The sequence below is a fragment of the Sphingopyxis sp. UBA6723 genome, assembly GCF_002454115.1.
Lineage (GTDB): Bacteria > Pseudomonadota > Alphaproteobacteria > Sphingomonadales > Sphingomonadaceae > Sphingopyxis.
In genome coordinates, this window is record NZ_DKIH01000013.1 from 394405 (window position 1) to 452075 (window position 57671).

At 63.8% G+C, this 57671-nt stretch carries 53 protein-coding genes (2 of these 53 only partly in view); 15 read left to right on the top strand and 38 right to left on the bottom strand.

The window, feature by feature from the left end:
• A protein-coding gene (locus tag B4F07_RS15235; RefSeq protein ID WP_293700727.1) for a pyruvate dehydrogenase complex dihydrolipoamide acetyltransferase crosses the window boundary here: on the bottom strand, nucleotides 1-202 show its beginning. It extends 1136 nt beyond the left edge of the window; only the first 202 of its 1338 coding nucleotides appear in the window; the start codon lies at nucleotides 200-202; its stop codon lies beyond the left edge, outside the window.
• A 159-nt stretch (nucleotides 203-361) separates the two neighbouring features.
• On the opposite strand from B4F07_RS15235, the gene B4F07_RS15240 reads away from it, so the two are divergent.
• Nucleotides 362-817 (top strand): universal stress protein, encoded by a 456-nt coding sequence (locus B4F07_RS15240; protein WP_293700729.1) that lies wholly within the window; start codon nucleotides 362-364, stop codon nucleotides 815-817.
• On the opposite strand, the gene B4F07_RS15245 is transcribed toward B4F07_RS15240, so the two are convergent.
• Nucleotides 814-1206: a hypothetical protein gene (locus B4F07_RS15245; RefSeq protein WP_293700731.1), complete on the bottom strand. Its 393-nt coding sequence runs from the start codon at nucleotides 1204-1206 to the stop codon at nucleotides 814-816. The genes B4F07_RS15240 and B4F07_RS15245 overlap by 4 nt on opposite strands.
• A 122-nt stretch (nucleotides 1207-1328) precedes the next feature.
• Between B4F07_RS15245 and B4F07_RS15250 the strand changes: the two genes are divergently transcribed.
• Nucleotides 1329-2123 (top strand): helix-turn-helix domain-containing protein, encoded by a 795-nt coding sequence (locus B4F07_RS15250; protein WP_293700732.1) that lies wholly within the window; start codon nucleotides 1329-1331, stop codon nucleotides 2121-2123.
• A 140-nt stretch (nucleotides 2124-2263) separates the two neighbouring features.
• On the opposite strand, the gene B4F07_RS15255 is transcribed toward B4F07_RS15250, so the two are convergent.
• The 5 genes from B4F07_RS15255 to phaR all read right to left on the bottom strand — a co-directional run bounded on the left by B4F07_RS15255 (nucleotide 2264) and on the right by phaR (nucleotide 7660).
• On the bottom strand, nucleotides 2264-4570 hold the full coding sequence (locus B4F07_RS15255) for a ribonuclease R family protein (protein ID WP_293700733.1): 2307 nt from the start codon (nucleotides 4568-4570) through the stop codon (nucleotides 2264-2266).
• A gap of 63 nt (nucleotides 4571-4633) precedes the next feature.
• Nucleotides 4634-5119, bottom strand: a complete 486-nt coding sequence (locus tag B4F07_RS15260) for a hypothetical protein (RefSeq protein ID WP_293700735.1) — start codon at nucleotides 5117-5119, stop codon at nucleotides 4634-4636.
• Nucleotides 5120-5129: 10 nt separating this feature from the next.
• Nucleotides 5130-5480 (bottom strand): DUF6152 family protein, encoded by a 351-nt coding sequence (locus B4F07_RS15265; RefSeq protein ID WP_293700737.1) that lies wholly within the window; start codon nucleotides 5478-5480, stop codon nucleotides 5130-5132.
• A gap of 69 nt (nucleotides 5481-5549) precedes the next feature.
• Nucleotides 5550-7076 (bottom strand): proline--tRNA ligase, encoded by a 1527-nt coding sequence (gene proS, locus B4F07_RS15270; RefSeq protein ID WP_293700738.1) that lies wholly within the window; start codon nucleotides 7074-7076, stop codon nucleotides 5550-5552.
• Nucleotides 7077-7123: 47 nt separating this feature from the next.
• Complete coding sequence (gene phaR / locus B4F07_RS15275) at nucleotides 7124-7660, bottom strand: polyhydroxyalkanoate synthesis repressor PhaR (protein ID WP_293700739.1); 537 nt, start codon at nucleotides 7658-7660, stop codon at nucleotides 7124-7126.
• A gap of 508 nt (nucleotides 7661-8168) precedes the next feature.
• Between phaR and B4F07_RS15280 the strand changes: the two genes are divergently transcribed.
• On the top strand, nucleotides 8169-11324 hold the full coding sequence (locus tag B4F07_RS15280) for a TonB-dependent receptor domain-containing protein (RefSeq protein ID WP_293700740.1): 3156 nt from the start codon (nucleotides 8169-8171) through the stop codon (nucleotides 11322-11324).
• A 71-nt stretch (nucleotides 11325-11395) separates the two neighbouring features.
• Here B4F07_RS15280 and alr read toward each other — a convergent pair whose 3' ends face one another.
• Both alr and B4F07_RS15290 read right to left on the bottom strand, forming a co-directional pair.
• A complete protein-coding gene (gene alr / locus B4F07_RS15285; RefSeq protein WP_293700741.1) occupies nucleotides 11396-12442 on the bottom strand; it encodes an alanine racemase in 1047 nt (348 codons plus the stop codon).
• A gap of 44 nt (nucleotides 12443-12486) precedes the next feature.
• On the bottom strand, nucleotides 12487-14121 hold the full coding sequence (locus B4F07_RS15290; RefSeq protein WP_293700742.1) for an MFS transporter: 1635 nt from the start codon (nucleotides 14119-14121) through the stop codon (nucleotides 12487-12489).
• A gap of 197 nt (nucleotides 14122-14318) precedes the next feature.
• Between B4F07_RS15290 and B4F07_RS15295 the strand changes: the two genes are divergently transcribed.
• Nucleotides 14319-15086 (top strand): cyclase family protein, encoded by a 768-nt coding sequence (locus tag B4F07_RS15295; protein WP_293700743.1) that lies wholly within the window; start codon nucleotides 14319-14321, stop codon nucleotides 15084-15086.
• A gap of 204 nt (nucleotides 15087-15290) precedes the next feature.
• Here B4F07_RS15295 and B4F07_RS15300 read toward each other — a convergent pair whose 3' ends face one another.
• The 10 genes from B4F07_RS15300 to B4F07_RS15345 all read right to left on the bottom strand — a co-directional run bounded on the left by B4F07_RS15300 (nucleotide 15291) and on the right by B4F07_RS15345 (nucleotide 25448).
• A complete protein-coding gene (locus tag B4F07_RS15300; protein WP_293700745.1) occupies nucleotides 15291-15698 on the bottom strand; it encodes an MAPEG family protein in 408 nt (135 codons plus the stop codon).
• A 71-nt stretch (nucleotides 15699-15769) separates the two neighbouring features.
• On the bottom strand, nucleotides 15770-16777 hold the full coding sequence (locus tag B4F07_RS15305) for an alpha/beta hydrolase (protein ID WP_293700747.1): 1008 nt from the start codon (nucleotides 16775-16777) through the stop codon (nucleotides 15770-15772).
• Nucleotides 16778-16905: 128 nt separating this feature from the next.
• The gene (locus B4F07_RS15310; RefSeq protein WP_293700748.1) at nucleotides 16906-17277 is read right to left on the bottom strand and encodes a tRNA-binding protein; all 372 of its coding nucleotides are present in this window, start codon (nucleotides 17275-17277) and stop codon (nucleotides 16906-16908) included.
• Nucleotides 17278-17326: 49 nt separating this feature from the next.
• A complete protein-coding gene (locus tag B4F07_RS15315; RefSeq protein ID WP_293700749.1) occupies nucleotides 17327-17734 on the bottom strand; it encodes an MAPEG family protein in 408 nt (135 codons plus the stop codon).
• Nucleotides 17731-19737 carry an acetyl-CoA carboxylase biotin carboxylase subunit gene (locus B4F07_RS15320; RefSeq protein ID WP_293700750.1) on the bottom strand — a complete coding sequence of 669 codons (2007 nt, stop codon included), beginning with the start codon at nucleotides 19735-19737 and terminating at the stop codon, nucleotides 17731-17733. The genes B4F07_RS15315 and B4F07_RS15320 overlap by 4 nt, the downstream gene beginning before the upstream one ends.
• Nucleotides 19738-19756: 19 nt before the next feature.
• Nucleotides 19757-19933, bottom strand: coding sequence for a hypothetical protein (locus tag B4F07_RS15325; protein ID WP_293700751.1), 177 nt, complete (start codon nucleotides 19931-19933; stop codon nucleotides 19757-19759).
• Nucleotides 19930-20973, bottom strand: coding sequence for a biotin synthase BioB (gene bioB / locus B4F07_RS15330; protein ID WP_293700752.1), 1044 nt, complete (start codon nucleotides 20971-20973; stop codon nucleotides 19930-19932). Before bioB ends, B4F07_RS15325 begins: the two co-directional genes overlap by 4 nt.
• Nucleotides 20974-21044: 71 nt before the next feature.
• Nucleotides 21045-23192: a methylmalonyl-CoA mutase gene (gene scpA / locus B4F07_RS15335; protein ID WP_293700753.1), complete on the bottom strand. Its 2148-nt coding sequence runs from the start codon at nucleotides 23190-23192 to the stop codon at nucleotides 21045-21047.
• A 180-nt stretch (nucleotides 23193-23372) separates the two neighbouring features.
• Entirely contained in the window at nucleotides 23373-23813 is a 441-nt protein-coding gene (gene mce / locus B4F07_RS15340; RefSeq protein ID WP_293700754.1) for a methylmalonyl-CoA epimerase, read from the bottom strand.
• 102 nt (nucleotides 23814-23915) lie between these two features.
• Nucleotides 23916-25448, bottom strand: coding sequence for an acyl-CoA carboxylase subunit beta (locus B4F07_RS15345; RefSeq protein ID WP_293700755.1), 1533 nt, complete (start codon nucleotides 25446-25448; stop codon nucleotides 23916-23918).
• A 224-nt stretch (nucleotides 25449-25672) separates the two neighbouring features.
• On the opposite strand from B4F07_RS15345, the gene B4F07_RS15350 reads away from it, so the two are divergent.
• Nucleotides 25673-27082, top strand: coding sequence for a helix-turn-helix domain-containing protein (locus tag B4F07_RS15350; protein ID WP_293700951.1), 1410 nt, complete (start codon nucleotides 25673-25675; stop codon nucleotides 27080-27082).
• A 124-nt stretch (nucleotides 27083-27206) separates the two neighbouring features.
• Here B4F07_RS15350 and gor read toward each other — a convergent pair whose 3' ends face one another.
• Both gor and pgi read right to left on the bottom strand, forming a co-directional pair.
• A complete protein-coding gene (gene gor, locus B4F07_RS15355; protein WP_293700757.1) occupies nucleotides 27207-28553 on the bottom strand; it encodes a glutathione-disulfide reductase in 1347 nt (448 codons plus the stop codon).
• 109 nt (nucleotides 28554-28662) lie between these two features.
• On the bottom strand, nucleotides 28663-30168 hold the full coding sequence (gene pgi / locus B4F07_RS15360) for a glucose-6-phosphate isomerase (RefSeq protein WP_293700952.1): 1506 nt from the start codon (nucleotides 30166-30168) through the stop codon (nucleotides 28663-28665).
• 279 nt (nucleotides 30169-30447) lie between these two features.
• Here pgi and lepB point away from each other — a divergent pair, with 279 nt between their 5' ends.
• The 3 genes from lepB to era are packed head-to-tail and all read left to right on the top strand — an operon-like array spanning nucleotide 30448 to nucleotide 32833.
• Nucleotides 30448-31266, top strand: a complete 819-nt coding sequence (gene lepB, locus B4F07_RS15365) for a signal peptidase I (RefSeq protein ID WP_293700953.1) — start codon at nucleotides 30448-30450, stop codon at nucleotides 31264-31266.
• Entirely contained in the window at nucleotides 31263-31943 is a 681-nt protein-coding gene (gene rnc / locus B4F07_RS15370) for a ribonuclease III (RefSeq protein ID WP_293700759.1), read from the top strand. The genes lepB and rnc overlap by 4 nt, the downstream gene beginning before the upstream one ends.
• The gene (gene era / locus B4F07_RS15375) at nucleotides 31940-32833 is read left to right on the top strand and encodes a GTPase Era (protein ID WP_293700760.1); all 894 of its coding nucleotides are present in this window, start codon (nucleotides 31940-31942) and stop codon (nucleotides 32831-32833) included. The genes rnc and era overlap by 4 nt, the downstream gene beginning before the upstream one ends.
• Nucleotides 32834-32892: 59 nt before the next feature.
• Here era and B4F07_RS15380 read toward each other — a convergent pair whose 3' ends face one another.
• The 6 genes from B4F07_RS15380 to plsY all read right to left on the bottom strand — a co-directional run bounded on the left by B4F07_RS15380 (nucleotide 32893) and on the right by plsY (nucleotide 40941).
• Entirely contained in the window at nucleotides 32893-34017 is a 1125-nt protein-coding gene (locus B4F07_RS15380) for a lipase family protein (RefSeq protein ID WP_293700762.1), read from the bottom strand.
• 138 nt (nucleotides 34018-34155) lie between these two features.
• Nucleotides 34156-36693, bottom strand: a complete 2538-nt coding sequence (topA, locus tag B4F07_RS15385) for a type I DNA topoisomerase (protein ID WP_293700764.1) — start codon at nucleotides 36691-36693, stop codon at nucleotides 34156-34158.
• 66 nt (nucleotides 36694-36759) lie between these two features.
• Nucleotides 36760-37365 carry a hypothetical protein gene (locus B4F07_RS15390; RefSeq protein WP_293700765.1) on the bottom strand — a complete coding sequence of 202 codons (606 nt, stop codon included), beginning with the start codon at nucleotides 37363-37365 and terminating at the stop codon, nucleotides 36760-36762.
• A 162-nt stretch (nucleotides 37366-37527) separates the two neighbouring features.
• Nucleotides 37528-38583, bottom strand: coding sequence for a vWA domain-containing protein (locus B4F07_RS15395; RefSeq protein WP_293704881.1), 1056 nt, complete (start codon nucleotides 38581-38583; stop codon nucleotides 37528-37530).
• Nucleotides 38584-39253: 670 nt separating this feature from the next.
• Complete coding sequence (gene dprA / locus B4F07_RS15400; protein WP_293700771.1) at nucleotides 39254-40339, bottom strand: DNA-processing protein DprA; 1086 nt, start codon at nucleotides 40337-40339, stop codon at nucleotides 39254-39256.
• On the bottom strand, nucleotides 40336-40941 hold the full coding sequence (plsY, locus tag B4F07_RS15405) for a glycerol-3-phosphate 1-O-acyltransferase PlsY (RefSeq protein ID WP_293700773.1): 606 nt from the start codon (nucleotides 40939-40941) through the stop codon (nucleotides 40336-40338). The genes dprA and plsY overlap by 4 nt, the downstream gene beginning before the upstream one ends.
• 233 nt (nucleotides 40942-41174) lie before the next feature.
• Here plsY and murI point away from each other — a divergent pair, with 233 nt between their 5' ends.
• On the top strand, nucleotides 41175-41978 hold the full coding sequence (murI, locus tag B4F07_RS15410) for a glutamate racemase (RefSeq protein WP_293700775.1): 804 nt from the start codon (nucleotides 41175-41177) through the stop codon (nucleotides 41976-41978).
• A 4-nt stretch (nucleotides 41979-41982) separates the two neighbouring features.
• Here murI and B4F07_RS15415 read toward each other — a convergent pair whose 3' ends face one another.
• Entirely contained in the window at nucleotides 41983-42507 is a 525-nt protein-coding gene (locus tag B4F07_RS15415) for a hypothetical protein (RefSeq protein ID WP_293700777.1), read from the bottom strand.
• Nucleotides 42508-42709: 202 nt separating this feature from the next.
• Between B4F07_RS15415 and hemA the strand changes: the two genes are divergently transcribed.
• Both hemA and B4F07_RS15425 read left to right on the top strand, forming a co-directional pair.
• Nucleotides 42710-43930 carry a 5-aminolevulinate synthase gene (hemA, locus tag B4F07_RS15420; protein WP_293700779.1) on the top strand — a complete coding sequence of 407 codons (1221 nt, stop codon included), beginning with the start codon at nucleotides 42710-42712 and terminating at the stop codon, nucleotides 43928-43930.
• The gene (locus B4F07_RS15425) at nucleotides 43927-44616 is read left to right on the top strand and encodes a nitroreductase (RefSeq protein ID WP_293700781.1); all 690 of its coding nucleotides are present in this window, start codon (nucleotides 43927-43929) and stop codon (nucleotides 44614-44616) included. The genes hemA and B4F07_RS15425 overlap by 4 nt, the downstream gene beginning before the upstream one ends.
• A 73-nt stretch (nucleotides 44617-44689) precedes the next feature.
• Here B4F07_RS15425 and B4F07_RS15430 read toward each other — a convergent pair whose 3' ends face one another.
• The 8 genes from B4F07_RS15430 to B4F07_RS15465 form a co-directional block, all read right to left on the bottom strand.
• On the bottom strand, nucleotides 44690-45241 hold the full coding sequence (locus B4F07_RS15430) for a fasciclin domain-containing protein (protein WP_293700783.1): 552 nt from the start codon (nucleotides 45239-45241) through the stop codon (nucleotides 44690-44692).
• An 86-nt stretch (nucleotides 45242-45327) separates the two neighbouring features.
• Nucleotides 45328-46035 carry an anti-sigma factor gene (locus B4F07_RS15435; RefSeq protein ID WP_293700784.1) on the bottom strand — a complete coding sequence of 236 codons (708 nt, stop codon included), beginning with the start codon at nucleotides 46033-46035 and terminating at the stop codon, nucleotides 45328-45330.
• On the bottom strand, nucleotides 46028-46645 hold the full coding sequence (locus tag B4F07_RS15440; protein WP_414711762.1) for a sigma-70 family RNA polymerase sigma factor: 618 nt from the start codon (nucleotides 46643-46645) through the stop codon (nucleotides 46028-46030). Before B4F07_RS15440 ends, B4F07_RS15435 begins: the two co-directional genes overlap by 8 nt.
• A 2-nt stretch (nucleotides 46646-46647) precedes the next feature.
• The gene (locus B4F07_RS15445; protein WP_293700787.1) at nucleotides 46648-47244 is read right to left on the bottom strand and encodes a GNAT family N-acetyltransferase; all 597 of its coding nucleotides are present in this window, start codon (nucleotides 47242-47244) and stop codon (nucleotides 46648-46650) included.
• A 48-nt stretch (nucleotides 47245-47292) separates the two neighbouring features.
• A complete protein-coding gene (locus B4F07_RS15450; protein ID WP_293700788.1) occupies nucleotides 47293-47952 on the bottom strand; it encodes a class I SAM-dependent methyltransferase in 660 nt (219 codons plus the stop codon).
• A gap of 2 nt (nucleotides 47953-47954) precedes the next feature.
• On the bottom strand, nucleotides 47955-49172 hold the full coding sequence (locus tag B4F07_RS15455) for a DUF3419 family protein (RefSeq protein WP_293700789.1): 1218 nt from the start codon (nucleotides 49170-49172) through the stop codon (nucleotides 47955-47957).
• A gap of 122 nt (nucleotides 49173-49294) precedes the next feature.
• A complete protein-coding gene (locus tag B4F07_RS15460; RefSeq protein ID WP_293700790.1) occupies nucleotides 49295-49732 on the bottom strand; it encodes a hypothetical protein in 438 nt (145 codons plus the stop codon).
• 56 nt (nucleotides 49733-49788) lie between these two features.
• A complete protein-coding gene (locus B4F07_RS15465; RefSeq protein WP_293700791.1) occupies nucleotides 49789-50778 on the bottom strand; it encodes a threonine ammonia-lyase in 990 nt (329 codons plus the stop codon).
• A gap of 64 nt (nucleotides 50779-50842) precedes the next feature.
• Between B4F07_RS15465 and B4F07_RS15470 the strand changes: the two genes are divergently transcribed.
• The 3 genes from B4F07_RS15470 (at nucleotide 50843) to B4F07_RS15480 (ending at nucleotide 53728) form a co-directional block, all read left to right on the top strand.
• Entirely contained in the window at nucleotides 50843-52051 is a 1209-nt protein-coding gene (locus B4F07_RS15470; RefSeq protein WP_293700792.1) for a saccharopine dehydrogenase family protein, read from the top strand.
• A gap of 137 nt (nucleotides 52052-52188) precedes the next feature.
• Nucleotides 52189-52542 (top strand): DMT family protein, encoded by a 354-nt coding sequence (locus B4F07_RS15475; RefSeq protein ID WP_293700793.1) that lies wholly within the window; start codon nucleotides 52189-52191, stop codon nucleotides 52540-52542.
• A gap of 13 nt (nucleotides 52543-52555) precedes the next feature.
• Nucleotides 52556-53728, top strand: a complete 1173-nt coding sequence (locus B4F07_RS15480) for a carboxynorspermidine decarboxylase (protein ID WP_293700794.1) — start codon at nucleotides 52556-52558, stop codon at nucleotides 53726-53728.
• 138 nt (nucleotides 53729-53866) lie between these two features.
• Here B4F07_RS15480 and B4F07_RS15485 read toward each other — a convergent pair whose 3' ends face one another.
• Nucleotides 53867-55519, bottom strand: coding sequence for an FAD-dependent oxidoreductase (locus B4F07_RS15485; RefSeq protein WP_293700795.1), 1653 nt, complete (start codon nucleotides 55517-55519; stop codon nucleotides 53867-53869).
• Between the two features lie 335 nt (nucleotides 55520-55854).
• On the opposite strand from B4F07_RS15485, the gene B4F07_RS15490 reads away from it, so the two are divergent.
• Nucleotides 55855-57048 carry a type III PLP-dependent enzyme gene (locus B4F07_RS15490; RefSeq protein ID WP_293700796.1) on the top strand — a complete coding sequence of 398 codons (1194 nt, stop codon included), beginning with the start codon at nucleotides 55855-55857 and terminating at the stop codon, nucleotides 57046-57048.
• Nucleotides 57049-57070: 22 nt separating this feature from the next.
• Here B4F07_RS15490 and B4F07_RS15495 read toward each other — a convergent pair whose 3' ends face one another.
• Nucleotides 57071-57671 carry the 3' portion of an NAD(P)-binding domain-containing protein gene (locus B4F07_RS15495; protein WP_293700797.1) on the bottom strand. 431 nt of this gene lie beyond the right edge of the window, so only the last 601 of its 1032 coding nucleotides appear in the window; its start codon lies off the right edge, out of view; the stop codon is at nucleotides 57071-57073.

Below are 57671 nucleotides of genomic sequence, written 5' to 3' on the forward strand. Positions count from 1 at the left end.
CGCCATCCGTACCCTCGGCGACGAGAATCTGGCTCACCACACCCTCGTCGATCGCTTCAAATTCCATCGTCGCCTTGTCGGTCTCGATCTCGGCCAGCAGGTCGCCCGATTTGACGGTGTCGCCCTCCTTGACCAGCCATTTGGCCAGCGTGCCTTCCTCCATCGTTGGCGAGAGGGCGGGCATTTTCAGTTCGATTGGCATGGTAAGGCATGTTCCCTGTCAGTCTTGCAGGCATTGCCTGCCGCTACGGCTTGTTCCTCGCCTTAAGCATTGCGGCGGTCAAGGTCCAGCGGGGCAAACTTGCCTTTCATACGAATGTGACGCACTCTCCACGCACAAAAAGCATAGGGGGTCGGGGCGATGCGGACATATCTGGTGGTGATCGACGACAGTCCCGAGGCGTCGCTGGCGCTGCGCTTTGCCGCGCGCCGCGCGGCGCGGACCGGCGGCGGGGTCGCGGTGCTGGCGATCGTGACGCCGCAGGACTTTGTCGCCTTTGGCGCCGTGCAGGCGACGATCGAGGCCGAAGCGCGCGAACATGCCGAAGAACTGGTCGCCGCCGCTGCCGACGCGGTGGTGCAGGAAGCCGGGGTGACGCCGCAGATCATGGTCAAATCGGGCAAGCCCGCCGATGTCGTGCGCGAGGTGATCAACGCCAGCGACGAGATTGCGGCGCTGGTGCTGGCGACCGCGGCGAACGGTGCGCCGGGGCCACTGGTCGCGCATTTCACCGGACAGGACGCGGGAACGCTGCCCTGCCCGGTGATGATCGTGCCGGGCGGGATAGACCTCGCGCGGCTCGATGCGCTGAGTTAGACGGTGATCGTGCGCGGCAAAGCGGCCGCGCCCTTGGCTTCGTAGATCGCGAAAACCAGCACACCGATCGCCTGCACGATGACGACCGCAATGCCGATCGCGGTCATCTGGCCCGCAAACATCGCCAGCACCGCAAAGCTGGCGATCACCCAGCCGAGGTTTCCGATCGCGATCAGGTTCGCGAGGCCTTTGCTCGGCGTCTTTTGATACGCGACGAACAGCATCAGCAGCGCCGACGGCAGCCCGATCCTGCCCGCGACGGTCACCAGTTCGGAGGGGAGGCCGAGCAGGGTGGCGACCGTCGCAGTCGCAAAGACGCAAAAGACGAACAATCCGGTGCAGGTGATGGCATCGATGATCAACGTGTTCTTGAGGGTGAAGAGGGACATTGGGGTTCTCCTTTTTGGACGACCCGCTCCATCTGCCGCCGAAAATGCGGCCCGTCGATTACGCGAGAGGTAATGGAAAAGCCGAAAGCCGGGGTATAGCTTTCGCGGCAAAGGAGATTATCATGCAACCCGCACCGCTCGGCACCCAACTCCGCGAATGGCGCAGCCGCCGCCGGATGAGCCAGATGGACCTGGCGCTCGATACCGATATCTCGACCCGGCATCTGAGCTTCATCGAAACGGGGCGCTCGAAACCGAGCGCGCAGATGCTCCAGCGCATCGCCGACTGCTTGCAAGTCCCGCACCGCGCGCGCAATGCGCTGCTGCTCGCCGCCGGCTACGCGCCCGATTATCAGGAACGCCCGCTCGACAGCCACGAAATGGCGGGGGTCCGCGCGATCGTCGAGCATGTGCTGAAGGGGCATGAGCCCTACCCGGCGCTGGCGGTCGATCGCCACTGGAACCTGGTCGCTGCGAACGGCGCGATCGCGATCCTGACGGCGCAGGTCGCGCCCGCGCTGCTGGCCCCGCCGGTCAATGTGCTGCGCATCGCGCTGCATCCCGAGGGGCTGGCGCCGCAGATCGTCAACTATGGCGAATGGCGCGCGCATGTATTGGAACGGCTAGACGTCCAGATTGCCGCGAGCGCCGATGCGGGATTGATCGCATTGCGCGACGAGCTGGCGGGCTATGCGGTGCGGAGCGACGAACATAGCGCCGAGCATCTCGACAGCCACGCCAGCAGCATCGCGGTGCCGCTGATCCTCAATACCGATGCCGGGCGGATTTCGTTCGTGTCTACGGTGACGATTTTCGGTACGCCGGTAGATATCACGCTGTCGGAGCTGGCGATCGAGGCGTTTTTTCCGGCGGATGCGGAGAGTGCGGCGTTGTTGCAGAAATTGGCGGGGAGATAGGCTAAGCCCCTCCCCGTCAGGGGAGGGGTTGGGGTGGGGTCTGTCGGCGTAGCGCAAGGCTGCCGAACCCCACCCGCTGCGACTAACGAACAAGTTCGGAAGTCTCGCTGCCCTCCCCTGAAGGGGAGGGTTTAATCAGGTCAGCGCCGCCGCCCCTTATGCTTGATATTCGCCGGCCGCCCGCGCTTGCCGACGACATGCTTGCCCGCCTTGTCCTTCAGGCCGTCGCGCCGTGGCCCGCGATTGCGATATCCGCCCTCGGGCGCATCGGGCAGCTCGAAACGCAGCGCCCCGCTGATCGGATTGGCATCGATCAACCGCAGGTCGAGCCGCTCGCCGACGGTAAAACTCACCCGCCCATGCTCGCTGTCGAGCGTCCGCGCCTTTTCGTCATAGAAAAAGCGTTCGTTCCCCAATGTCGAAACCGGCACCAGCCCATCGCCGCCGAGCCCGTCGACCGTCGCGAAAAATCCGAACGGCTGCACCCCGGTGATCCGCGCCTGGACGATCTCGCCCTTCTTGCTCGACAGATAGGCCGCAACATAACGATCGACCGTCTCGCGCTCCGCCTCCATCGCGCGGCGTTCGAGCGCGCTGATCGCCTCGCCGATGCGCGAGAGCCCCTTGGCATCGGCCTCGCCTAGCCCGGTGCGCTCGGGCAGCCCCTTGGGCTTGCCGGGCACCTCAAGCTTGTAACTGTCGACCAGCGCGCGATGCACGATCAGGTCGGCGTAGCGGCGGATCGGCGAGGTGAAATGCGCATAAGAGCCGAGTGCGAGGCCGAAATGGCCCGCATTGGCAGGGCCATAATAGGCCTGCGTCTGGCTGCGCAAAATCGCCTGCATGATCTCGGGCAACCGGTCGTCTTGCGAAAAGCCGTCGATTAGGCGGTTGAATACCGCGGGCGTGATCACCTGCCCCAGCGCGAAGCTCTGCTCGAAGGTTTCGAGATAATCCTTGAGGCTGACCAGCTTCTCACGGCTCGGCGGCTCATGGATGCGGTACATCACCGGCGATTTCTTCGCCTCAAGCGCTTTTGCCGCCGCGACGTTGGCCGCGATCATATAATCCTCGATCAGCCGCATCGAATCGAGCCGGTCGCGGACGCGGATTTCGGCGATCCCGCCCGCCTCGTCGAGGATCACCTGCCGTTCGGGCAGATCGAGGTCGAGCGGCGCGCGGGCGGCGCGGGCCTTGGCGAGCAGCGCCCAGCAGGCCCACAGGTTTTGCAGCGTCGGGAGCACATCGGCATCCCAATCCTCGCGCGGCGCAGCGGCATCATACGCCGCTTGCGCATGCTCATAGGCAATGTTCGCGCGCAGCCGCACCAGCGCGCGCGTAAACCGCCATGACGTCACCTTGCCCTGCTTGTCGATGACGAGATGGCACGCCAGCGCCGCCCGGTCCTGCCCGGCTTTTAGCGAGCAGACGCCAGCCGACAGTGTTTCGGGGAGCATTGGGACGACCTGGTCGGGAAAATAGACGCTGTTGCCGCGCCGCCGCGCCTCGCGGTCGAGCGCGCCGTCGGGGCGGACATAATAGCTGACATCGGCGATCGCGACGATCGCACGGAAACCGCCCTTGTTCGCTCCATCGGTGTCGGGCTCCGCCCACACCGCATCGTCATGATCGCGTGCATCGATCGGGTCGATCGCGACGATCGGCAAGTCACGCAAATCCTCGCGGCCGTCGGGGGTCAGCGGCAGCTTCGCGGCAATCTCTGCTTCGGCAATCGTTTCGACGCCGAACACATGCGGGATTTCGTGGCGCGCGATCGCGATCATGCTGAGCGACTTCGGCGCAAATGGATCGCCCAGACGCTCAACGACTTTTGCCTTGATCGCCGGACCGCGCCCGGCCAGTTCGGCGCGCACGAGATCGCCGATATTGGCGTCGCCCTTGTCGGCCACCGCAAAATCATAACGCGCCCGCTTGTCGGCGGGACGCAGCCACAGGATCGGTTTGCCCCCCGGCCCCATATCCTCGACGAGCACGCCGATCACGGTCTCGCCGCCCGCCTGCAATTTCTTCATCGGGTGCGCGACATGGCCGCCGCCGCGTTCTTCGGTGCGCGCGAGGATGCGGTCGCCCATGCCCAGCGCACCCTTGCGCCCCTGCTCCATCACGCGAAGGCGCGGCGCCGGTTCGGCCCCTTCCCAATGTTCAGGAACCGCCCAGACCGTGCCGCCGTCAATCGCCGCAACGCGCAGCACCGTCACCCGCGGCAACCCGCCATGCTTGTGAAATGCCCTGCCCGGCGCCAGATCGACCAACCCCTCGTCGGTCATGTCTTTGAGCAGCGCCTTCAACGCTATCTTCTCAGCCCCATGCAATCCGAAATGCCTGGCGATCTCGCGCTTGCCGACCGCCTCGTCCGACGCGGTGATAAAATCGATGATCTGTTGGCTGCTGGGCAGGCCGGGCGAGAGGTTCGGACGCTTTTTCATTGCCCGTGGCTATAGGCCCGCCAACGCACTTTACCAAGCGATCAACGGCGGGATCCGCACCGGTCAGCTATAGGCGATCCAGCGGCCCAGTCCCCCGACAGTCAGCCACAAGGCGAGCGACAACGCCGCCATCGCGCGCGCCGCGACGGGCGCGCTGCCGCGCCAGTTGTCGACCTTTGCCCGCCAGAGCAGGCGGAAGGCGGCCGCATTGACCAGAGCAAGTGCAATGACGACCAGCTTGCGCGCAAAGGTCTGTGACCCGGCCAGCGCGTCGCCGTCCGCCGCGAACAATATCGTCCCGCTCGCGGCCACCACGAACAGCCCGCCAATGGCGATGGGGGTCAACGCGCGCGACAGCGCCGCGATCGGTAATGTCCGCCACAGGCCGACAACGCGCAAATCGACGACACCGATCCCGCCCACCAGCATCACCAGTCCCAAAAGGTGGAGCGTGTTGGCGACCGGATAAACCAGCGCCGACCCACGCGCCCACGGCCCGATACCGACGGCATCAAGCCACATCGCGGCGGCGGACAGCAGCGGTTCCACGCCGCGCTGCTCAGCGCAGCTCGACCGTCTTTTTCCCGATCATCACGCGTTCGATGCGCATCTCTGCGGTGCCATCGCGGCGGAGATAGCCCGTCAGGCGCACGGGCTTGCCCGGCTCGACTTCAGCGCGCGACAACCCGCGCGCTTCCATGCGGCTGGTCGGCGCCAGGATGACGTCCCACAGCTTGCCTTTCCAGCGCATCTTGGCGGCGCCATGCGGGTTGCCCCATGATAGTTCGGCAAAGGTTCCATTCAATGTCACCGGCTTGCTCTCGTCATACGACGACCAGCCGTGGTGCGCGGCAACGGGAACCGCGATACCGGCCAGCGCCGCGGCCGCGATCAGCATGGGAAAACGCATGTTCAGTCTCCTTCTGCCCCTCGGGAGAAGGCTACTAACGCTGGGCTACAAGTGCAAGTCGGCCTGCAATCAATAGGTCCGGCCGATCAGCACGCGTTCGACCGCGCGTTCGCCGGTGAAGAAGCAACTGCCGTCAGCAGGTGCGGCGTCCATCGGGGTATTGCGCATCGTCAGCTTGAGAGCCTTCAACTGCTCGACGATCTTGTCGAGCACCGCCCCGGTCGGGCGCGCCCATTGTACTTCGGCCCACCCGACGAACTTGTCGTCGCCTTTGAAATGTGCGGCCAGGTCGGTGACGTCGCGGCGGATATTCGCGTCGAGGCGCTGCTTGGCTTCGGCGTGCAGGCTCGTCTGAATATCTTCCAGTGTAGCAACCGCGTTCGCGATGAAATCGCCCTTCGCGATAAACGCCGAATTGAGCTTGCCGTCGTCCTTGTACAGCCGGTCGCGGCGGATCACCGCCACATTGCCGCCCGCGACGTCGCGCGGCCCGATTTCGAGAATGATCGGCGCGCCCTTCTTGACCCAGCCCCAGCGCTTGGTCTGCGCCTTGTTGGCACCCGCATCGAGGTGGACGCGCAGCGGCTCACGGAAGGCGTCGAGCGCTTTCAGTTCGGTTTCGATGCCGCGGCAATAGTCCAGGATCGCCGCATCCTCTTCATTGTCGCGCAGCATCGGCACGATGACGATCTGGTGCGGCGCGATACGCGGCGGACAGCGCAGGCCGTCGTCGTCGCCATGCGTCATGATGACGCCGCCGATCATCCGCGTCGACACGCCCCAGCTCGTCGTGTGGCACAGGCTGTGGCCGCCATCCTTGTCCTGATAGCGGATCCCTGCCGCTTCGGCGAAGCCGGTGCCGAGGTAATGCGACGTCCCGGCCTGCAACGCCTTGCCGTCCTGCATCATCGCTTCGATCGAATAGGTCGCGACGGCGCCGGGGAAACGTTCATTCTCGGGTTTTTCACCTGCGACCACCGGCATCGCCAGCACATCTTCGGCAAAGGCGCGATACATTTCGAGCGCGCGCAGCGTCTCCGCCATCGCGTCAGCCTTGTCGGCGTGCGCGGTATGGCCTTCCTGCCACAGGAATTCGCTGGTGCGCAGGAACATGCGCGTGCGCATTTCCCAGCGCACGACATTCGCCCACTGATTGACCTTCAGCGGCAGGTCGCGCCAGCTTTGCACCCAGCGGCTCATCGCGGCGCCGATCACGGTTTCCGAGGTGGGGCGGACGATCAGCGGCTCTTCCAGCTTCGCTTCGGGATCGGGGATCAGCTTGCCCTTGCCATCCTGAATCAAGCGATGATGCGTGACGACCGCCATTTCCTTGGCAAAGCCATCGACATGATCGGCTTCCTTCTCAAAAAAGCTCAAGGGAATGAACAGCGGGAAATAGCAGTTCTGGACCCCGGCATCCTTGATCGCGGCGTCCATGACGGTCTGGATGCGTTCCCAGATGCCATAGCCCCACGGCTTGATCACCATGCAGCCGCGCACGCCCGATTCCTCGGCGAGGTCGGCTTCGGCAATGACGTCCTGATACCAGGCCGCGAAGTCGGCCTGCCGGGTTACGCTGAGCGCATGTTTGACCATGAAATTTCCGTATTCTGTCGCTGGGGGCGGAAGAGCGCCCGGTCCACTTATTTCTTGGCGAGTTCCGCCTTGAGCGCGGCCACTTCGGCCTTCAACGCTGCAATTTCCGCGTCCTTCGCCTTGCTTGCGCCAGCGCCCGGGATGAATGCGCCCGCCGCCTGCTGGAACATCTCCATATTGCGCCGCGTCAGCTCCGCAAGCGGGTTTGACCCGAGTACGCCATCGAACGCAGCGCGGACATCCTGCTGATTCTTGCGGAATGCGGTCATCGACGCTTCCAGATATTGCGGCACCATCGACTGCATCTTGTCGCCATACATACCGATCAGGTGACGCAGGAAATTGACCGGCAACAGCGTTTCGCCGCGCGTTTCCTCGTCCATGATGATCTGCGTCAGGACATTATGCGTGATGTCATCGCCGCTCTTGGCATCGACAACGCGAAATTCACGGCCATCGCGGACCATCGTGCCCAGGTCCTCAAGTGTTATGTAACAGCTGCGTTCGGTGTCATAGAGCCGCCGGTTGGCGTATTTCTTGATCGTGACGACGCCATCGTCCGCCGTCGTCTTGGACTTCGCCATCTTGACCCGCGCTCCTTTTGTTTCCGCATAATGACGACCGCGCCGCGCGGGATCTTCGCTTGTTGAGGGCAATAGCATCAATTTATGATGCATCGCAACATGGCGTCGCGGGCCGAACCCGATTCGGCGCGCCTCGGCGCCATCAAGAAGCCGGTGGGTGTACGCCCCATGTTGCCGCCAACCTGGACGTCGTCCGGGATTAGCTCGCTCGCACCCCCCCGGTTTCCTCGCGATTAAGCAAGATCGTTTCCCATGAAACTGTTTGGTTGATATAAAGGAATGCTTGGATCGTTCAAGACAAGCCGTTCATTTCACAATTTGATCAGGTCCCACGGATGCTCCTGGGCACAGCCTGCATCAACGCCTGTTGCAAAAATAACACAGCAGCTGATGGGAAACGTACCGGTGTAAGATTTCTGCCATCAAAGACTTGTGCGAGTGAAACTTTCCCGCTTTCTTTCCTCCAAGCCGTTCTCTTTCTGTTGAACGGTCAACCGGGGAATATATCATGAAAAAAACCAGCCTGCTTTTGCGGGGTACCGCCTTGTCGCTCGCTTTGCTCGGCGCGACTCCCGCCTTTGCACAAGATGATCCTGTGGCACCAACCGATTCATCCGAAGATGCTAGTGACGGCAACGTCATTGTTGTGACCGGCTCGCGCATCTTGAATCGTCCCAACCTTGAAGCATCAATTCCGATCACCTCGGTCGATGCAGAAGACCTGCTCGGAACCGGTGAGCTTTCGCTGGGCGATATGCTGAACCGCCTTCCGCAACTGCGTTCAACCTTCACCCAAGCGAACTCGACCGCTGCGATCGGTACGTCGGGTCTCAATCTGCTCGATTTGCGCGGTTTGGGTACGACCCGGACGCTGGTGCTGGTAAACGGACGTCGCTCGGTTACCTCGACGCCAGGCACGTACCGCGTCGATACCAACACGATCCCGACCGAATTGCTCGAACGCGTTGACCTCGTCACCGGTGGCAACTCGGCGGTTTATGGTTCGGATGCTATTTCAGGCGTGGTGAACTTCATCCTGAAGCGCGATTATGACGGCTTTGCCGTCAACGCGCAGGGCGGTGTTTCCAGCCGCGGCGATCGCGGATCGCATCAGATCAGCGCGGTATTCGGCCGCAATTTCGCCGACGGTCGTGGCAATATCGCCATCTCGGGCGGCTATGCCAATTCCAGAACGCTCCTGTTCTCTGATCGCAATGCTCAGACTGGCGCTTTCACCGGCACGCCGGGCTTTGCAACCGTCGACAATACGTTCGGCGAGCCGCCTGCTGGTGATGGCATTCCAGATACCGCCTTTTTCGATGCCTTCCCGGGCGCAACCTTTGGCAATGCTTCGCTGGGCGGCGCCGTTTTGACTTCGTGTCCCGCACCGACGGCGACAAACGCGGCTCAGCGTGCGCTTGTCTGCGCGCCGGGGCTGACGCCTACCGGTACCCGTATCGCCGACAACTATATGTTCCAGCCGGGCGGCACTTTGTTGCGCAACGTTCCCGCCATCGATCTGCGTCAGGTCGGCGGCGGCATCCGCGGCGGCCTTGGCGCCAGCGGCGTTGAGGGCGCGATGTTGCTGCCGGGTCTGAAGCGTTACAACGCAACGCTTCTTGCCCGCTATGAATTCTCGCCGGCGGCGGAAGTCTTCTTCGAGGGCAAATATGTCAACATCACGGCCAATCAGACGTCGACCCAGCCGGTCGCGCTCTCGTTGGGCGGCACGACATCGACCTTCTTCCTCGACAACCCCTATTTGTCACCGCAAGCGTTCTCGACGCTTCAGTCGATCTTCAATACGACGTCGACGACAGGCGGCTTCTCCATGATCCGTTTCCTGAACGACATCGGGACGCGTACCGAAGATCATGAACGTGAAACCTGGAGCCTCGTCGGCGGCGTGCGCGGCGATATCAGTTCGTCGGGCAACCTGCGCTACGAAGTGGCTCTGAACTGGGGTCGTACCGAGACATATTATGAAGCAGGCGGTCACTTTATTTCCGCCAAGTTCAACAATGCGGTCAACGCTGTACGGTCAAACGGACAAATTGTGTGCCGTATCAACGCCGATGCGATCACGACCAACGACGACCCCAACTGCCGTCCGATCAATCTGTTCGGCGAGGGAGCTCCGCTGACCACGCCCGACGGGCTGGCTTATGCGTCGTACACGCCGTTCCGGGAACAATGGGCGGAAATGTTCAATGCCACGGCCTTTATCTCGGGCGATACGTCGGGCTTGTTCGAACTCCCCGGTGGTCCGATCGGCTTCGCGGTTGGCGTTGAATATCGGAGGGAAGACGCTTTCTCGGGCTATGATGCTGAAACAACGGCTGGCCGGACAACGCTGAACGCGTTTGCCGCCTTCGACCCGCCGTCGATCACCAGCAAGGAGCTCTATGGCGAAATCCGCATTCCGCTCCTTGCCGACATGCCGCTGGCTGAAGAGCTGACGGTCGAGGCGTCGGGACGCATGTCAGACTACAGCAACATCGCGAAGAAGGTGTATGCCTATAACGTTGGCGTCATCTATTCGCCGTTCAACGGTGTGCGTCTGCGCGCTGGCTATGCGCGTTCGGTACGGACGCCAAACTTGTCGGATAACTACGCAGCACAGGCCGAAACCTTCCAGAATGGCTTCGTCGATCCGTGCAGTCAGACCGTCATCAACCAGAACCCCAACCGCGCTCGCAACTGCGCCGCAGCTGGTATCCCAACCGTTCTGCAATTGCCGGATGGCTCGACAACGCCTTGGGTCAACACGCCAGCATCGGGTATTTCGGGCTTCAATGAAGGGAACCTGAACCTGACGCCGGAAATCGGCAAGAACCTGACCTTTGGTGCGGTGTTCCAGCCCCAGTTCATTCCGGGCCTCAGCTTGTCGGTTGATTACTATCGGATCAAGATTGATCAGGCGATTTCGTCGCTAACCGGTCAGACCCTGATCAATCGCTGCTATGATGATTCGGTCGGCATCGACAATATCTATTGCGCAGCGATCTCGCGCCGTAGCACGCCGGGCAATCCGATCACCGACTTCACCTTCGATGGTCAGACCAACCGTACCGTGGGTGGCTTCCCGCAATTCAACTTTGCGCGGCTCGGCCCGTCGTTCATCAACCGTCCTTTGAACTACGCTTCGTTCAAGGCGTCGGGTATCGATGCGCAACTCGACTACACCTATCGCTTTAACGAAGATGTCCGGATTTCGCTCAACGGCGCACTGTCGTGGATCGAAAACCGCGAGTTCTTCACCTCGATCGCCGATCCGACGTTCTCGGATCGCGTCCACGGCGAACTGGGCGATCCGATCTGGGAAGGTAGCTTGGGCGTCACCCTCGTCGCCGGCGCGTGGGACATCGATTATGATTTCCGCTGGATCGGAAAGCAGGCGATTGCAACGTGGGAAACGCAGCACTCGCATCAGGGCCGTCCGCCGACAAATGCCGACGCGTTCCCGGTCAAATACTACCCCAGCATCGGCTACGTCGATCTGCAGGTGGGCTATACCGTCGACAAGAACTTCCGTTTCTTCGTCGGTATGGACAATGTGTTCGACACGTTGCCGCCTTGGGGCTTGACCGGAACCGGCGATGGCAGCGCCATCTTCCCGGTCACCGGACGCTATATGTACGCAGGCGCGAAGTTCAAATTCTAACCCGCGTCACCGGCACAAAGAGAAAGGGCCGCTCGTTGGAGCGGCCCTTTTTTTGTCTACGATAGCTGCGATCAAGACCAGCGACGCTCGAACCGGCTCCCAAGCCCGGTCAGCAACTCATATTGCGACAGGCCACTGTGCGACGAAACAGGCGCCAGGTCATAATCGAGCATCAGCCAGTCGCCCTCGCCTAGTCCCTCCACATCGCTGGCGTCGAACGTCGTGATGTCCATCGACACGCGGCCGACAAGCGGCAGCGCCTGCCCCCGCCATGACGCACCGCCGTTGCCCGCGTGGCAGCGCAGATAGCCGTCGGCATAACCCAAATTCACCACTGCGATGCGGCTGTCGCGCGGCGCGGTCCACGCCGCGCCATAGCCGACCGTCTCACCCGCCGGGACCGTCCGCACTTGCAGCACGCGTGCCTCGGGGCGGGTGACCTGGCGGATATGGCCTGCAGCCTCGCGGCGCGGGATGCCGCCATAGAGCGCGATCCCCGGGCGGGTCAGGTCGAACGCATAGTCGGCGCCAAGGCAGATACCCGCGCTGTTCGCGAGGCTGTAACGCCGCGCCGTGATTTTTTCGCGCAGCGTGCGAAAGGCGGCGAGTTGCTGGCCATTCTGCTCGCTGTCCTCATCGGCCGACGCCAAATGGCTGTGCAGCGTTTCGATCATCAGCCCATCGAGCGCGCCGCCCATTGCCTCCTCAACGCGCAGTCCCAGCCGGTTCATGCCAGTGTCGACCATCACGTCGCACGGCCGCCCCTCACCCGCCGCCCGCCAGCGCTGCACCTGTTCAACACTGTTGAGCACCGGTCGCGCGGGGAGCAGGCGCGCGGCGACCATGTCGCTTTCGCCCACGCCGTGGAGGACCGATAGCGACACACCGGCAGGCAGCGGCATGAGCGCCGCCGCCTCGGCCCACGTCGCAACAAAAAAGTCGCGGCACCCAGCGGCCGCCAGATGCTGCATCACCGCGCGCGCGCCAAGGCCATAGCCATCGGCCTTGAGCGCCGCCCCGCACGCCGCCGCGCCGCTTTGCCGCGCCAGCCAGCGCCAGTTGGCAACAAGCGCTTCGGACGAAAGGCGCAGGCGGAGCGGTGACGGCACGGCAATCATCCCTGCGCCCTATACGGCTTCGCGGGTCACGCCAATGGGGTCGATCAGGCGGCGGGCGGCGCGCCGGGCGATGCCTTGTCCCACTGCCCCTCGACCGGATCCTTGAGCATGAAGGCGGTGACGAGAAACGCGACCAGCACCACGGCCCATGTGTACCACAGCCCCGAATAGGCATTACCCGTCTTGGCGATGATAAAGCTTGCGATCAGCGGCAGGAAACCGCCGAAATAGCCGGTCCCGATATGATAGGGGATCGACAGCGACGAATAGCGCACATGCGGCGGGAACATCTCGGACAGCAGCGCTGCGACCGGGCCATAAGTAAAGCCCGACAGCGCGCTGAGCCCCAGCAGCGCGAGGAAGATGACCGCAATGCTCCCCCAGCCGGGGATCTGCTTGGCGAAATCATAACCGCTCGCCTCCAGCGCGGGTTGCAGCAACGACGGATCTTCGCTTGCCACCTCGCGGTCGCCGATGCGGATCTTGACGCGGTCGAACCCGCTATCGCTAGCCTCAACGGTATAGGGCACGCCGAGCCGGGTGAGCTCGCCGAGCGTCTTGCCGCAGGCGGTTTGCTGCTGCTGGGCAAAAGGATCGAAATCGCACCGCGATCCCGTGACCGTCACCGGCGCTGCCGCGGCGGCGGATTGCAAAGACGGATTGGCAACGCTGCCCATCCACCAGAACAGCGGGAACAACAGCACCAGCGTCACGCCATAACCCCACACGATCGGCTTCTTGCGTCCGACGCGATCGGACAAATGCCCGGCCCAGATGAAAAAGCCCATGCCGACCGCGGCGGCGCAGCCCACGATGATTTCGGCGGCGGTGTCCTCGACCTTCATCGGCCCTTTCAGGAATGAAAGGCCTGAGAACATCGCGGTGTACCAAATGACCGTCAGGCCAGCGGCGATCCCGAACAGCGCAATAAAGATGCGGCGCGGATTGCCGGGATAGGTGAAGCTTTCCTTCAGCGGGTTCTTCGCCAGTTCGCCCTGCGCTTTCATCGCTTGAAACACCGGGCTTTCCGACAGTTTCAGCCGCATCCACAGCGAGATCGCGAGCAGGATCAGCGATAGCAGGAACGGCACCCGCCAGCCCCAGCTTTCCCACACTTCGGTTGGCATCAACGCTTTGCACCCCAGCACGACGACCAGGCTCAGCACAAAGCCACCGACGACGCTCGCCTGGATGAAGCTGGTGTAAAATCCGCGCTTTCCGGGGGGCGAATGTTCGGCGACATAAACCGCCGCGCCGCCATATTCGCCGCCGAGCGCCAGCCCCTGCAACACGCGGAGCAGAATAACGATAATCGGTGCAGCGATGCCGATCGTCGCCGCCGATGGAATCATGCCCACGCCGGCGGTCGCGACGCCCATCAAGGTGACGGTGACGAGAAATGTATATTTGCGCCCCAGCCGATCGCCCAAGAAGCCAAACAAGACGGCCCCGAGCGGGCGGAAGCCGAACCCGACCGCGAACCCAGCCCACACGAGCAGGGTTTCTAGCGTAGCATTGTCGCTCGGGAAAAAGGCCTTGCCGATGATCGCGGCGAGCGTGCCATAGATGAAGAAGTCATACCACTCGAACACCGTCCCCGCCGACGAGGCGGCGATGACCATGCGGATTTCTTTTTGCGTCGGTTCGTAAACGGCGCCCGTGGCACTGGCTTCGGTCATATAATTCTGGCTCCCCCACCCGTTCGGGCTTCTTTCTTTTCCGTTCGCATCGAGCGTAGCCGAGATGCCTCGCATGCATAGACGCCGCAAAGGTGTCTCGACTTCGCTCGACACGAACGGTTACGCTACGTCTAGTTGCCCCATGGCTGTGCGCAAGTCTTCTTGGCGAGGACATCATAAGGTGGCAGACTGAGCAAATGCAGTTCATCGACCTGTCGATCCCGATCACCAACGATGTCGTCTCCGACCCGCCGGTGATGCGGCCCCATATCACCTATATGACCCACGAAAACACGTGGGAGCAGATCGCGATGTTCTTTCCGGGATTGACCCGCGAAGACCTGCCCGACGGCGAAGGCTGGGCGGTCGAGATGCTGTCGCTCAGCACGCATAACGGCACCCACATGGACGCGCCCTGGCATTATCATTCGACCACCGATAGCGGCGCGACCCCGGCCCCGTCGATCGACGAAGCGCCGCTCGACCTATTCTTTCGCCCCGGGGTCAAGCTCGACTTTTCCGACCGCCCGCACGGCCATGTGGTCAGCGGCGCCGAGGTCGAAGCGGAGCTGGCGCGGATCGGCCACGACCTCCAGCCGCTCGACATCGTGCTTATCCAGTCGGGCGCAATCTATGGCACCGACAATTTCACCGACCAGGGGTGCGGCATGGGTGCCGAGGCGACGCTCTACCTGACGACATGCGGCGTGCAGGTTGTTGGCACCGACGCATGGAGCTGGGACGCACCGTTCAGCCATACCGCGCGGCGCTGGGCCGAAACGCGCGATCCGTCGATCATCTGGGAAGGACATAAGGCGGGGCGCATCCGGCCCTATTACCAGATTGAAAAGCTGACCAATTTGGAGGCGATCCCGGCGACGGGCTTCACCTTCAGCTGCTTCCCGGTGAAGATTGAACGCGCGAGCGCGGGGTGGATCCGGGCGGTGGCGCTGGTTGCGGATTGAGTTCTGGCAGACTTTTCTAGGCGTAACGGAAAGACCGAAATCGGCCAAATTGCGGCCATAAGCTTTCGTCATCCCGGACTTGATCCGGGATCCATGCGCCCTCTCAGCAGCGGGCGACGCGCGGCCTCATGGACCCCGGATCTAGTCCGGGGTGACGAGCCTATTAGGACCGCTCCCCACCCCATCATCCACCGTCGCGCTCAGCTACAAATTCACCGTCACCAGCATCCACAACGTCCACCCGCCCAGTGCCAGCAGGGTAATCCATGTCGCGACAACCCCGATCTGCCGCGTCACCGGCGGCTTGCCCGGCGCGACCGGCGCGTGCAGCCCGGCGATATGCGCGACACGGCCGATCAGGAACAGCGCCCCGATCACCATCAGCGCCATATGATTAGCCCGCGCGGTTTCCAGCAATCCCAGCAGGATGACGACGATCGGCGCATGTTCGGCCAGGTTGCCGTGGCTCCGGCTCGCAGCAATCAGCTTCGCATCGCCATGATCTCCAAACGCCGCTTTCAGGCGCAGGCGCTGGCGCACCGTCAATATCGCGGTGAACAACAGCAACAACGCGCAGACGGCGCCGACAAACGCGGTTACCGGTAATGTCATCGTCTCATCTCCCCCATGGTCATGCGCCGCAGCCTAGTCGACCCGGCACCGTTTGCCACCGCCAATCGCCGCTATGGGCTGGGCGTTTTGCTAAGTTTCGCGTCGAGGAAATCGAGGACGCGCGCCGACACCGGCATACGGCTGACCTTGTCCCCTAGGCTGACCGCGCCCATCGGGTAGAAATGCCCGAACCCCGGCACCCATGCTATCTCGGCGGCGACTCCTTTACCGGTTAGCGCGGCGGCGGTATGCCGGGTGCCGTTGATCACCCCCGCAAAGTCATTCTGCCCCAGGATCAGTAAAGCGGGCGCCATGCCGCGCTCTGTCGTTTCATACAGATTATAGCCGCTGATCCCGCCCGACAGCGACACCACTGCCTTTGCCGGAACGCCGATGCCATAAGCGGTATTGAGCGCCGTGATTGCCCCCGCGGAAAACCCACCAAGCGCCAGCCGGTCGCCATCGACGCCATATTTGGCGGCATAGGCGCGGACGAAATTCGCCGCCATGGCCATATCGTCGGCGGCGGCAAAGGTGGTATGCCAATAATGAGTCAGCGTGATGTCGTCGAACGGCGCCAACCCCATCAGCCGACGCACCTCCTCGATCCGCTCGATATTTTGCGGCGCCATGTTCACGGCCATGGGTACGATGCGCTTGTCATCGAGCGGGCGGACCAGTTGTGGAATTTCATGGATCAATCGGTAGTCGATCGAAAAACAAGCGTAGCCCGCGGCGGCGAAGGTACGGCAATAATCGGCCATCGAGCTGTCTTGCGCGCCGTCGCCAGTGAAATGCATGTCGCCCCTGTCGCCGCGGTGGAACGCGCCGCCGAACGCCATGACGATCGCTGGACGATCGGTCAGCGGCTTGCTGTCCACCGCCGGACGATAGGCGTCGAGGAGCAGGTCGCGCGCCTTGGCGCCGTCGATCGAAACGCCGATCGGGGCGCGGCCGTAAACGACATCGCGCGTCACCATGACGTCATAGTCACGCTTCGCCCGTTCCTGCGCCACGACGCTCGGCGTCACTAGCGCGGCAATGATCGCCGCCGCGATCATCTTTGCCCGAAACCCCATCGCCCATCTCCCCTGATCGTCTATTGCACCTAAGCTAGGCCATCCGGGCCGCGCTCGACAAGTCGGGGCTGGCTAAACGCTCGCGCTGCGGCGCGCTGCATCGCAAGTGAGCTAGCCCGCCTTGGCGATCAGAACAGCCTCGATCCGTTGGGAACCGGAATATCGGGCGCAAACAGGATGACCGCGCCGGCATCGTCGGCGAAACCAAGCGTCAGAACTTCGGACAGGAATTTGCCGACCTGGCGCGCCGGGAAGTTGACCACCGCGGCAACCTGCCGACCGACCAGCTCATCCAGCGCGTAGCGATCGACGATTTGCGCGCTGCTCTTCTTGATCCCGATCGCAGGGCCGAAGTCGATTTTCAGCTTAAACGCGGGCTTGCGCGCTTCGGGGAAGGGTTCGGCCTCCAGGATGGTACCGATGCGGATGTCGACACGCAGGAAGTCGTCGAACGTGATGGGCTCGGCGGCGGGCTGCCCGATGTCATGGTCGATGTGCATCGCGCCGAAATCTAGCCTGATGGCCCTGCAATGCGCAAGGCGGCGCCAGTCAAAGCATCGGCAGCACGACCATCCAGCCCAGCCAGAGGCAAAGCGCAAGGACCGCCGCCCATGTGGCGAAAATGCCGATCACGCGGCCGACCGGCGGCTTACCGTCGGCGCGGGACCGGTAAAGTCCGACCAGATTTGCCGCGCGCCCCGACACGAACAGCGCCGCAATGGTCGAGAGGCCGAATGGGTCGGCGCCCGCGAACTCCAACAGGCCGATCAGGATGATCGGCACTGGCGCATGTTCCGCCAGATTCGCGTTGGCGCGAATGGCGCGGCGTAAGCGGTCGTTCCCGGCGTCGCCGAACAGCGCATGGGAACGTTCGCGCTGGATCACCACGTCGATGCTGGTGGCGAGCAGCATGATGCCGCACGTGACGGCGACCAGCGCCGTGATCGGCAGCGTCATTCCATCTCCAATATGACCGCATCGACCGCGAGGCTATCGCCCTGCGCCGCGTTGACGCTCTTCACCGTACCCGCCTTCTCGGCGCGCAGGATATTCTCCATCTTCATCGCCTCGACCGTCGCCAGCGGCTGCCCCGCCTCGACCTTGTCGCCCGCACCGACATGCAGCGCGACGAGTAGGCCCGGCATCGGGCAGATCAGGAAGCGCGACAGGTCGGGCGGGATCTTTTCGATCATATGCCGGGTCAGCGGCGCGACGTGCCAAGGCAGCACGCGCACATCATGGATGCGCCCGCGCGTCGTCATCCGCCAGCCGGTGCGCGTCTTCGCAACCTTGACTGCCAGTTCGCTGCCGTCGATCTCGGCAATCACCAGCCGGTCGCCGGGGGTATATTCCAGCGCGATGTCGAGCTTGTCGCCGTCAACCTTGATATGCTTGTGGCCGAGCTTCACCTTATGCTCGGTGCCGCCGACGGTGACCTGCCATTTCGCAGGCGGATCGAGCCGGTCGCCGAGCTGGCCGTCGGTGCGCCGCGCGCGGTCGGCCTCGGCCGACGCCATGAAACCCGCGATCGCCGCCAGCGCACGGACGATATGATCCGCGGTCGCGGCGCCGTGAAAGCCGTCGGGATATTCCTCGGCGATAAAGCCCGTCGTCAACTCGCCCGAGCGGAAGCGCGGGTGCTGCATGATCGCCGACACGAAATCGATATTATGACCCAGCCCCTCAATCTCGAACCGGTCGAGCGCCGCGATCTGCTTGTCCGCAGCCTCGTCGCGCGTTTCGCCCCACGTCACCAGCTTGGCGATCATCGGGTCGTAGAAGATCGATACTTCGCCGCCCTCCTCGACCCCGGCATCGACGCGCACCCCGTCGACGCCGCGCTCGTCGCCCTTCCACGCCGGCACCGGGGTGCGATAACGCACGAGCCGCCCCGTCGAGGGCAGGAAACCGCGATAGGGATCCTCGGCATAGACGCGGTTCTCGATCGCCCAGCCATCGATCTTGACGTCGTCCTGCGTCATGCCCAGCTTCTCGCCCGCGGCGACGCGGATCATCTGCTCGACCAGGTCGATGCCGGTGATCGCCTCGGTCACCGGATGCTCGACCTGCAGCCGCGTGTTCATTTCGAGGAAATAGAAGCTCTCGCCCGTCGGGTCGGCGCCCGACACGATCAGCTCGACCGTGCCCGCGCTATAATAGCCGACGGCACGCGCCAGCGCGACGCACTGCTCGCCCATCGCTTTCCGCATCTTTTCGGTCACGAACGGCGACGGCGCTTCTTCCACGACCTTCTGGTGCCGCCGCTGGATCGAACATTCGCGCTCGTTCAGATACAGAATGTTGCCATGCTGGTCGCCAAGGATCTGGATCTCGATATGGCGCGGGTTGAGGATGAACTTCTCGATAAACACCCGGTCGTCGCCAAAGCTGTTGAGCCCCTCGCGCTTCGTCGCCTCGAAGCCCTCGCGGACGTCCTTTTCGTCATAGGCAAGCCGCATGCCCTTGCCGCCGCCGCCCGCCGACGCCTTCATCATCACCGGATAGCCGATCTCGTTCGAAATCCGCACCGCATGTTCGGTATCGTCGATCTCGCCGACGAAGCCGGGGACGACGTTGACCCCCGCTTCCTTCGCCAGCTTCTTCGACTCGATCTTGTCGCCCATCGCGGCGATCGCGTTCACCGGCGGGCCGATGAAGGCGATGCCGTCCTTCGCCAGCGCCTCGGCGAAACTGGTGCGTTCGGACAGGAAGCCATAGCCCGGATGCACCGCCTCGGCGCCCGTTTGCTTGCACGCGGCGATGATCTTGTCGGCGACCAGGTAGGATTCGGACGCGGGCGACGGCCCGATATGCACCGCCTCGTCGGCCATCTGGACAAAGGGCGCGCGCGCGTCAGCGTCCGAATAGACGGCGACCGTGGCGATGCCCATGCGGCGCGCGGATTTGATGACGCGGCAGGCGATTTCGCCGCGATTGGCGATCAGGATTTTCTTGAACACTTTTCGGTTTCCTTCGCTGTCACCGTTCGGCTGGGAGGGCGGCATTAATCTTCTCAAGTAGAGCCTGCACGACCGTCCGAGGTGAACCGACCCGCGTTTGGAACTCCCAATCTTCGATCTGAACGCCGTTACATATCTCGTTCATGCAGTTGTTCAGGATGATCAGTTCGTCGTCCGTTAGTTCGATCGCGGTCACTCCGCCGCCTCCACCCGCATCGGCTCTTCGCTCTCCATCGGCCGCAGCCCCAGCTTGGCGAGCAGCGCGGCGTCGGCGCTGTCGCCGCGGTTGCCAGTGGTGAGCAGCTTGTCACCGGTGAAGATACTGTTCGCGCCGGCCATGAAGCAGAGCGCCTGCGTCGCCTCCGACATGCTCTCGCGGCCCGCGCTCAACCGCACCATGCTCATCGGCATGGTGATGCGCGCCACCGCGACGGTGCGGACGAATTCGATGTCGTCGATCTTGGCGAGCGGGGTGTCGGCCAGCATGTCGCCGAGCACGGTGCCCTTCACCGGCACCAGCGCGTTGATCGGCACGCTGCCCGGATGTTCGGGCAGGGTCGCGAGCGAGTGGATGAAGCCGACGCGATCGGTGCGCGTTTCGCCCATGCCGACGATGCCGCCGCTGCACACGTTAATTCCGGCGCTGCGCACTTCTTCCAGCGTGTCGAGCCGCTCCTGAAAGGTCCGCGTCGTGATGACATTGCCGTAATTTTCGGGCGAGGTGTCGATGTTATGGTTGTAATAGTCGAGTCCCGCGACCGCCAGCGTCTGCGCCTGTTCCTTGCTGAGCATCCCCAGCGTCATGCAGGTTTCCATGCCCATCGCGCGCACGCCTTCGATCATCTCGACGATCGCGGGCATGTCGCGGTCCTTGGGGTTGCGCCACGCGGCGCCCATGCAGAAACGCTGCGACCCCGAATCCTTCGCCTGCGCGGCGGCTTGCAGCACCGCGCGGACGTCCATCAGCTTGGTCGCCTTGAGCCCGCTGTCGGCGCTTTTCGACTGCGAGCAATAGCCGCAATCCTCAACGCAGCCGCCGGTCTTGATGCTGAGCAGGGTACACAGCTGGATTTCGCCGCGCGCGTGGTGGCGGCGGTGGACGCTTTGCGCCTCCCACATCAGTTCGTCGAACGGCAGGTCGAACAGGGTGGCAATTTCCTCGCGGGTCCAGTCGCGGCGACATTCGTCGCCGCGCCCCTGCGGAGGCAGGGGCCCATCTCCGGCCCGTTCGGCCATCGCGGCGTGAGAAGGAGAGCGCGGGTGATGGGCCCCTGCCTTCGCAGGGGCACGGGTGGTTTGAATATTACTCACGCAGCTTCTCCAATCGGCGGCATATTATGCCCCAGCAGGCGCAGCACATCGGCGGCGCACTCAACAACATTTGACCCCGGCCCATAAATCCCCTGCACCCCGGCATCGCGCAGGAAATCATAATCCTGCGGCGGAATCACCCCGCCCGCGATCACCTTGATGTCGGTGCGGCCCGCTTCGCGCAGCTTGTGGATAAGTTCGGGGATAAGTGTCTTGTGCCCCGCCGCCAGACTCGATGCGCCGACAACGTCGACCCCGCTGTCGAGCGCCAGCACCACCGTCTCATCGGGGGTCTGGAACAGCGGTCCCGACACGATGTCGAACCCCATGTCGCCGAACGCCGACGCGATGACGTTGGCGCCGCGGTCGTGGCCATCCTGCCCCATCTTGGCGACGAGCAGCTTGGGTTTCCGCCCCAGCCGCCGGGTGACTGCCTCCACCCCGTCGACGACCTGCGCCCAGCGCGCGTCGCCTTCGTATGGCGCGGCATAGACGCCCTTCACCGGGGTCGGTTGGGTGCCATAACGGTCGAAACTTTGCTCCATCGCCGAGCTGATTTCGCCCAGCGTGGCGCGCGCCCGCGCCGCCTCGACCGCGAGCGCGAGCAGGTTGTTGTCGATGCTCGAAGGTTTGGCTGCACCCCGGCGCAGCGCGGTCAGCGCCGCCTGACACCCCGCCTCGTCGCGTTCGGCCTTGGTCTTCCTGATCCGTGCAATCTGCCCTTCGCGCACCTTGGCATTATCGATGTCGAGCGTTTCGAGCAGATCCTCGTCCTTCAGGCGATATTTGTTCACCCCGACGATCACATCGTCACCGCGATCGACCCGCGCCTGTCGCGCCGCCGCGGCGGTTTCGATCATTGCCTTGGGCCAGCCGGCGGCGACAGCCTTCGCCATGCCGCCTTCGGCCTCGACGCGGTCGATAATCTCCTGCGCCTTGTCGACCAGCTCCTGCGTCAGCGCCTCGACATAATAGCTACCGCCGAGCGGGTCGACGACCTTGGTCATCCCCGTCTCTTCCTGGATGACGATTTGCGTGTTGCGCGCGATGCGGGCGGAGAAATCGGTGGGCAGCGCGATCGCCTCGTCGAGCGCGTTGGTGTGCAGCGACTGGGTGCCGCCCAGCATTGCCGCCATCGCCTCGATCGTCGTGCGCATGACATTGTTGTACGGATCCTGCTCGGTCAGCGACACGCCCGACGTCTGGCAATGTGTGCGCAGCATCTTGCTGCGTTCGTCCTGTGCGCCGAGCTTGGTCATCGCGCGATGCCACAGCACCCGCGCCGCGCGCAGCTTCGCAATCTCCATGAAGAAATTCATGCCGATCGCGAAAAAGAAGCTCAGCCGCCCGGCAAACTTGTCGATGTCCAGCCCCGACGCGACGCCATATTTCACATACTCCATGCCGTCGGCGATGGTGAAGGCCAGCTCCTGCACCTGCGTCGCGCCGGCTTCCTGCATATGATAGCCGGAAATCGAGATGCTGTTGAACTTGGGCATCTCGCGCGAGGTGTAGCCAAAGATGTCGCTGATGATCCGCATCGAGGGTTCGGGCGGATAGATGTATGTGTTGCGGACCATGAACTCCTTCAGGATGTCGTTCTGGATGGTCCCGTCGAGCAATTTGCGATCGACCCCCTGCTCCTCGCCCGCAACGATGAAGAACGACAGGATCGGGATCACCGCGCCGTTCATCGTCATCGACACCGACATCTGGTCGAGCGGGATGCCGTCGAACAGGATCTTCATATCCTCGACGCTGTCGATCGCGACCCCCGCCTTGCCGACGTCGCCGGTGACGCGCGGATGGTCGCTGTCATAGCCGCGGTGGGTCGCAAGGTCGAAAGCGACGGACAGCCCCTTCTGTCCTGCGGCAAGGTTGCGGCGGTAAAAGGCGTTCGATTCCTCGGCGGTCGAAAAGCCCGCATATTGCCGGATCGTCCATGGGCGCCCGGCATACATCGACGCACGCACGCCACGGGTAAAGGGCGCGAAACCGGGCAGGCCGGGGTCTTCGCGCACGTCCTCAGACGTGTAGAGCGGCTTGACGGCAATCCCCTCGGGCGTGTGCCAGGTCAGGTCCTTGCCCTTCACTTCCTTGTCGGCAGCGGCGGCCCATTGGTCGATGGTCGGTTTGTCGGTCATATGCAATCCCATTCCCTCTCCCCTTGGGAGAGGATACGAAGCCTTACCCGTCAGGCTTAGGCGAAGTTGGTGAGGGTCTGTGCCCTCTCGATAAGTCTCATCCCCTCACCCAGCTCCGCCTAGGCAGCAAGCTGCCAAGGCTGCGCAACCCTCTCCCGACGGGAGAGGGGGTGATGGGGCTCAATGCGCCCCCTTCGGCGTCTCCATAATCTCGGTCAGCACCCCGCCCATATCTTTGGGGTGGAGGAAGAAAATCAGCGTCCCATGCGCCCCGATCCGTGGCTCCCCCAGCACCCGCTTGCCCAGCGCCTCGAACGCGGCCTTGGCCACATGAATGTCGGGCACCTCGTAACAAACATGATGCTGCCCCCCCGCCGGGTTCTTCTCCAGAAACCCCGCGATCGAAGTGTTGCCGGGCAACGGCTCGACCAGCTCGATCTGCGTCCCGTTCAGCGCCCCATCGGCGCCGGGCGTATCGACAAAACACACCTTCACCCCCTGCTCGGGCAGGTCAAACGGCGCATGAATCTGCGTCGCGCCCATCACGTCGCGGTAAAAGACGATGCTGTCCGCAATCGACGGCGTCGCAACACCGATATGGTTGAGGCGGCCTAGTTTCATTTCAAACTCTCCAATTCCGTCATGCCGGACTTGATCCGGCATCCCGCTTTTCAAACGCCAATAAGCGGGACGCCGGATCAAGTCCCGGGTGACGAAGAAAACTCAAAGCGGAATATTGTCATGCTTCTTCCACGGATTCTCCAGCTGCTTGTTCCGCAGCTTCCGCAGCCCCAGCGCGATCCGCTTGCGCGTATTGTGCGGATGGATCACCTCGTCGATATACCCCCGCGACGCCGCGACGAACGGATTGGCGAAACGGTCCTCATATTCCTTCGTGCGCTGCGCGATCTTTTCCGGGTCGCCGATGTCGCTGCGAAAGATGATCTCGACCGCGCCCTTCGCGCCCATCACCGCGATCTCGGCGGTCGGCCAGGCGTAGTTCAGATCGCCGCGCAGATGCTTTGACGCCATCACGTCATAGGCGCCGCCATAGGCCTTGCGCGTGATCACGGTGATCTTCGGCACCGTCGCCTCGGCATAAGCGAAGAGCAATTTCGCGCCATGTTTGATGATGCCGTTGAACTCCTGCGCGGTGCCGGGCAGGAAGCCGGGGACGTCGACGAAGGTGATGATCGGAATTTCGAACGCGTCGCAGAAACGGACGAAGCGCGCCGCCTTTTTCGACGAATTGATGTCGAGCACGCCCGCGAGCACGAGCGGCTGGTTCGCGACGATGCCGATCGTCCGCCCCTCGATGCGCCCGAAACCGCAGATGATGTTGCCCGCATGGGCGGGCTGCACCTCGAAAAAATCGCCCTCGTCGACCGTTTTGCGGATCAGCTCGTGCATGTCATACGGCTGGTTCGCATTCGGCGGGATCAGCGTGTCGAGGCTGGGTTCGGCGCGGTCGAACGGGTCGCTCGTCGGGCGCACCGGCACCCCGCTGCGGTTGTTTTCGGGCAGATAGTCAAAGAAATCGCGCGTCGCGAGCAGCGCCTCGATGTCATTTTCGAACGCGATGTCGGCAACCGAGCTTTTGGTCGTGTGGGTGATCGCGCCGCCCAGTTCTTCCTGCGTCACCACCTCGTTGGTCACCGTCTTGACCACATCGGGGCCGGTGACGAACATATAGCTGCTGTCCTTCACCATGAAAATGAAGTCGGTCATCGCCGGGCTGTAAACCGCCCCGCCCGCGCACGGCCCCATGATCAGGCTGATCTGCGGCACCACCCCCGACGCCAGCACATTGCGCTGGAACACCTCGGCATAGCCGCCCAGCGACGCGACGCCCTCCTGGATCCGCGCGCCGCCGCTGTCGTTGATCCCGATGATCGGCGCGCCGACCTTCATCGCATTGTCCATGACTTTCATCATTTTCTGCGCGTGTCGCTCCGACAGCGATCCGCCAAAAACAGTGAAATCCTGGCTGAAAACATAGACCAGACGGCCGTTGATCGTGCCCGATCCGGTGACGATGCCGTCGCCGGGGATGATCTGATCCTGCATCCCGAAATCGGTGCAATTATGTTCGACATAGGTGTCGAGCTCTTCGAACGACCCCTCGTCGAGCAGCACGTCGAGCCGTTCGCGCGCGGTCAGCTTGCCCTTGCTGTGCTGCGCATCGATGCGCTTCTGCCCGCCGCCCAAGGCAGCGGCGGCGCGGCGGCGTTCCATTTCGGCGATATTGGCGGACATTCGGCTCTCCCAACGCACTTCAAAGTGTCGTTTGCCTGCTTAGAGCCGCGCACGCAAATGCGAATTTGTAAAGTTGCAAAGTGATAGTTTGCAAAGTAGCGGCAATTGGAGCCTGCCCTCGTTTCACCGTTCGTGTCGAGCAAAGTCGAGACACCCATCGTTATTGCTCGGTCCCGATGGGTGTCTCGACTTCGCTCGACACGAACGGAATTTGGATGTCCCCTATGACCCGCAACCGCATCTTCGCCGGAACCCGCCTCAAAACCCTGCGCCAGGATCGCGGCATCAAGCAGGCTGATTTCGCGACCGCACTGGCCATCTCGGCCTCCTACCTCAGCCAGATCGAACATGACGACCGCCCGCTGACCCCGGCCCTCCTTGACCGCCTGCAAAAGCTGTTCCCGCTCGAATGGGAGGAAGTCGCTGCCGACGCCGGCGACCGCCGCGCGGGCGCGCTTCGTGAGGCCGCCGCCGACCCGCTGTTTGCTGAATCCCCGATGCCCCCCGAACAGCTCGAACGCGCCGCGCTGCAACAGCCCCAACTCGCCGACCAGTTCGTCGCGCTCCACGCCGCCTATCGCCGCGCCGGGCAACGTCTCCAGATCATCGACGAGGCGCTGACCGGCGGCACCGCCGAGGGCAGCCGCCTCCCGTGGGAGGAAGTGCGCGACTGGTTTCACGACGCGGGAAACTATGTCGACAGCATCGACCGCGCCGCCGAAACGCTGGCGGGGCAATTGCGCGGCAAAGACCCCTCACCCGCGATCGAGACGATCGAGCGGCGGCTGCGCGATGCCCTCGGCATCTCGATCGTTTATACCCAGACGCAAAGCCTGCGCGATTTCGACGCGACGATGCGCCATCTGGTCATCGACTCGTCGCAGCCCGCCGAAAGTCGGCGTTTTCAGCTCGCGCACCAGCTAGCGGCGCTGGCGCTGGCGGCCGAAATTGCGGCGGTCGTCGAGGCCTCGCCACTGCGGACCGCAGCGGCGCGCCAGCTGCTCCACGTCGGCCTCGCCAACTATGCCGCGGGCGCGGTGCTGATGCCCTACGCCCCGTTCCGCGCCAGCGCCCGCGCGGTGCGCCACGACATCGACCGCCTGCGCATGGACTTTGGGGTCAGCTTCGAACAGGCGTGCCATCGCCTCTCGACCCTCCAGCGCCCCGGCGCGCGCGGCATTCCGATGTTCTTCTGCCGCGTCGATATGGCGGGCAATATCACCAAGCGGCACTCGGCCACCCGGCTGCAATTCGCACGCTTCGGCGGCGCCTGCCCCTTGTGGATAGTCCATGAAGCCGCGGCGATTCCCGACCGCATCCTGTTCCAGCTCGCCGAGACGCCCGACGGGCTGCGCTATGTGTCGATGGCGAAGGGGCTGGTGAAACCCTCGGGCAGCTATGCGCGCAGCCCGCGCCGCTACGCCGTCGCGCTGGGGTGCGAGGCGCAATATGCGGGGGACTTCGTTTATGCCGACGGGGTCGATGTCACCGCGCCACAGGCGGCGACGCGGATCGGCCTGTCGTGCCGTATCTGCCCGCGCGACGATTGCGACCAGCGGGCCTTCCCGCCCAGCGATCGGCCGATTTTGGTTGATCCCGATCGGCGCGATGTGGTGCCGTATCGGATTGGGTGATCGAATAGAAAACCGCCCCAAAGCCCGTTCGTGTCGAGCGAAGTCGAGACACGCTGAGTTCGCGCCCGGCTTCACGTGTCTCGACTTCGCTCGACACGAACGGAAATAGTTGTTCCGCGATACGCTATTTCAACAACACCAGCTCTTCCGCCATGCTCGGATGCAAAGCCACTGTCGCGTCGAAGTCCGCCTTGGTCAGCCCCGCCTTCACCGCCACCGCCGCCGCCTGCAAAATCTCTGGCGCATCAGGCCCGATCATGTGAAGCCCGACCACCTGATCGGTCGCTTCATTGACGATCATCTTGTACAATGCGCGTTCATTGCGGCCCGCGAGGACGTTTTTCATCGCACGGAAATCGCTCGTGTACACGCGGACGGTGCCGAGCTTGTTGCGCGCCTCAGCCTCGGTCATCCCGACCGCGCCGATCGGCGGGTGGCTGAACACCGCGCTCGGGACATTGGCGTAGTCGACGACCGTCGGCTTGCCGCCGAACACGCTGTCGGCAAAGGCCTGCCCCTCGCGGATCGCCACAGGAGTCAGCTGAATGCGGTTGGTGACATCGCCAACAGCATAGATGCTCGGTACCGACGACTGGTTCGTCGCGTCGACCTTGATCGCGCCTTCCTTGTCGAGTTCGACCCCGACGTCCTCCAGCCCCAACCCCTTGGTGTTCGGCACCCGGCCCGCGGCGACCAGCACGATGTCGGCATCGATCGGATCGCAATTGCCTAGATGGACGGTCAGCGAGCCGTCTTCCTTCTTCTCGATCGACTCGAACGGCGCGTTGAAGCGGAATTCGATGCCCTTGGTCATCGAAATTTGCAGCAGGCGGTCACGGATCTGCTCGTCATAACCGCGCAGTATCGTGTCGCCGCGATTGACGATCGTTACCTTGCTGCCGAATTCGTTGAAGATGCCGGCAAACTCATTGGCGATATAGCCGCCGCCGGCGATCACGACGCGTTTCGGCAGTTTGTCGAGGTGGAAGACTTCGTTCGAGGTGATGGCATGTTCGCTGCCCGGAAATTGGGGGACGAACGGCCAGCCGCCGGTCGCGATCAATATGCGCTCGGCGGTGATTTCCTGTCCATCGGCCAGCCGCACCTTTTGCGGTCCGATAATCGTCGCGCGCGTTTTGAATAGCGTGACTTTGTGGTTCTCGAGCGTCTGGCCATAGAGCCCTTCGAGCCGGGTGACCTCCGCCAGCACATTGTCGCGCAGCCGGTCCCAGTCGAATTTGCAGTCGGGCACGTCCCAGCCGAAATGACGCGCGTCCTTCAGATCCTCGGCAAAATGCGCGCCGTAGACGAGCAATTTCTTGGGCACGCAGCCGCGGATGACACAGGTGCCGCCGACCCGATGCTCCTCGGCGACGGCAACGCGCGCGCCATAGGATGCGGCAACCCGCGAGGCGCGGACCCCGCCCGACCCGGCACCGATGACAAACAGGTCGAAATCGAAATTGCTCATGTGGGAGACCCCTGAAATGGAATTGGCTGACATTCGCAGCCGGCGCCTATGTGGTTACGCGGCGGCGCGATGCCAATCGAATTTTGCCATTACAGACAGTGGCGCGGTCTCATTCGCCCAGCGCCGCCGCCATCAGCGCCTGCGTCGCCGGGTCGAATTCGACGGTCCCCTCGGCCAGCCCCTTCGCCATGTCCTTGCCCAGCTCGACACCGAACTGGTCGAACGGGTTGATCCCCAGCAGCACCGCATTGGCGAACACGCGATGCTCGTAAAAGGCGATCAGCGCGCCCAGCGCGTGCGGGGTCACCTGATCGAGCAGGATCGTCGTTGACGGACGGTCGCCGGGATAATTGCGCGCGCCATCGTCGCTCTTGCGTCCGGTCATCAGCGCCGCCCCCTGCGAGATGCAATTGGCGACCAGCGTTTCATGATGCGCGTCGTCGAGCAGATGGTCGGGCTCGCGCGCGACGACAAACTCGACCGGCACGAGATGTGTCCCCTGATGGAGTAGCTGGAACACCGCATGTTGCGCATCGGTGCCGACCCCGCCCCAAGTGATCGGCGCGCTTTGCTGCGCGAGCGGCTGACCGTCCAGCGTCACCGACTTGCCGTTCGATTCCATCTCCAGCTGTTGCAGATAGCTGGGCAGCAGCCGCAGCCGTTCATCATAGGCGAAGACCGCGCGCGTCTGGCTCCCCAGCCGGTTGGCGTAGAGTTGATCGACAAAGGCGGCGAGCAGGCCGATGTTGTCGGCACCGTTGGCAAGGCGGAAATGCCGGTCCATCTCCGCCGCGCCTTCGAGCATATCCTCGAACGCGTCCCAGCCGAGCGCGAGCGCCGCAGGAAAGCCGATCGACGACCAGAGTGAATAGCGTCCCCCGACGCTTTCGTTGAACGGCAGGATGCGCGTTTCATCGATGCCCCATTCGATCGCACGCTCAGGACTGGCCGTCAGCGCGATGAAGCGGCCGAGCGGATCTTCGACCCCGGCTTCGTCGAGCCATTGCAGCGCCGAATTGGCGTTCATCAGCGTTTCGGTGGTGGTGAAGGTTTTCGACGCAACCGCGACCAGCGTATGTTCGGGGCTGAACTTGGCGAAAATCTCGTCAAGCGCGGCGCCATCGACATTCGACACCACCGCGACGTCATAGCGGTTGCTTTGGCGTCCCAGCGCGTCGACGAGCAAATCGGGACCGAGGGCCGATCCGCCGATGCCGATGTGCAGCAGGTGGCGGATCTCGCCGAACGCCCCCGCCTCGATCGCGTCAATCATCATCCGCATCCGCTGGTGCAGCGCCTGCGCGCGGTGGACCGAGTCGGGGGCGCCGTCGCCGCGTTCGGCGCTATGTTCGGCGGCGCGGTTCTCAGTGGGATTGGCGATGCCGCCAGAGAATAAGGTTTTGCGCCGACCGTCGAAATCCTGCGCTGCGGCCAGGTTGGAGAGGATCGCGACCGCAGCGTCATCCAGGTGCGTCTTGGCAAAATCGAAGCGGATGTTCGCCACGCTGCGCACCAGCGCCTGCAACCGTGCGTCGGGGTTAGCCGCGACTAGGTCGGTGAGTTTCTGCGGCTGCCAGTCGGCGAGCGCCTGCCAGGCTTGGTCGGCGGTGGTCATCATAAGGGCTTCCCTCGCTCTCCGTTCGTGTCGAGCGAAGTCGAGACACCCTGAAGCCATGCTCAGCCGATGGGCATCTCGACTTCGCTCGATGCGAACGGGATGAATAATGGCTCAGTCCATACGTCCGCCACGCTCGCCGCGCCAGCGTCATCCGCCGATATTTGCTTGACGTGGCAACCTATTCATCGCCAATGCCGCGGCATGACCGAAGCCAGCATTACCGCCGATAACGCACCCGCCAGCCAGCCCCCCCCGTCTGCTCCGACACCCGCACCGGTGTCGGCCAAGGAAGAAGCGGTCGACACCGTCCGCTTCCTCGCGCTGCTCGCGATCGCGGTGCTGATTTTCCGCAGCTTTTTCCTGTCGCCGTTCAATATTCCATCGGAATCGATGCAGCCGCGCCTGCTGATCGGCGACTATCTGCTCGTGAACAAGATGGCCTATGGCTATTCGAAATACAGCCTGCCGTTTAGCGTGCCGCTGATCCCTGGCCGCGTTTTCGCGCGCACGCCCGAACGCGGCGACGTGGCGGTGTTCAAGGCACCGCCGAGCGCCGATAATGATTATATCAAGCGCGTCATCGGTCTGCCGGGCGACAGCGTGCAGGTGAAGGACGGCATCGTCTGGCTCAACGGCAAGCCGCTGAAGCGCGAAACCATGCCCGATTTTGTCATCCCGGTGACCGAGAACATGATCGAAGCATCGCGCGCGATGGGCACCCTGCCCTGTTACGCGATGGAATTCGAAGAGGTCGCCGCCGATGGCCAGCGCCAGTGCCGCTACAAGCAGTTTCGCGAAACGCTGCCCAGCGGCAAAAGCTACGCGATCCTCGACATCACCAACATCCCCGAAGACAATACGCCGCTCGTCGTCGTCCCCGATGGCCATTTGTTCATGATGGGCGACAACCGCGACCGCAGCGCCGACAGCCGTTTCCCGGCGATGGAAAATCAGGGCATCGGGCTCGTTCCCGAGGAAAATCTGGTCGGCAAGGCGCTGGTCGGCATGTTCTCGACCGACGGGTCGGCGAGCTGGATCAACCCGATCAGCTGGTTTACCGCAGCGCGCTGGAGCCGCATCGGGGACGGTTTTTGACCGATAAGTTGGACACCGGGGCGCTCGCCGAAATCCTCGGCAGCACCCCGGACGATCTGACGCTGTACGAACTGGCGCTGACCCACGGCAGCACCGGGCGCGCCGATTACCAGCGGCTGGAGTTTCTGGGCGACCGCGTGCTCGGCCTCGTCATCGCCTCCGAACTTTACACCCGCTATCCGACCGCCAGCGAGGGGGAGATGTCGTCGCGGCTGCATGTGCTGGCGTCGGGCGCGACCTGCGCCGCGATTGCGCAGCGATTGAACCTCACCGACCTGATCCGCTTTGGCGCGCAGGCGCGCAATGACGGTGGCCGCTACAGCGACAATATCGCCGCCGACGCGATCGAGGCGCTGATCGGGGCCCTCTATCTCGATCAAGGCATTGATACCGCGCGCGCCTTCATCCTCGCGCATTGGGGAGAGATGATCGATGGACAGGCGGTGGCGCCCAAACATCCCAAGGCGGCGCTGCAGGAATGGGCACTGGCGCGCAAACGCCGTCCGCCCGAATATGAAATCGTCGCGCGCGAGGGGCCTGACCATGCGCCGCGCTTCCGCGTAGCGGTCAGCATCGGCAAGCTCGCCCGCGCCGAGGCCGAAGGCACCAGCAAACAGGCGGCCGAAAAGGCGGCCGCTACGGCGCTGCTCGCCGAACTTGAAGGAATGAAGATATGACCCACCGCTGCGGATTTGTCGCCGTTGTCGGCGCGCCCAACGCGGGCAAATCGACGATCGTCAACGCGCTCGTTGGGCAGAAGGTCGCGATCGTCAGCCCCAAGGCGCAGACGACGCGCACCCGCCTGATGGGCGTCGCGATGGACGGCGAAACCCAGATCGTGCTGATCGACACGCCGGGCATCTTTGCCCCAACCCGCCGCCTTGACCGCGCGATGGTTGCCGCGGCGTGGAACAGCCTTGATCAGGCGGAAGCGATCCTGGTGATGATCGACGCCGCCGCGAAGCTCGGCGAACGCGCCGAGCGCGTGCTGCAGGGGATCGAGGGACGGCCCGAAAAGAAGTTCCTTGTGCTCAACAAGGTCGACCTGACGCGCAAGGACAAGCTGCTGACCACCGCGACGACGCTAAACGAGCGCGTCAAATTCGACGAAACCTTCTTCGTCTCGGCGAGCACCGGGGACGGCGTTCCTGAACTCAAGGCAACGCTCGCAAAGCTGATGCCCGAGGGGCCGTGGCACTTCCCCGAGGACGAGGTCAGCGACGCCCCCGAACGCATGCTCGCCGCCGAAATCACCCGCGAGCAGCTCTATCGCCAGCTTCACGAAGAGCTGCCCTACCAGTCGACCGTCGAGACCGAGAAATTCACGACGCGCAAGGACGGCAGCGCCGAAATCCACCAGCAGATTCTGGTCGCGCGCGACAACCAGCGCGCGATCATCCTCGGCCACAAGGGCGAGCGGATCAAGGAAATCGGCAGCAAGGCGCGCGCCGAGCTCGCCGAATTGCTCGGGCGCCCGGTCCACCTGTTCCTGCATGTGAAGGTTAAGGCGAACTGGGACGAGGACCGCAGCGTCTATCGGGATATGGGGCTCGATTGGGTGGATTGAGGGCAGTTTTTTACCTTCACGTCGGTCATTGCGAGCGAAGCGAAGCGATGACGATGACCTTAGATCCGCCGGCAATCATTCGGCGCTGGATTGCCGTCGAAGCGTGACGTGATCCAGCCGATCGTTTCCTGCGCGCTTTCGCGCGCGCTGTTGCCATGGTCGCCTGACATATCGATCCAGCGAATGGCGGTTTCGCGCCGACACACTGCCTTGGCGAATTTGCGCGTCACCGACGGCGCGACGATCGTGTCGTTGCGGCTCTGCGCGATCAGCAGCGGTCCCGGCACGCGCGCCGCATCGACGCTGTTGGCGCGCGCGAAGCTGCCGAAGGGTTCGATCTTCGCGATATCCTTGTTCTTCGTCGCGCGGACGATGGTCAGGATGCCCAGGATCGTGCTGAGCTTGGGCTTCTTGTCGAGGCTGACGCAATTATTCTGCGCCAGCCGGGTGATGATGCCTTGGTTGGTGCGGTTTGCGACGCCGTCCATCGAGAAACCGTAGAGGGTCGACCAGCTATGCAGCGCGAACGATAGCAGCAGCGCGCGGGCGTTCTTGTCGCTGCCGTCTCGGAGATTGGCGGCGAGATCGGTTGGCGGGGCGGCGGCGGCGGTGGCGATCAGGGTCAGGTCAGGCGCATAGGATCGTGCCGCGGTGGCGGTCCACAGCGCGGCATGGCCGCCCTGCGATTCGCCCCACACGGCAAAGTCGCTGCCCGCCGCAGCACCTGAAATCTCGCGCGCCGCCCGCACCCCGTCGAGCACGGAATGCGCGGTATCGGGACCGACCAGAAACGGGTGCATCGTCGGGCTGGCGAGCCCGATATAATCGGGCGCGACGACAACATAGCCGCGGCTGACCGCATCGATCCCGGCGGTGGCGGAGAAGAAGTTCGGGCTGAGCGACGGCGCACATTTTTCGGCGACACCCCACGCACCGTGGGTCCAGGCGATGACGCGGCGCGGGCGCGGCGGGATCGCCTCGCGCGGCGCCGCAACGATGCCCGTCACGGCAAGCGGCTGGCCATATTGATTCGGGGTCCAATAGCGAACGCGCCATGCTTGCACCCCGGCGGGGGTATCGACGATCGGGTCGGCCGAGATCAGGCGGCCTGCCTGCTGCGCCGCAGCTGGTTGCGCGAAGGCCGTGAGCATGGTGAGCATGACGGCGGTAAGCAGGTGGCGCATCGACAGTCTCCCCCGATGCGCCTTGCTATCACGTTCAAACCAGTGCGTCATCCCGGCAAAGGCCGGGATCTCACCGTAGCGTCAAACACCATCGGCGAGTTCCCGGCCTGCGCCGGGAAGACGATATTTGTTGGCGGTCTATTCCGTCGCCGCGGCCTTTTTCGCCGGAGCTTTCTTCTTCGGCGCCGCCTTCTTCGGCGCCGCCTTCTTCTTCCCCTTCGCCGGTCCCTTCGCAGCGCGCGCGTCGATCAATGCGATCGCTTCTTCCAGCGTCAAGGCGGCGGGCTCCATCGACTTGGGCAGCGTGGCATTGGTCGTACCGTCGGTGACATAAGGGCCAAAGCGCCCCTCCATCAGCTTCATCTCACCGCCGCTGGTCGGGTGCGGGCCGAAAGTGTTGAGCGGCTCGGCCTTGGTTCGCCCGCGTCCGCCGCCCGCCGCCGCTTCCGCGATACGGACAACCGCCGCGTTCATGCCGATGTCGAAGATTTCGGCAGTCCCGGTCAGCTTGGCATATTTGCCGTCGTGGAGCAGGTACGGGCCATAGCGCCCCAGCCCTGCCATGATGACCTTGCCGCTTTCGGGATGCGTCCCGACCTCGCGCGGCAGGCTGAGCAGCCGCAGCGCATAGTCGAGGTCGAAATCCTCCACAGGAATGTCCTTGGGGATCGACGAGCGTTTCGCCTCCTTGCCGTCACCGAGCTGGATGTACGGCCCGAAGCGCCCGCTGCGCTTGGTGACTTCCAGCCCGCTGTCGGGATCATTGCCCATCGTCTCGGGGCCGGTGTCGGCGCCGTCACTGCCGCCCGGCTGCGCAAATTTGCGCGTATATTTGCAGTCGGGATAGTTGCTGCACGCGATGAACGGCCCGAACTTACCACCGCGCAGCGCCAGCTTGCCGGTACCGCAATTGGGGCAGATGCGCGGGTCGGTGCCGTCGCCCTTGTCGGGGAAGAGATAGGGGCCGAGGAAGATGTCGAGCTCCGCGGTAATCTCCGACGGCTTTTGCTCCATCACCTCGCCGGTGCGCGGTTTGAAATCGCGCCAGAAGCGTTCGAGCACCGCCTGCCACTGCGCGCGGCCGCCCGACACATCGTCAAGCTCTTCCTCAAGCCCGGCGGTATAGTCATATTGCACATAGCGGGTGAAGAAGCGTTCGAGGAACGCCGTGAGCAATCGCCCACTCTCTTCCGGCATGAACCGGTTCTTCTCAACCGTCACATATTCGCGGTCCTTCAGCACCTGAAGGATCGACGCATAGGTCGACGGGCGCCCGATGCCGAGCTCCTCCATCTTCTTGACCAAGCTCGCTTCCGAATAGCGCGGCGGCGGCTGGGTCTCGTGGCTTTCGGTTTCGACCCCGGTCTTGGCCGGCGCGTCGCCTTTGGCCATTGCGGGCAACAGGCGCGCATCCTCGTCCTCGCTGTCATCGCGGCCTTCGTCGTAGAGCGCCAGGAAGCCGGGGAATTTGATCACCTGACCCGTCGCGCGCAGCATCGTCTTGCCGGTGCCGTCGGTCAGGTCGATGCTGGTGCGCTCAAGCCGCGCCGACGCCATTTGGCTCGCCATCGCGCGCTTCCAGATCAGCTCGTACAGCCGCGCATGGTCGCCGCCGCCGACCTTGTCCTTCGAAAAATCGGTCGGACGGATCGCCTCATGCGCTTCCTGCGCATTCTTGGCCTTGGTCTGATATTGCCGCGGCTGATCGGGAACATAGCCGCCGTCGTAGCGGTCCGCGATTGCTTTCCGCGCCGCGCTGATCGCGCTGCCGTCCATCTGGACGCCGTCGGTCCGCATGTACGTAATCGCGCCGTCTTCATACAAACCCTGCGCTATCCGCATCGTGTGGCTGGCCGAGAAGCCGAGCTTGCGTGCCGCTTCCTGCTGTAGGGTCGAGGTCGTGAACGGCGGCGGCGGGTTGCGCGTCAGCGGCTTGGTCTCGACCACATCGACAGTGAAATGACCCGCTTTTACATCGGCCTCGGCAGCGCGTGCATCGGCTTCGTTGGTGATCGTCAGCCGTTCGATTTTGTCGCCGCGCCAGCGCGCGAGCCGCGCCTTGAACGGCGTTCCCGACATTTCGAACAGCCCGGTGATCGACCAGTATTGCTGCGCAACAAAAGCCTCGATCTCGCGCTCGCGTTCGACGATCATGCGCAGCGTCACCGACTGGACGCGCCCGGCCGATTTGGCACCGGGCAGCTTGCGCCACAGCACCGGCGACAGGGTAAAGCCGACCAGATAATCGAGCGCGCGGCGGGCGCGATAGGCGTCGATCAGATCCTCGTCGAGCGCGCGCGGTGCCGCCATCGCGGTCAGCACCGCATCCTTGGTAATCGCGTTGAACGTCACCCGATCAACCGATGCCGGCAACGCCTTTTTGCTGCGCAGCAATTCCTGCACATGCCAACTGATCGCCTCGCCCTCGCGATCAGGGTCGGTCGCGAGGATCAGGCGGTCAGCGCCCTTGGCGGCATCCTGGATTTCCTTCATCCGCTTCGCCTTGTCGGGGTACAGCAGCCACTGCATCGCAAAGCCGTCGTCGGGATCGACCGACCCGTCCTTGGGCGGCAGGTCGCGGACATGGCCATAGGAGGCGAGCACCTTGAAATCGCGTCCCAGATATTTCTCGATCGTCTTCGCCTTTGCGGGCGATTCCACAATTACCAACTGCATGAAAAACCTTAGTCCTTGCTGTCCCTTACGTACGTACGCGTGAGGGTGGCGTCGCCGCGCGCCGCGTCAACCGAAAATTTCTTGCAAGGCGGGAGCGGGTTGTTCGATGTTCAGCAACAGGCTCACCGCTGCCAGATAGCCACCCACGATCCCCGCCGCTGCGACAAGGTTGGTCGCGAGCAACCATCCAAACCCATATTCGGCGACGAGCGCCGGAGCCACCTCCCCCAGCACCAGTGGCGCGACAGACAGCACGCCAAGGATCAAACCGACGCCCAGCGCGGCGGGCCAGTGAGCCGCCAGCATATCCCAGCTCTGCCGCATCGCAGCCCGGCGCCCACCGCCATCACGCACCAGCAGCGCGCTCGCGAGGTACCACCGCGCAAAAACGTAGAACCCCGGCAAGATAAAAAGGACGAGCCCCAGCACCACTCCAAGCCCGATCAACAGACCCTGCAAATAGACGCTCAAAGAATTGACGACCGGCAGGGCGGGCGTAACCCCGACCTGTTCAAAGGCTTCCCGGGTAATCCATACCTGAACGAATGTGATCAAAATGCCATAGACGATCAGGACGAAACTTGCCGCGTCGCCCATCCGCTCAAAGGCAACGTCCGAAGCAACCCCTGCGACGGCGGTCGCCAGCCAGCCGACCAGGATAGTGCCCGGCATGGCGGCCGCCGTATCCCAGCTTCGTCGCAGAGTCGGAACCAGCAGGCTCGCATCAAATTGCATGGATCGATATTCCCCCTCGCATGCCTGTGTGCGAGGGTGGCGGGCGTGCCGTCCTTCCGTCAAGAGATTATCGGAACGACCGCCGTCAGGATCAAACCATCACCCCTCCTGCCATTTGAAATCGGCGGGCAGGACGCATTTTCCCGCATCATATTTGCCGACGCTGCGGATGATTTCCTGGTCCTCGGGCTCGATGCGGCGGCCACTGATCTGGCTGTCGATCACGCGGCGCACCAGCGCGTCGAGCTTGGTCACCAGATAGCAGTCAATGGCTGGCGGCGCGTGCGGGTTGCCGACGCCGCTGTCGTCGGTCAGAAACAGGTACCGCGACTGGGTCGCTGCCGCCATCGCGCGCATCGCATATTCGGCCTTGTCGGCGACGCCCGATGCCGCGACCGGGGTGATATGGATGCGCTTGGCGCGCGCCGCTTCGGCGGCTTGCCAAGTCCGCCCGAATTTGTCGTCATGCGGCGGCGCGTCGGCCACCAGCAACAGCGACTTTACCGCGTCGGGACGCCAATCCTGCCCAACGGCGCGGATCATCGCCTGATCCATTGCCTCGGGATAATCGCCGCCGCCATTCGCGCTCTGGCGCGCAAGCGCGCCTTGCACCCGCCCGACATCGCGATCGAACGCGACCGTGCGCGTGACATATTCGTCGCCAAGGTCGCGGTAGAAGACGAAGCCGATGCGGATATCGAGCGTACGATGCTTGGCAGTGATCGCGCTGATGATCGACCGCAGTTCAGACTGCAAATAATTGATCTCGTCGCCCATGCTACCCGTCGTATCGACGACTAGCATCAGATCGAGCTTGGTCACTTTGGTCGCGGCCTGATTGGCCGTCAGCCCGACCTGTTGCCCCCCGGCGGCATTGGCAACCAGCACCGGACGCGAATCGGCGATAGTCCGCCCCGCCTTGCGCGCGGTGACCGTGATCCGTTCGCTCAGCCGGTCGAGCCCTGGAAAGAAGACCGCGCTGCCGTCGGCCTGCGTCGCCATGGTGATGCTGTTGCCGTCGCTGCACGTCACGACGACGTCGGCAAAGGGAATGGGCTGGCCGTTGCGATCGGCGACCTTCACCGTCACGACCCGTGTTGTGTCGACGCGCGGCAAGCTAAGCACCTCCTGCCCCAAGTTGGCGCTGCGGTTCACATAGGCAGCGTAAAGCTCTGGGTTGAGCAAATCGTCATGCTCGCCCGCGGTCAGGATACCCGACTGGGGTTGCGGACGCGGCCTTGGATCCGGGCGTCGCGGCGGCAAAACGCGGGCGTCAAATGACCCTGGCACCGGTGGGGCCGCCGACCGTTCCGAGTCCGACAATGCGGTCGTTGGCTCTGCTCTTGGCAACTCTGATGTCGAAGATCCAATTCGCGAACCAGTGACTACCACGTCCGCTGTGCCGCTCGCATCGACATAGCCGGGAGGCGTCATGACCGGTGGCGGTGGCGGAGGCGGTGGCGCTGGCGGTGCGGGTTCGGATGCCATGGCAACGGCCTCACGATCACGCTTGCCGCCGCCCTCGGTTTTCGTGCTTCCGTTCGATTGCTGCTGCTGAACTTCCGGATCGAGCCGCGGCAGCGGATCGGCGGTGCGGCAGAAACCCTGGCCCTCAACCGACCTGGCCTGCGCCGTGGCAAAGGGCATCGGCCCGGGCGCGGACGCCAGCACTGCAACCATCGTCACGCTTGTCAGTAACGCGCTTCGCATCATCCCAATCCCCGCAATGTAACACAATATCATGAAACTGAAGCTCGACCGCTGAACCGTGGCTGAACCGCGATGAATGGTTCGATCGCCAATGCTTAGGGCGCTATGCCCGGCGTCACACGAGAGAAATCTTGGCTCCGGCGTGGCGTTCTAGACGTCCGGCGAGTTCGAGTTCGAGCAGGACGAGCTGGACGATTGCCGCCGCCTGTCCCGATTGCCGCACCAGTTCATCAACAGCCACCGGGGTCGGACCGAGCAGGTCGATCACGCGTCGTCGGTCGCCGTCGCCCGCATCGGCATTGGTGGGGACCGCCGCATAGCTGTGCACCGGTTCGCGCACCATCCGCGTATCGATCGGCCCCACCGCCTCGATCACGTCATCGACAGTCTGAATCAAGGTCGCGCCCTCGCGGATCAGCAGGTTGCAGCCCTGCGCACGCGGGTCGAGCGGCGAGCCCGGCACCGCCATCACTTCGCGCCCATAATCGCCAGCGCGGCGCGCGGTGATCAGCGATCCGGAGCGCGGCGCCGCCTCGATCACCACGGTGCCATGCGCCAGCCCGGCGATGATCCGGTTGCGCGACGGGAAATGTCGCGCCAGCGGTTCACTGCCCGGCGGCTGTTCGGCGATCAGCAACTGGTCGGTCGCGATCTTTTCCTGAAGGGCGGCATTTTCGGGCGGAAAGGCGATGTCGATGCCGCTCGCGATCACCCCCGCCGTCGATCCGCCGAGCGCGCCGATATGCGCCGCGGTATCGACCCCGCGCGCCAGCCCGCTGACCACCGTCACATCGCGCGCCGCGAGATCGACAGCGAGCTGGCGCGCAAAGCGGCACGCGACCGCCGAGGCGTTGCGCGCGCCGACGATCGCGATGCACGGGCGGCGGAGCATCGCGGTGTCGCCGCGCACGATAATCACCGGCGGCGCGCCTTCGACGGCACGCAGCAGCGGCGAATAATCGGCTTCGTCGCTGAAAATATGTCGCGCGCCCAGGTCGGCGGCGCGGGCCAGCTCACGCTCGGCAACATCGACCGGCGCGATCCTGACCTTCCCTGCCCCGCCGCGCAGCGCCAGATCGGGCAGTGCGTCGAGTGCCGCTTCGCCCGATCCGAACCGCTGCATCAGCTGGTGCCAACTGACCGGGCCGACATGCGGGGTACGGATCAACCGCAGCCGCGCCAGCCGTTCGGCTGGGGTCACGCCGCTGCGTCCTTCTTGCCGCCAATCCGCGGCTCGGTACCGGCGCGCAGCCGCGCGATATTTTCGCGGTGCCGCCACAGCACAATCACGGCAAGCCCCGCGAGGCCGGTCGCATACACCGGATAACCCAGCGCCAGCGCCGCAATCGGCGCCGCGACCGCCCCCAGCATTCCGCCGAGCGAGGAAATGCGCAGCAACAACACCGTTCCAATCCACACCGCAGCAAAGATCAGCCCAATCGGCCAGGCGAGCGCGAGCGCAAGGCCAAGCAAAGTCGCGACCCCCTTGCCGCCGCGGAATTTCAGCCACACCGGATAACAATGGCCGATCATCGCCGCCGCGCCCGCGATCATCGCGCCCTGATCGCCAAGTTCGGGGACGAAATGCCGTGCCAGGAGCACTGCCACCGCGCCCTTTGCGCCGTCGAGGATTAACGTCGCCGCCGCCAGCCCCTTGCGCCCGGTGCGCAGCACATTGGTCGCGCCGATATTGCCCGAACCGATCTGGCGTAGATCGCCCGCACCGAACAGGCGCGTCAGAATGACACCAAAGGGGATCGAGCCGAGCAGATAGCCCATGGCGATCAGTAAGAAATTCGTCATGGCAATCCTTGCTCCGTTCATGGTGATACTGGCGAAATTGGCGGACGCAATCAACGGATTCGGACGTGGATGGGGCCAAATCGGACGAGCATTAACAATCGTCATCCCGCCGAAAGCCGGGATCTCAACGCTGCGTCAGGCTGATACGGCGACATCCCGGCCTTCGCCGGGATGACAAAATGCCCGGGTTGGAACAGATTGAGCCGCGCCTTCCCCCCTGCTACGCGCCGCACATGAACCCCGCCGCGCACGCCCCCATCCTGTTTTTCGACTCCGGCCTCGGCGGCCTCTCCGTCCTTGGCCCCACCCGGGCGCTGTTGCCGACGGCCCCCATCGTTTATGCCGCCGACTATGCCGGTCTGCCTTATGGCCAGAAAAGTGAGGCCGAACTGGCCGCGCGCGTCCCGGCGCTGCTCGGGCGTCTCGTCGAACGCTATCAGCCACGCCTTGCGGTCATCGCTTGCAACACCGCCTCAACCATCGCGCTCGCGCATGTTCGCGCCGCGCTGGACCTGCCGATCGTCGGCACCGTCCCCGCGATCAAGCCCGCAGCGCAGCTCACCAAAAGCGGCGTTATCGGCGTCCTCGGCACCGAAGCGACGGTGCGCCAGCCTTATGTCGATGACCTCAGCGCGCGCTTTGCGCAGGGCAAGACCGTGCTCCGCCACGGCAGCCCCGGGCTGGTCACTGGTGCCGAGGCGAAGCTGCGCGGTGAACCGGTCGATCCAGCGGTGATCGCGCGCGCCATCGCCGGGCTTCGCGATCAACCGGAGGGTGACGCGATCGATGTGATCGTGCTTGCCTGTACCCATTTCCCTTTGTTGGCCGACGAATTACAGGCAGCGGCCGGTTCCGGCGTAATCCTGATCGACGGCGCCGAAGGGATCGCTCGGCGGATTGCCGCCTTGACGCTGGGCCAGCCATGGCCCGCCTCGGCAACTCCCGGCATCGCGCTGTTCACGCGCAGTGCCGACCGCCCACCACCGCCGCTCGCCACCTTGGCGCCCTATGGCATCGACCGCATCGAGACGATTTGACGCATCACTCGCGCCCCGCAGCGCAGGCCGCCAACCAGGCGCGATCTTCCGGCTGCGGCCCTTGTTCGCCCAGACTGCGAACGCGCGGCATCCCCATGCCGGGCGTCACGCCCTGACAACTGGCGGGCGCATCGCTGGATGTGCTGAACAATCGGCCGCGGCACTGGAACAAGCGTTCGCTGGACGTACCCCACCCGATTTTGGCCGCATCGCGCGGCGCCCGACCAGCACAATAGGTGTCGGTCTCCGATCCCGGATCGCCACAGATCTTCTCGATTTGCGCGACCTTGTCCTTTACCGTGCCAACAAATCGCTGCTCGTAATAGGCGTTCGTCGCAAAATAGCGCTGAACGCCGCAAACTCGGCTGCCGCGCTGAGCCAGCAATTTGTAGGAGCATATCTCCGCCCTACTATAGGTTTCGCAGGTCATCCACGCCCCATCGAACGGAGCCGGCGCCGACGCCGGAGCGGGTGGCGACAGGGATATTCCAGCGGCGATTGACAATATAGCCATGGTCGGGAGGCGCATTTTGACCTTGCTCCTTTTTCGCGATTATTGGTTCGCGGCATAGCCGCCCGCGGTCAATATACCGGTGCATTTGATCACAGTGATCGATACAATGACTTGCGAATCGTTCGCACTGGATTTCAGCCTGAATCACCGTTATTGGCCCGCCTGTTAAGTGCTGTCCTCCACGAGCGGCGCGGGAACCTGACTGCGGGGCCGAACCTTGAACTATAACGACATCTTCGCTCGCGCGATCGACCGGCTGCACGAAGAGGGGCGCTACCGCGTCTTCATCGACATTTTACGCAACCGCGGCGCATTTCCTAACGCGCGCTGCTTTGCCGGGCACAACGGGCCGAAGCCGATCACGGTGTGGTGCTCGAACGATTATCTTGCGATGGGCCAGCATCCGAAAGTTGTCGAAGCGATGGAAGCGGCGTTGCACGACGTCGGCGCCGGTTCGGGCGGCACCCGCAACATCGGCGGCAACACCCATTATCACGTCGACCTCGAGCATGAGCTTGCCGACCTGCATGGCAAGGACGGCGCGCTGCTGTTCACCTCGGGCTATATCTCGAACGAAGCGACGCTCGGCACGCTCGGCAAATTGCTGCCCAACTGCATCATCTACTCGGACGAGCTCAACCACGCCTCGATGATCGCGGGCATCCGTAACTCGGGCTGCGAAAAGCGGGTGTGGCGCCACAACGATCTCGCGCATCTCGAAGAATTGATGGCGCAGGACGATCCCGAAGCGGCCAAGCTGATCGCGTTCGAGAGCGTCTATTCGATGGACGGCGACGTCGCGCCGATCCACGCAATCTGCGACCTCGCCGACAAATATAACGCGCTGACCTATTGCGACGAGGTCCATGCGGTTGGCATGTACGGCCCGCGCGGCGGCGGCATTACCGACCGTGACGAAGCCGCCGACCGGGTGACGATTATCGAAGGTACGCTGGGCAAGGCGTTTGGCGTGATGGGCGGCTATATCGCCGCCGACAAGAATATCATCGATGTGATCCGCAGCTATGCGCCGGGCTTTATCTTTACCACCAGCCTGTCACCAGTGCTCGTTGCCGGGGTGCTGGCCAGCGTGCGCCACCTGAAGCAATCGAGCGCCGAGCGTGAGGCACAACAGGCCAACGCGGCCTACCTGAAGGCCTGCTTCCGCGATGCGGGACTTCCGGTGATGGACTCGACGACGCACATTGTCCCGCTGATGGTCGGCGATCCGGTGCGCGCCAAGAAAATCAGCGACATCCTCCTCGCCGAATATGGCGTCTACGTCCAGCCGATCAACTTCCCGACCGTGCCGCGCGGAACCGAGCGGCTTCGGTTCACGCCGGGTCCGGCGCATGACGAAGCGATGATGCGTGAATTGACCACTGCGCTTGTCGAAATCTGGGGCCGGTTAGAGCTGGGGCTGGCGAAAGCCGCGTGAGCGAGGCAGTCGGTTTTGACGATGTCGTGTTGGGGCGCCGCTCGATCCGCGGCTTCCTCGACAAGCCTGTCCCCAAAGAACTGATCGCGGAGATCATCGAGGTCGCGATGCGCGCGCCCTCATCCTATAACAATCAGTGCTGGAATTTTTCGGTCGTCACCGGCAAGCCGCTCGACGCGATCCGCCGCGGCAATACCGACGGCATTCTGGCTGGCAAACCCGACAGCCGCGAATTTCGGACCTTTAACGTCGTTCCCGACGAACATCGCGGCCGCCAGATCGAGGTTGCCAAACAATTGTTTGGCGCGATGGGGATCGAGCGCGACGACAAGGACGGGCGACAGGATTGGGTGCTGCGCGGCTTTCGCCAGTTCGATGCGCCGGTCAGCATCGTTGTAACCTATGATCGCGTCCTGCTCGGCAGCGACATCGCGCCCTTCGATTGCGGCGCGGTGACCAATGCGCTGGTCAATGCCGCCTGGTCGCGCGGGCTGGGCTGCGTCATCAACAGCCAGGGCATCATGCAAAGCCCGGTGGTGCGCGAGCATGCGAGAATTCCCGACGATCAGGTGATCATGATCTGCGTCGCGATGGGCTGGCCCGACGACGATTTCCCCGCCAACGCCGTGGTGTCGAACCGAAAGAGCGTCGCCGATGCCGCACGCTTCGTGGGGTTCGAGGACTGATCTGATCGGTCGCCGACAATGCGGCCCGTCCCGGGAGGGAAAGGACGGACCGCACCTGTGCCGGACGAAGGGGTCAGCCCGGCAGCAAAACGCCATCGACGACGTGGATGACGCCGTTCGACTGCTTGACGTCGGCGATGGTGATCTGCGCCTTGCCGCCCTTGGCGTCGGTGACATACCATTTGCCGTCCTTGCCCCACACGGTCAGCTTGGCGCCCTGCACGGTCGTCAGCGTCGCCTTGCCGCCATTGGCCTGCGCATTGGCGGCCAGATCGGCGGCGGTCAGCGTGCCGGGCACGACGTGATAGGTCAGCACCGCGGTCAGCGTGCCCTTATTCTCCGGCTTCAGCAGCGTGTCGACAGTGCCGGCGGGCAGCTTGCCAAACGCGGCGTTGGTGGGTGCGAACACCGTGAACGGGCCGGGGCTGGCGAGCGTGTCAACGAGCCCGGCGGCCTGCACAGCGGCGACCAGCGTCGTATGATCTTTTGAATTGACGGCATTTTCGACGATATTCTTGGTTTCGTACATCGCGGCACCGCCGACCATCGGGTTCGCCAGCGCAACGCCGCCCCCGGCAACCATCATCAAAGCAGCGAGCGACGCGGAAAGTTTGGAAAGTTTCATGATACGATCCTCTGGTTTCTGGCACCCCGGAAATGTGGAATGCGGCGCAGCTACGGCGGCACCCCGTTACCGGATGCACAGAAAGATCAGATCGTGATGATTTTTCCCGACGCGACCGCGGCGCCGCTCGGTGCCGGGTGCGGGGTCTTCGACACCGGCTCCATCGTGATCGCCAGCGTCGCGCCTTCGGTCATGAGCAGGCGGTGCGGCGGCGGCATCGTCATTTCGGCCTCGCCCGCATGGCCGATCTGCCCGAGTGAGACGGGCGTGCCGCCTTCGGGGATGACCCACAGTTCTGGCGCGAGCGCGCCGGGCTCGAAGCCATGGATACGCAGCTGCATCAAGCCATTGCTCTGATTATAGCGCGCGAGCACCAGCGGCCCCGCCGCATCGCTTTCGATCCGCGCCACCGCGAGCTGCGGTGCGGCGGGCGCGGGCGTCGGCACAGGCCGTGTGATCAGCACCAGCGCCAGCGCCGCCGCGACGGCGCCCGACAGCAGCGCCCCGGTGCGCCACCGGCGCAGGCGCGTTTCGATTGCCGTGACCTTGTCGGCGGGCGCATCCGCCAGTTGCCGTTCGATCCCGCTCCACACCGCAGCGCCCGGCTGCGCGTCGGCCCATTCGCCGTGCAGCGGCGCCAGCTTCGCCTCCCACGCCGCGACCAGCGCCGCGAAGGCGGGATCGCTGAGCGAAAGGCGCAGCGCATCGGCGCGCGCCTGCCCTTCGAGCAGGCCAAGCGCCAGTTCGGCGGCGAGCGCGTCGCGCTCCTCGGCGGGCGTCAGATGGTCATCCATCGCCAAGGCAATCCTTCAGGCGCAGCAACCCGCGCCGTATCCAGCTTTTCATCGTCCCCAGCGGCACATTTTCGCGTTCGGCCAGCTCGGCATAGGTCGATCCGTCAAAAAAGGCGGCGCGGATCGACGCGCGGCTTCGTTCTTCGAGTTCATCCAGACAATGGTGGAGCCGCTCGCCCTCCTCCGCCGCGACCAACGACTGGTCCGCAAGCGGGCTGTCGTCGGCCACCGCAAAGGCCGCCTGTTCGGGTAAGGTGTCGCGCACCGTCCGCCCGGCAACCGACCGCCGCCAGTCGATCGCGCCATTGCGCGCGATCGTCGCCAGCCAGGTGATCGGGCTGGCGCGCGCGGCATCGAACTGCCCCGCCCGCTCCCACACCTTGATATAGACGGTCTGCAAAACATCCTCCGCGCTGGCCCTCTCGCCACAGATACGGAGGCAGATTCCAAATAGTTTCGCGGCGGTCATGTCATAGACCCGGCGCAATGCCGCGCGGTCGCCGCGCCCGACGGCGGTCAGCGCCGCCGTCAGCTGCGCGCGCGCCTCGTCTGCGCCTGATGACCATTGCGTGCCGTCCACACCGTCAAGTCGTAGAGAGATGACGGGAATATTCAAGCGGCGGACGCCCGCATCATGCCCCAAAAATGCGGCCCACCCCCCGGCACGTCCCATTCAACCTGCGTGACAAAGCCCAGACGCTCATAAAGCGGCACATTTTCCGGGGTCGCGGTTTCCAGCCAGCACGGCAGTCCTTCGGCGTCAGCGACCGCGGTTTGCGCGCGGATGATCCGCCCGCCATGTCCTTTACCCTGATGTGCGGTGCGCACCCCGACATAATGGAGGTACCAGAATCCTCCCTTGGGACGATGCGCATCGATGCCGCCTTGCACCTTCAGCCCACGCGGCAAGGCGGTGCCGAAGGTCGCGATCAGCGGCAGAACGGTGCGCAGGAATTCCAGCGTCCCGCCATGCGCCTGCCCCGGTGCGCGCCACAGTGCCGCCGCTTCGTCTCCGGCGGAGCGCAGCGCGACGCCAGCGCGCATGTCGGCCGGAACGAGGGTGCGGAACAGGCTGCGCAGCGCGGACGCGCGATGGTCGGGGTCGGGCAATATCCACGACAGCGCCGGGTCGGTCTGGAACGCTTGCGCCAGTGTTTCGACGACGCCCGCGGCTTCGGTGAGTCGCACCGGCAGAATAGTTTGGATCATCGCGCCTCCGGTGCCGAACGGAGCAGGCGACGCGCCGTTTGGCAAGGGTTAGCGCAGCCGTTTCTCAAGCCGCAATGACCACGCATAGTCCCGGTAAAGCCGGGCCACCGCCAATTGCCCGCCGACGTCGTTTGCGACCTCACGCGCCGCCTCGACCAGCAAAGCGCGCGGCGCGACGTGAAAGCGTGCCAGCCAGCCGAACAACGCCGCGCGGAACCATGCCGGCATTTGCTCCTGCTGGCCGAAATCAATGATATGCAGCGCGCCATTGGGCGACAAATGGCGCACCGCCTCGCGGATCGCGCCCTGCCAGTCGGGAATCATCGACAGCGTATAGCTTTGGAAAATCCGATCAAAGCTGGGGATGCGAAACAGGATTTTCGGATCGAAGTCCGTGGCGTCACCCTGGGCAACGCGGATTCTTTGACTCAACCCGGCGCGTGCGATTGATGCGCGGGCGGTTTTCAGCATCTCATTGGAAATGTCGATGCCATAGAAATGCGCTCCGGGCCAACAGCGCGCCGCGGCGATCAGGTTGCGCCCGGTACCGCAGCCGATTTCGAGCACATGCGCGCCCGGCTGCGGTCCCAGTTCATCGATCAACCGGTCGCGGCCGAGCAAATAATATTTGCGCGTCAGGTCATAGATATGACGCTGGCCGCGATACACCCCGTCCATGCGCGCGGCGTGCCCCTCCCCCGTCGCCATGGTCAGTCTTTCAGGATGTAGAGATGAACCCCGCCGTAAATGGCCGACCGGTCGCGCCGGGTGTAGCCCCGCGATTCAGCGGCGCGATAGTCCCAGCGGTCGAGCAGCGTCTCCGGCAGGCGTCCGGGCAGCAGGCTGGGTTCGGCGGCGGTGCGGAACAGCACGCGCGCGCCGGGCCGGGCGGTGCGCGTGACCTCGGCCCACAGCGCGGTGAGCTGAGCATCGCTCATCCAGTCCTGCGCATCGAGGAAGATATAGCGGTCGAAGCTGGCTGCATCGGCGGCGGCAAGCATGTCGGTCATGTTCGCGTGCAGCATCGTCACACGCGCGGCCCGGTCCTTGACCGCGTCATAATGGGCCGGTTGAAGATAGGGGGGCAGCGACGCCGCCGAACCCCTGCCATAGCGGCGCCCAAACGCCTGCCAGGCAAAATAATTATCTTCGAGCGGAAAGTCGCACGCCAGCTTTTCCAGCCGCGCCCGCAGCACGTCGGCCATCGGCTTGCCTCCGGCAAGCGCGTCATATTGCGCAGGCGGAATGCCCAGCCCGAAAAGTGACGAGCGCTGGTCGGTGATCCAGCGAATGAACTTGCGGTCGAAAAACGGGGCCAACTTCGTGTTGAAAATCACTCGCTGCTCCTCGATCGTCTTTGCTTCGAGGAATTGGCGCAGATCGATCCGGTGCATCCGCGCCACCATATGTGCTAAGCCAATGAAGCTGCCGAGCAGGCCGCGCTTGTACAGCCCGTGCGCGAAGCCGTTGATACGGCGACGCCCGACCAGGTCGCGTCCCTCCCAATAGCGGCGGCTGACCTCATCGAGGTGCGGTCGGACAAAATCGCGATAGGCGGCAATGTTGGCGCCGTTGTCGGCGTCCGCGAAAAAGCGATGCAAACTATCGTGGTCGGGGAGCCGCTGGATCGCGATACGCTTGAGATGGTTCAGCGCCACATGCGCGGTGTTCAGATCGACCGCAACAATCTCCGCCGGACCGGCGGTCAGATAGGAAAAGACGTTGCAGCCGCCGCTGGCGATCGTAGCGATTCGATTGCCCGGCTCGATCGCCAGCGCCTCCATGTCGACGACCGGGTCCTCCCATATTTGCGCATAAACCAAGCCCTTGAACGCGAACGCGAATGCCCGGTCGAGCAGGCGCTGTTTGTGTCCGGCATCCTCGCGGACGACGGCGGCGGCTATTTTCTGGTTGGGCTGGCTGGCCATATATGGGGCTCCCGGGTCAAGGTAGATCCCGGTCGCCGATGACAGCGGTTCGTGCGATTTTCGCGAAGAATTGGTGACATTCCGGCGACAGCGATAAATAAACTATCGCCGGATAGTCATCTTCAATCGCGGCAATAACCCTCGCCATCCTTGACCTTCAGGCAATCTTTCTTGCCCGCCAGATATTTCAGGCCGGTCGCGTCGCCGGTCGAAGCCGCGAGCGTCAGGGTTTCGGCACCGCGCGCGAACGTGATGCCGCCCTCGCTGTCGGCGCCGTCATAGGTGCCTTTGGTGTCGAGGTCCGACTGCATCTCGAGCTTGTACTTGCCGGGCTCAGCCGCGGTGATCGTGACATACATGCCCTCGACCCCGGTCCATTTGCCCGCCCACGCCGCATAGCGGTGCGCCGCGGCAGCGGTGGCTTCAGCGCCTTCGGACGGCGCAGTCTCGACCGGCACTTCGGTTGTGGTCGTGTCGGCGGGCGCGGGTGCCTCGGCCTTTTCGCATCCGGTCAGCAACACCAGCGCCGCTGCACTGGCCAGAATCACGCTCTTTTGCATCTTGCTTCTCCTTCGCCGTTCCAACGCACCAATTGGAGCAGATATTCCGTTCGGCGTCACCCGGCGATTATCTCGGCATAAAGCTCCGGGTCGACATTGCCTCCCGACAAAGTGACCAATGTTGCGTCGCCCAACTCGACCTTGCCGGCGAGCACCGCGGCCAGCGCAGCCGCGCCGCCGGGCTCGACGACCAGATGCAGGCGCTCGAACGCGACGCGCATCGCGTGGCGCACTTCCTCGCGGGTCACGACAACCCCGCGCACCCGACGCGCTTGCAGCACCGCGAAATTGATCGGCCAAGTCTGCGGGGTCTGCAACGCGTCGCATTCGGTCGGATAGGCCAGATCCTCGACCCACAGGATTTCGCCAGCCGCTAGCGAGCGCGTCACATCGTCCCAGCCTTCGGGTTCTACCGCGACGATCTCGGCATCGGGACAGGCGAGCGCCAGCCCCGCCGACAATCCGCCGCCGCCGCAGCAAGCGATCACCTTGTCGGGTCCAGCAATCCCGCGCGCCGCCAGCTGCGCCCGCGCCTCGATCCCGGCGCTCCCCTGCCCCTCGATGATCCACGGATCGCCATAGGCATGAACCAATGTCCCGCCGCTCGCTTCGAGCAATTTCGCCGCCACCGCGTCGCGCGATTCGGTCACGCGGTCGTACAGCACCACCTCGGCGCCCAGCGCCCGCGTTGCTGCCAGCTTCATCTTGGGCGCATTGCTCGGCATCACGATCGTCGCGGGGATACCCAGTCGCTTCGCCGCCCAGGCGACCCCCTGCGCATGATTGCCGCTCGACACCCCGACCACTCCTGCCGCCGCTTGCTCGGGCGTCAGATCGGTCAGCCGGTGCCAGGCGCCGCGGATCTTGAAGGCGCCGACGGGTTGCAGGCATTCGGCTTTGCACCAGATCGTCCGCCCATTGACCTCCATCGGCAACAGCGGCGTTTGCGGAAGCAGCGCAGCGACTTTCGCCGCGGCGCGTTCGACACCCGCGAGCGTGGGTGCGCGGTTCGGGTCGAGCAAGGGATCGGGGCTTTGCTGTGTCATGGCTTCGTCCTATAGGGCCGGGCATACATGACAAGCCGCATAGGTAGGCGCAGGAGATTTTTCGATGAGCAAGGTTCTGGTGATCGGCGCAGGCGGCGTCGGTTCGGTCGCGGTGCACAAAATGGCGATGAACCCCGACATCTTTCCCGACATCACGCTGGCCAGCCGCCGCAAGTTCAAATGCGACGCGGTCGCCGAATCGGTGCTGGCGCGCACCGGCGTGACGATCAAGACCGCCGAAGTCGACGCCGACCACATCGACGCGACCGCGGCGCTGATCCGCGACATCGGCGCGACGCATGTCGTGAACCTCGCGCTGCCCTATCAGGATCTGACGATCATGGAGGCGTGCCTGTCGACCGGCGCCCATTATATGGACACCGCCAATTACGAACCGCGCGACGAGGCGAAGTTCGAATATCATTGGCAATGGGCGTATCACGACCGTTTCAAGGATGCGGGGCTAATGGCGCTGCTCGGTTCGGGCTTCGACCCCGGCGTGACCAGCGTGTTCACCACCTGGCTGAAAAAACATCATTTCGCGCGCATCGACACGCTCGACATTCTCGATTGCAACGGCGGCGACCACGGCCAGCATTTCGCGACCAACTTCAACCCCGAGATCAATATCCGCGAAGTCACCGCGGTCGCGCGCCACTGGGAAAATGGCGACTGGGTCGAAACCCCGCCGATGTCGGTGAAGCAGAAATTCGACTTCGAAGCGGTCGGCGAAAAGACGATGTACCTTATGTATCATGAGGAGATCGAAAGCCTGAAAACGCACCTTCCTGAAATCCAGCGCATTCGTTTCTGGATGACCTTTGGCGAGGCCTATATCACCCACCTCAACGTGCTGCAGAACGTCGGCATGACGCGCATCGATCCGGTGATCTACGAAGGGCGCGAAATCATCCCGCTGCAATTCCTGAAAGCCGTGCTGCCAGAACCGTCGAGCCTGGGCGAAACGACCAAGGGCAAGACCAACATCGGCGTCATCGCGACCGGCCTGGGCCAGGACGGCAAGGAAAAGACGCTCTACCTCTATAACATCTGCGACCATGAGGATGCCTATGCCGAAACCGGCAATCAGGCGGTCAGCTATACCACCGGCGTCCCCGCGATGATCGGCGCCGCGATGATGGTGACCAACACATGGAGCGGTGACGGGGTGTTCAACATGGAACAGATGGACCCCGATCCGTTCATGGCGATGCTGAACCAGCACGGCCTGCCGTGGCAAGTGAAGGAACTGGACGCACCGCTGGAGTTCTGACAATCCTGAGCCCCTGCGAAGGCAGGGGCCCATCACCGGCCCGATCGTTTTTCGGCCCGCGTGGGCTTCGTACCGATAAGTTCGGTGATGGGCCCCTGCCTTCGCAGGGGCTCAGCAACTAACGATCAGGAGCAGCCATGACCGCCTATCTCGCCCCCATCGGGTTGCTCATCATCTCGAACATCTTCATGACGTTTGCCTGGTATGGACACCTCGGCGATATGTCGCGGCCGCTGTGGCTCGCGGTGTTGATCGCCTGGGGCATCGCGTTTTTCGAGTATTGCCTCGCCGTCCCGGCAAACCGCATCGGTTACGGCGTTTACACCGCAGCCGAACTCAAGACCTTGCAGGAAGTCATCACCCTCGTCATATTCGCCGGGTTCGCGGTCTTCTGGCTCGGTGAGAAGCTGACCGTGAACCATCTCGTCGGCTTTTGCTTTATCGCGGCGGGGGCCTTCTTCATCTTCAAGGGGCCGATTACGGCCTCATAGGAACCAGCAAACCATGGAAACCCGTGCCGGCGATCCCGGAGCTTTCGCAAGCTTCGACCTCAGCTGCGTTCCCTCGCCCGCCTTTGTCGTCGACGCGGCAAAGGTGCGCGCCAATCTGGCGGTGCTGCGCCATATCGGCGACGCGTCGGGCGCGCGCGTGCTGGCGGCGCTCAAGGCATTTTCGATGTGGTCGCTCGGCCCGACGGTCGCCCAATATCTCGACGGCGTCTGCGCCTCGGGACTCTATGAAGCCAAGCTTGGGCGCGCGGAATATGGCGGCGAGGTTGCCACCTATTGCGCGGGCTATAAGGAAGCCGACCTGCCCGAGATCGCGGCGCTGTCCGATCATCTGATCTTCAACTCCCCCGGCCAGATCGCCCGCTTCCGTCCGTTGCTCGACGACCTTCGCGCGCAGGGTGCGGCGTTCGATATCGGCCTGCGCATCAACCCGATGCACAGCGAGGGCGAGGTCCCCAAATACGACCCCGCCGCGCCGTGCAGCCGTCTCGGCTTTCCGGTCACCCAGCTGCTCCCCGATCATATGGAGGGGATCGACGGCATCCATATGCACAGCCTGTGCGAACAGGATTTCCCGCCGCTGGCGCGCACGTGGGACGCCGTCCAGCCAATGCTGCGGCCCTTTTTCGGCCAGCTCAAATGGATCAATTTCGGCGGCGGTCACCATGTCACCCGCGCCGATTATCAGGTCGATGACCTCATCGCCTTTCTCAAACAGGTGCGCGCCGCGACCGACTGCGACGTGATGATCGAACCCGGCGAAGCGATCGCACTCGACGCAGGCATTCTCGTCGGCGAGATCCTCGACCTGTTCGACAATGGCATGCCGATCGGGATCACCGATATTTCGGCGACCTGTCATATGCCTGACGTGATCGAGGCGCCGTATCGTCCGGCGATGCTCGGCGAAGGCGATGAGGGCATGCCGACCCGCCTCGGCGGCCCCTCCTGCCTCGCGGGCGACGTCATCGGCGACTACCGCCTCCCTGGCGGTGCCCGCATTGGCCAGCGCTTCGCCTTCCTCGACCAGGCGCATTACTCGATGGTCAAGACCAACAGCTTCAACGGCGTCCCGCTGCCGTCGATCTGGCTGTGGGATAGCGAAACGGACGAACTGAAGCTGATCCGCGAATTCGGCTATGAGGATTTCAAGACGCGGTTGAGCTGATTGCTCCTCCCTGTCGCGGAGCGATGGGGAGGGGGACCGTCGCCGCAGGCGATGGTGGAGGGGCAGCGACCTCGGCGCTATAGCCCCTCCGTCAGCGCTTCGCGCTGCCACCTCCCCATAGCTTCGCCACAGGGAGGATCAGGTTGCCGCAACCTCCGCCAGCGCCTGGTGAATGTCGCTAACCACCACCGACCCCTCGCCCACTGACGACGCGACGCGCTTGACCGATCCCTTGCGCACGTCCCCGATCGCATAGATGCGCGGCCAGCTGGTTTCATAGCGGCTCGGCATCCGGTCGAGCGACCAGCCAGCCTTGACCAGCTCCATCGGTGCAATGTCGGCGCCGGTTTTCACAAAGCCGCGCTCGTCGCACACCATTTCCTTCGGCAACCAGCCGGTGTTCGGGCTGGCGCCGAGGAAAAGGAACAGGAAGCGGCAGTCGCAATGCCCCTCCTCGCCGGTCTCGCGGCCGCGATAGGTCAGCCCGGCAAGCCCGTCCTCCCCATGCAGCGCGATCACGTCGGTTGACGGGATGATCTCGATATTCGGATGATCTTCCAGCCGCCGGACCAGATACTCCGACATGGTTTCGCGCAGGCTTTTGCGGCGAAAAATGACGTAAACCTTCTTCGCGACACTCGCGAGATAGATTGCGCCCTGCCCTGCCGAATTGCCCGATCCGACGACCGTGACCTCGGCGTTGCCACACAGCTGCGCCTCCATCGGCGTCGCGCCATAATAGATGCCGCGCCCCTCATAAGCCTCGATCCCCACAATCGGCAGCCGCTGATATTGCGCGCCGGAGGCGACGACCACCGCGCGGCTGCGCAGTTTGCGCCCGTCGGCTAAGTGCAGGCAATAGGCGTCCTCATCGCGCACGATCGACGCCGCACGCACCGGCGCAGCGATTCGCGCGCCGAATTTCTGCGCCTGCACCGTCGCCCGCCGCGCCAGCTCATTGCCCGAAATGCCAGTTGGAAAGCCAAGGTAGTTCTCGATCTTCGACGACGTGCCCGCCTGTCCGCCCGGCGCGAGCGCGTCGAGTGCGATGACCGTCAGCCCTTCGGACGCGGCATAGACCGCGGCGGCGAGTCCGCCCGGCCCGCTGCCGACGACCAGCACATCGGCGGTCGCCCCGTCGGGGAGCAGGTCGAGTCCCAGCGCCGCTGCGAGCTGTTCGGGGGTCGGCTGGACCAGCATATCGGCAGCGCCAAGGATGACGACAGGCAGCTGGTCCTCGCTGATGTCGCGTTCGGCGAGCAGGTGCGCAGGGACCGGGCCGTCGGCGGGGTCGAACCAGCGATGCGCGACACCATGTTTGGCGAGCAGGTCGCGCAGCGCATAGACGCTGCGATCGAGCGCGGCACCGATCACGATCGTCACCGCAAAGCCGCGCTGATTGCTGAACTCGCGCCGCGCCGACAGCACCCGTACGAAAATGTCCGAATAATGCGAGTTGCCCGCGATCAGCCGCTGAAAATCGGCGTGCTTGATGCGCAATATCTCCCCATCAGCGCCCATTTCAACGCGCGACAGATGTCGCTGCCCGGTCAGCACCGACAAATCGCCTGCGAACTGCCCGCGCTCCATCCACCCGACGCGCTTTCGTCCTTCGTCGGTAGATGCAAAAATATCGGTATGGCCCGACAGGGTGATGATGCAGTCGGGCGCCATCGTTCCTTCGGCGACCAGCAGGTCGCCCGCCCGGTGCGATTCGACGGTGCCAAAGGCGCAGAGCTCGTCGAGTTCGGCGTCGGAGAAGGTGTGATTGACGTCGGATCGGGAGACCATGGCGTGCCGCTTTCTTTTTTCGTCACCCCGGCGAAGGTCGGGGTCTCGCCGGTGCGTCAATACGAGCCGTCGAGATCCCGGCCTTCGCCGGGATGACGAACCCAATTGGGACTCAGCCTAGCTGACAGGCGATCGTTTGTCGCGTCTTTGCCCCGCTCGGCGCACATCCGCCCCGCTTCGCCCTTTGTGTTACCGCAGCGTTACAAAATTGCGCGATAGGGTCTTTACAGGGGGGACCCCCCTCCATATATGCGCTCTCCGCTGCCCCAGGGGGACTTCCAATAACCGCAAGGCAGCCTTGTCGTTTACCGTTACACTTTTGGGGGTCCCTTGCATTGCACCAGCATCATAGCGCCCACGGGCTGATTCAGGCACTTTCGCCGGTCGAACCCGTTACGCTCGTCCGCCCGCACGCCGCGCGGCGCGCAGCGCGTTTCTTCATCGACCGGTTTCCCGGCACGACCCTGTATGCGGTCAAGGCGAACCCGTCCGCTGAACTGCTGCGCGTGCTGTGGGATTCGGGCATCACCCATTATGACGTCGCCTCGATCGCCGAGGTCCGGCTGGTGTCGCGGACCCTGCCGCAGGCGACGCTGTGCTTCATGCACCCCGTGAAGGCCGAGGAAGCGATTTCCGAAGCCTATTGGAAGCATGGCGTGCGCACCTTCTCGCTCGATACGATGGACGAGCTGGAAAAGATCGTCCGCGCGACCGAAGGCGCCGCTGACCTCAACCTGCTCGTGCGCCTGCGCGTCTCGTCCGACCACAGCAAGCTCAGTCTGGCCGCCAAATTCGGTGCCGAAGCCGACGAGGTGGCCGAATTGTTGATGGCGACCCGCCAGGCCGCCGACGCGCTCGGCATCTGCTTCCACGTCGGCAGCCAGGCGATGACCCCACACGCCTATGCGCAGGCGATGGAGCGCGTTCGCGCTGCGATCGTCGCGGCGTCGGTCACCGTCGATATCATCGATGTCGGGGGGGGCTTTCCGTCGTCCTATCCGGGCATGGAACCGCCGCCGCTCGACGCCTATTTCGACACGATCCACCGCAGCTTCGAAAGCCTGCCGATCAGCTATTCGGCGGAACTGTGGTGCGAGCCCGGTCGCGCGTTATCGGCCGAATATAGTTCGCTGATCGTCCGCGTCGAAAAGCGCCGCGGCGAGGAACTGTACATCAACGACGGCGCCTATGGCGCATTGTTTGACGCCGCGCATGTCGGCTGGCGCTTCCCGGTATCGCTGCAACGCGACGTCGAAAGCGACGCCGAGCTGGTGCCGTTCAGCTTCTACGGCCCGACCTGCGACGACCTTGACCATATGGCGGGGCCGTTCTTCCTGCCCGCCGACATCAAGGCAGGCGATTTCATCGAGATCGGTATGCTCGGCGCCTATGGCTGCGCGATGCGGACCAAGTTCAACGGCTTCGGCGCCGACGAAACCCATGTCGTCAGCGACGAACCGATGGTCAGCCTCTACACCGGCGAAGTCGAACAGGAACGCCGCAGCGCGACGGTGACCAAGCTGTTCTGACCACCGCCGCACGGCAAGTGGGTCACATCGCGGCGATGCGCGGGATGACGTAGTCGGCGTCACGCCCGACGCCGCGCAGTGTCGCCGATGCAAAGCCATTCTGTCCGGAGAGGCCAACGAAACCGAGCCCGCGAACGCTGGTCGATACCCCGCGGTGATGCATCGGTTGCCCGTGTGCATCGAGCGCGCCCGATGGGCGGAGAAAGTCCATCGCGTGCCGAAATCCGGTGGCAAATATCACCTGATCGACGCGTTCGGTGGTGCCGTCGGGCCAGACGACGCCATCCGCGGTAAAAGCACGGAACATCTTTCGCGTCGCGGGGCGATTGGCGCGCAACGCGGCCTTGTAACGGCCATCGTCGACGATGGGGACGCCATGGTCGGAAAACAGGTTGAGGCCGTTCAGGTGCAGCTTGTCGAACCACCAGTGAATATCGTGGCCCAGTACCCGCTGCGGCAGAAAGCGCAGCTTGTCACGGACGGCCAGGGTCACGTCGGCATGACCCGCAAGTTCAACCGCAATCTGCACCGCGGAGTTTCCAGCGCCGACCACGATGATCCGCTGGCCCAGATGGGCATCCGGATTGCGATATTCCGATGAATGCGCGACGCGGCCCCGATAG

Coding starts and splice junctions, on each gene's coding strand:
- B4F07_RS15240 (WP_293700729.1), top strand. CDS start 362: ATGCGGACATATCTGGTGGTGATCGACGACAGTCCCGAGGCGTCGCTG.
- B4F07_RS15245 (WP_293700731.1), bottom strand. CDS start 1,206: ATGTCCCTCTTCACCCTCAAGAACACGTTGATCATCGATGCCATCACC.
- B4F07_RS15250 (WP_293700732.1), top strand. CDS start 1,329: ATGCAACCCGCACCGCTCGGCACCCAACTCCGCGAATGGCGCAGCCGC.
- B4F07_RS15255 (WP_293700733.1), bottom strand. CDS start 4,570: ATGAAAAAGCGTCCGAACCTCTCGCCCGGCCTGCCCAGCAGCCAACAG.
- B4F07_RS15265 (WP_293700737.1), bottom strand. CDS start 5,480: ATGCGTTTTCCCATGCTGATCGCGGCCGCGGCGCTGGCCGGTATCGCG.
- proS (WP_293700738.1), bottom strand. CDS start 7,076: ATGGTCAAACATGCGCTCAGCGTAACCCGGCAGGCCGACTTCGCGGCC.
- phaR (WP_293700739.1), bottom strand. CDS start 7,660: ATGGCGAAGTCCAAGACGACGGCGGACGATGGCGTCGTCACGATCAAG.
- B4F07_RS15280 (WP_293700740.1), top strand. CDS start 8,169: ATGAAAAAAACCAGCCTGCTTTTGCGGGGTACCGCCTTGTCGCTCGCT.
- alr (WP_293700741.1), bottom strand. CDS start 12,442: ATGATTGCCGTGCCGTCACCGCTCCGCCTGCGCCTTTCGTCCGAAGCG.
- B4F07_RS15290 (WP_293700742.1), bottom strand. CDS start 14,121: ATGACCGAAGCCAGTGCCACGGGCGCCGTTTACGAACCGACGCAAAAA.
- B4F07_RS15295 (WP_293700743.1), top strand. CDS start 14,319: ATGCAGTTCATCGACCTGTCGATCCCGATCACCAACGATGTCGTCTCC.
- B4F07_RS15300 (WP_293700745.1), bottom strand. CDS start 15,698: ATGACATTACCGGTAACCGCGTTTGTCGGCGCCGTCTGCGCGTTGTTG.
- B4F07_RS15305 (WP_293700747.1), bottom strand. CDS start 16,777: ATGGGGTTTCGGGCAAAGATGATCGCGGCGGCGATCATTGCCGCGCTA.
- B4F07_RS15310 (WP_293700748.1), bottom strand. CDS start 17,277: ATGCACATCGACCATGACATCGGGCAGCCCGCCGCCGAGCCCATCACG.
- B4F07_RS15315 (WP_293700749.1), bottom strand. CDS start 17,734: ATGACGCTGCCGATCACGGCGCTGGTCGCCGTCACGTGCGGCATCATG.
- bioB (WP_293700752.1), bottom strand. CDS start 20,973: ATGGCCGAACGGGCCGGAGATGGGCCCCTGCCTCCGCAGGGGCGCGGC.
- scpA (WP_293700753.1), bottom strand. CDS start 23,192: ATGACCGACAAACCGACCATCGACCAATGGGCCGCCGCTGCCGACAAG.
- mce (WP_293700754.1), bottom strand. CDS start 23,813: ATGAAACTAGGCCGCCTCAACCATATCGGTGTTGCGACGCCGTCGATT.
- B4F07_RS15345 (WP_293700755.1), bottom strand. CDS start 25,448: ATGTCCGCCAATATCGCCGAAATGGAACGCCGCCGCGCCGCCGCTGCC.
- B4F07_RS15350 (WP_293700951.1), top strand. CDS start 25,673: ATGACCCGCAACCGCATCTTCGCCGGAACCCGCCTCAAAACCCTGCGC.
- gor (WP_293700757.1), bottom strand. CDS start 28,553: ATGAGCAATTTCGATTTCGACCTGTTTGTCATCGGTGCCGGGTCGGGC.
- pgi (WP_293700952.1), bottom strand. CDS start 30,168: ATGACCACCGCCGACCAAGCCTGGCAGGCGCTCGCCGACTGGCAGCCG.
- era (WP_293700760.1), top strand. CDS start 31,940: ATGACCCACCGCTGCGGATTTGTCGCCGTTGTCGGCGCGCCCAACGCG.
- B4F07_RS15380 (WP_293700762.1), bottom strand. CDS start 34,017: ATGCGCCACCTGCTTACCGCCGTCATGCTCACCATGCTCACGGCCTTC.
- topA (WP_293700764.1), bottom strand. CDS start 36,693: ATGCAGTTGGTAATTGTGGAATCGCCCGCAAAGGCGAAGACGATCGAG.
- B4F07_RS15390 (WP_293700765.1), bottom strand. CDS start 37,365: ATGCCGGGCACTATCCTGGTCGGCTGGCTGGCGACCGCCGTCGCAGGG.
- plsY (WP_293700773.1), bottom strand. CDS start 40,941: ATGACGAATTTCTTACTGATCGCCATGGGCTATCTGCTCGGCTCGATC.
- murI (WP_293700775.1), top strand. CDS start 41,175: ATGAACCCCGCCGCGCACGCCCCCATCCTGTTTTTCGACTCCGGCCTC.
- B4F07_RS15415 (WP_293700777.1), bottom strand. CDS start 42,507: ATGCGCCTCCCGACCATGGCTATATTGTCAATCGCCGCTGGAATATCC.
- B4F07_RS15430 (WP_293700783.1), bottom strand. CDS start 45,241: ATGAAACTTTCCAAACTTTCCGCGTCGCTCGCTGCTTTGATGATGGTT.
- B4F07_RS15435 (WP_293700784.1), bottom strand. CDS start 46,035: ATGGATGACCATCTGACGCCCGCCGAGGAGCGCGACGCGCTCGCCGCC.
- B4F07_RS15445 (WP_293700787.1), bottom strand. CDS start 47,244: ATGATCCAAACTATTCTGCCGGTGCGACTCACCGAAGCCGCGGGCGTC.
- B4F07_RS15450 (WP_293700788.1), bottom strand. CDS start 47,952: ATGGCGACGGGGGAGGGGCACGCCGCGCGCATGGACGGGGTGTATCGC.
- B4F07_RS15455 (WP_293700789.1), bottom strand. CDS start 49,172: ATGGCCAGCCAGCCCAACCAGAAAATAGCCGCCGCCGTCGTCCGCGAG.
- B4F07_RS15460 (WP_293700790.1), bottom strand. CDS start 49,732: ATGCAAAAGAGCGTGATTCTGGCCAGTGCAGCGGCGCTGGTGTTGCTG.
- B4F07_RS15465 (WP_293700791.1), bottom strand. CDS start 50,778: ATGACACAGCAAAGCCCCGATCCCTTGCTCGACCCGAACCGCGCACCC.
- B4F07_RS15470 (WP_293700792.1), top strand. CDS start 50,843: ATGAGCAAGGTTCTGGTGATCGGCGCAGGCGGCGTCGGTTCGGTCGCG.
- B4F07_RS15475 (WP_293700793.1), top strand. CDS start 52,189: ATGACCGCCTATCTCGCCCCCATCGGGTTGCTCATCATCTCGAACATC.
- B4F07_RS15480 (WP_293700794.1), top strand. CDS start 52,556: ATGGAAACCCGTGCCGGCGATCCCGGAGCTTTCGCAAGCTTCGACCTC.
- B4F07_RS15485 (WP_293700795.1), bottom strand. CDS start 55,519: ATGGTCTCCCGATCCGACGTCAATCACACCTTCTCCGACGCCGAACTC.